Origin of the sequence: Mycobacterium asiaticum (genome assembly GCF_001673315.1) — a bacterium.
GTDB classification, from domain to species: Bacteria; Actinomycetota; Actinomycetes; order Mycobacteriales; family Mycobacteriaceae; genus Mycobacterium; species Mycobacterium asiaticum_B.
The window spans coordinates 1-53,936 of sequence record NZ_LZLQ01000029.1; the positions used below are offsets into that span (position 1 = coordinate 1).

Genomic DNA, 53,936 nt, shown 5'->3' on the forward strand with positions numbered 1-53,936 from the left:
GGCCTGGTGGAGGGCGTCGAGAAGTTCCGGAGCGGTGGCCTGCAATCCCCGCGCCGCGTCAAACAGCGCTGACACCGTCGACGGACCCGTATCAGTGCTGACAATCGAATTCAGTTGATCGATAAGACGATTCAACTGAACCGCGCTGCCCAGCAGCTTCGTCCGTCGGTGGTCGGTGGCAGCGCCCAGGGCGGCCAGAATTCCGACCGACCGGTCCTCACGGCCGCGCCCGGCGGCCGCCAGCAGGTCGCGCAGCTTGCTGATGGTGGTCTGGAACAGCACGGTCGGTAGTTGAGTGTCTTCGTGGATATGCGCTCCGGCGCGGATGATGGGTCCGGGGCCGGTACCCAGCAGTTGAACCGACGACACTGCGAAGACGTTGCTGGGCACCACCCGAGCTGTCACCGCCGCCGGAATCGACTCGGCGTACTCGGGCTTGAGATCGATGTGCACATAGTTGGGTCGGCCGTGGGCTGCCGGAACGACATCGTTGACCATGCCGACGAGTACGCCGTGATACTTCACGTCTGACTTCTGTGGCAGGCCGTCACCGACGTTGACCAGATCGGCGATCACACGGACATAGGCCTTGAGCCGCCCCGTCGACTTGTACAGCAACCCGACGGTAAGCAGCGCCGCCACGACCGCGACCGCCACACCGCAACTGAACAACTGCCGATCCGACGGGCCCCGTCCGTCGACATCGAATGAATTCGGTTGGCCTGTCAAGCTAGCCGCCGAACCTTGCGCCCGCATCCACTCCCCACAGCGCCATGGTGAGCAGCATGTTGACCATGATCATCACGGTGATGCTGGCCCGCATACCGTGGCCCGCTGCCACGCCGACGCCCTCGGGTCCGCCACTGGCGTAGAAGCCGTAGTAGCACTGGATGGTCGAGGAGATCCACACGAGGATGATGGCCTTGCCCAACGAGTAGAGGATGTCCTTGCCGGCCAGCATCAATGAGAAGTAGTGCAGGTAGGACCCGGACGAGCCGCCACTGCTGACCTGCACCACTACCTGAGTCGTGAGGTAGCCGATTGCCAAGCACGCGGCGTACAGCGGAACCATCGCCATGACGGAGGCGATCAGCCTGGTGGTCACCAGATACGGAATCGGCCGAATGGCAATAGATTCCAGCGCGTCGATCTCTTCGGCGATCCGCATCGAGCCCAACTGCGCGGTGAATCGGCAACCGCCTTGCATGGCGAATGCCATCGCGGCCATCAGCGGCGCCAACTCGCGCGTATTGACCAGGGAGGAGACGAAGCCGGTTGCCGGTCCAAGGCCGAGCAGGTCCAGGAAGTTGTAGCCTTCGATGCCTACCAGCGCGCCGACCGTCATACCGAGTACGACGGCCACCCCGGCTGTCCCGCCGCCCACCACGATCGAGCCATTGCCCCAGGTGATGTTGGAGAGCAGTCGCAGGAATTCGCCGTTGTACTGACGCAGGGTGAGCGGTATGGCGACCAGTGCCCGTACGAAGAAGACCAGCATGTGGCCGAGTCGACCGATCGGCTTGGTGCCGCGCCGGTAGAGACGAAGGAGGCGCCCGGTAATGGGCGCCAGCGGTAGGTAGGGGGAGGCCGTCACGTTACAAACCGGTCCTGGGCGACAGCATGATGTAGAGCTGACTGATAACGACGTTGACGATCATCAGCAGCAGAATCGATTCCACGACAGCGGCATTCACCGAGTTGGCCACGCCGGTGGGGCCGCCCTTGGTGGACAGCCCCTTCTGGCTGGACACGATGGCGACGATCGCGCCGAAGATGATCGCCTTCAACAACGCAAGGATCATGTCGCCGGTGGTGGCGAACGAGGCGAAGGTGGACACAAAGCTGCCCGGCGCACCGTCTTGGAAGTACACGTTGAACATGTAGCTGGCAAAGAACCCGACGAAGCACACCACGCCGGTGAGAGCGACGCCGATCATGATGGCGGCGGCGAAACGCGGTACCACGAGGCGGCGTATCACCGAGACGCCCATCACTCCCATGGCATCGGTCTCTTCGCGCATTGTTCGCGAACCCAGGTCGGCGGTGATGGCCGAACCGACCGCTGCCGCCATCAGGACGGCGGCCACCAGCGATGCCCCCTGCCGGATCACCGCGAGTCCGCTGGCGGCGCCGGCCAATGAGGTGGCGCCGACCTGGCCGGCGAGCAGCGCGAACTGGATGGACAGCGTGACGCTGATCGGGAGCGACACCAGAATCGTGGGGAGCACGGCCGTCCCCGCCATGAATGCGCCCTGCCGGACGAACTCCTGCCACTGGAATCGTCCGGTGAAGAGGTCGATGAAGAAGAACTGGATCGTGCGCACGCCCAGGACGAACTGTTCACCAACGGTTCTCAGCGACGCGAGTGGGTGACGATCTACGTAACCAACCGCCCAGTCGCCAATAGCGTTGATGCCGTCATCCTGACGCTCATCCTGTACGGCCGGCTCTTGTAGGGTCATTTCAGCGGGGCCGGAGAGCTACGAGCAAACAAAATTGAGAGCGTCGCAGGTCTGAATGCGATTTCATCGGCGCGCTCCCCACCAGTTGCTCCGTGAGTTGCCGAGCGGATGGTGTCGGGTGTCGTTGAGCGAGCTGCCTTTTCTGGATACCCGTACTCCCGCAACTCCGCAGCTCAATCCGGTTTGCGGTCTCACCGTAGCCTAGTTGATAGGCACTTTCAATAGTGTAGAGTCACTCACTTACGGTCCTCTTGGGATCGCTTCAAAGGTGTTCGAAAGCCGGACTGCGGAGGTGCGTGGGTGACCTCAGCAAATGTCGAGTCGCTTCGGGACCGGCGGCGCGCCGAACTACTTCTGCAGATTCAACACACCGCCCACGAGTTGTTCGCCGAACGCGGATTCGCCGCGGTGACGACGGAGGACATTGCCGCCGCGGCCGGGATCTCGATCAGCACGTACTTTCGGCACGCGCCGACCAAGGAAGGGCTGCTGGTGGACCCGGTCCGCGAGGCCATCAGCGACATGCTGGATTCCTTTGGTGCGAGGCCGGCCGGCGAATCAGCGGTCGAAGTCCTGATTCAGCTGTTCGTCACCCATGCCAGGGAGGCCAGCGAAGGCAGCCACCTGGACACCTGGCAGCGAGCGATAATGACGGCCCCGCACCTGCTGAGCAAGTCAACCCTCATTCGGGAAGCCGATCAGCGCAAGTTCGTCGAACATGTCGCGACCCGGATGGGTGTCGACCCCTCCGTCGACATCCGGCCCGCGCTGATGGTCCATACCAGTTTGGCCACAGTGAAATTCGTGATCGACCGCTGGTTGACCGCGGGACCGGGGCCGGAACATCCGGTGCACGTCTACATGGAAAAGGCGCTGCGGATCACGCTCGCCGGGTTCGAATGACCCGGCTGGGGGCCACTGGGGCTCGCTTGGGGGGCCACTGGGCCCGCTTGGGGTCCCGGGGCAAACAAAAGGTCAGAGGGTGAAAACACCCTCTGACCTGTGGGGTGAGTGACGGGACTCGAACCCGCGACATTCAGGATCACAACCTGACGCTCTACCAACTGAACTACACCCACCACGGCCACCGGCCGACCCTGTCGGGATCAACTAGCGGCGACGTCGATATTAACCGGTCGACGGCTCGTCAGCCGAATTGATTGTCTCGGCCGACGCCGTGTCCCCCTGAAGATCACTGACCACAGCCGCGATTTCGCTGGTAGAGGGCCCGGGCGGGGGTACAAATGCGGTCCGCCGGTAGTACTGCAGCTCCTGAATCGACTCGTGGATGTCGGCCAACGCCCGGTGCGCCAGGCCCTTGGGCGGCTGCCCGAAATAGATGCGCGGGTACCAGCGTCGGCAGAGTTCCTTGATCGAGCTGACGTCGATCATCCGGTAGTGCAGGAACGAGTCCAGGGCCGGCATGTCCCGGGCGATGAAGGAACGGTCGGTGGCGATCGAGTTGCCCGCCAGCGGCGCCGTCTTGGGCTGTTTGACGTGCTGGTTGATGTAATCGAGGACCATCGCCTCGGCGGTGGCCAGGTCGACCGTGGAGGCCCTGACCTCGTTGGTCAGCCCCGAACGGGCGTGCATCTGCGCGACCACGTCGATCATCGACGTCAGCGAGGCTTCCTCGGCATGGATGACGACGTCGATCCCGTCGCCCAGGATATTCAGGTCGGCATCTGTGACCAGGGCGGCGATTTCGATCAACTTGTCCGAGCCCAGATCAAGCCCGGTCATCTCGCAGTCAATCCACACCAGTTCGTCACGCACAGCGCCCAAGCGTAAGCCCACGTCAGGCCCCGCCTGCGCACCCCCCGCAAAGTAGTGTGATGCATGCCGCACAGCGAGGGGAATCCGATGAGCACCGAATCCGAAACAGGACCCGCCGCACGCATCGCGGCCGGCTACGCCGTCGCAGGCCAAGCGCTGGAACTGGGCACCGTGGTAGTGGACGGGAAAGTCGACCCGGCGGCACAGATTCGCATCCCGTTGGCCACCATCAACCGACATGGTCTGGTCGCCGGGGCGACTGGAACCGGGAAGACCAAGACGTTGCAGCTGATCGCCGAGCAACTCAGTGCGGCGGGGGTTCCGGTGTTCATGGCCGACGTGAAGGGTGACCTGTCGGGGCTGTCGCGTCCGGGTGAGGGCAACGACAAGACCGCCGCGCGGGCCAAGGACACCGGGGACAACTGGGAGCCAACGGGATATCCGGTCGAGTTTCTTTCGCTCGGCACCGACGGAGTGGGAGTCCCGGTGCGCGCGACCGTCGCAAGCTTCGGACCCGTCTTACTGTCAAAAGTATTGGGCCTCAACGCTACTCAGGAGTCGACGCTGGGTCTGATCTTCCACTGGGCAAAGCAGAACAACTGGCCGCTGGTCACTTTGAACAATCTGCGGACCGTCATCAGTCATCTGACCAGCGACGAGGGCAAAGCCGACCTGAAATCTCTGGGCGGGGTGTCATCCGCGACGGCCGGTGTCATCCTGCGGGCCCTGGTGAATCTGGCCGGCGAGGGCGGCGAGACGTTCTTCGGCGAGCCGAAACTGGACCCGAAGGATCTGCTGGGCATTACCGAGCAAGGGCAGGGCACCATCTCGTTGCTGGAATTCAGCGGTCAGTCACTGCGTCCGGTCATCTTCTCGACCTTCCTGATGTGGTTGCTGGCGGACCTTTTCGTGCAATTGGACGAAGTCGGCGACATCGACAAGCCCAAGCTGGTGTTCTTCTTCGACGAGGCGCACCTGCTGTTCAGCGACGCGTCGAAGGCCTTTCTCGAGCAGGTTGAGCAGACTGTCAAGCTGATCCGCTCCAAGGGTGTCGGCGTGTTCTTCTGCACCCAACTGCCCACCGATCTGCCCAACGACGTGCTGTCCCAGCTGGGTGCGCGGATTCAGCACGCACTGCGGGCATTCACCCCCGACGATCAACAAGCCCTCAGCAAGACCGTCCGCACCTATCCCAAAACCGATGTGTATGACCTGGAGTCGGCGCTGACAGCACTGGGCATCGGTGAGGCCGTCGTTACCGTGCTCTCCGAAAAGGGCGCACCGACACCGGTTGCCTGGACGCGGATGCGGGTGCCGCGATCGCTGATGGCGGCTATCGGCACGGACGCCGTCGCAGCCGCGGCCAAATCCAGCCCGCTGCAGGAGAAATACGGGCACACGACACCTTCGCAGGACGAACCCCCGGCACGCCAGTCCCCGCCGGCTGGTGAGCCTGACCAGACGCCTGCAACAACGGATTCCACGGTTCCGCCGATGCCCGCGCCCTTTGAGCCGAAGGGCCCCGGCAGGCTGGAGGAAGTGCTGAACAATCCGACGGTGAAAAGTGGCATCAACACCGCGATACGCGAGATCGTCCGAAACTTGATGGGCAACAAGCGTCGTCGCCGGAAGTAACGGTCAGCCGCCGCCCAACTTTTTGTAGAAAGCGCCCACGATCGGCGCGACGATGGCCCGCGGCGCGTAGCCACTCGCTACCGACATCGCTTTGGACGTCACCCCGGGCACGACGCGCATCTTGTTGCGCTGCAGCGCATCCAGGGACACCTGCGCGGTGTGTTCGGTCGAGATCCATAAGAAGTCCGGTACCAGCTTCTCCACCAGGGACATCTCGTCCGGATCGGGCAGTTCGGTGCGTACCGGTCCGGGAGCCAGCAGCGTGACGTGCACGCCGGAGCCGCGCAATTCACCGCGCAGGGATTCACTGAAAGTGTTTGCGAAAGCTTTGGTAGCCGCATAAGTGGCGTTGTAGGGGATAGGCGAATTCCCTGCCGCGGAACCGGAAATCAGAATGCCACCGGCTTGCCGTTCCACCATGCCCGGCAGCACCGCCAGCGTAAGGTCATGCACGGCAACGGCATTCAACTGTACCTGAGCCTTCTCGCCAGCCGGCTCGAGGTCGGCGACGGCGCCGAACGTCGCCGTGCCGGCATTGGCGCACAGAATCGAGATCGGCCGGGTGGCCAGTTCCTCGCATAATGCGGCGCGTTCGGACGGGTCGGCGAGGTCGGCCGGTCGCACCTCGACGGTGACCCGGTATTTGTCCGACAGTCGACCGGCGAGGTCGTTGAGGAGTTCCGCCCGGCGTGCGGTGATGATCAAACTGTGGCCGCGGGCGGCGAGTTCGGTGGCCAGCGCCTCGCCGATGTTTTGCGAGGCTCCGGTCACAACGGCGCGCGCATCAGGGCTGGGGGCAGGAATCGGCATGACGACGATGGTAGACACCCGTGCGACGGAGCCGGACGCAGCGCGTCGCTGCCAATAGCAATAGAGTGCGTTGATGATTGACCGGGAGTCGGATTCAGCCGAACACCATCGTTCGGTTGCCGACCCGGAAATCCTGCAGAAGACGTTCGAGGGCGGGTCTGAAAATGTTCAGGCGCGGCCAGGCGGGTCGTATTACGCCACCGCTCCGCTATCTCGGGTGGTGGCGTGGGCGATGTGGGACTGCGGCCAAACCGGCCTGAGTGCAATCACGGCGACTTTTGTGTTCTCGGTGTACCTGACCCACAGCGTCGGAGCGGGCGGTGCCCTGGGGGCTTCGCCGCTGAGCTGGTTGGGACGCACCGCGGCCGCGGCAGGCGTGGCGGTCGCGGTGCTGGCGCCGCTGGTGGGGGTGTGGGTGGAATCTCCGCACCGTCGCCGAGTGGTCCTTGCCTTGCTGACCGGCACGTCGGTGGCGCTGACCTGCTCGATGGCGTTGATCCGCGATCAACCGGGCTACTTTTTCGCCGGCCTGGCGTTGTTAGCGGCGACAGCGGCATGCGGTGACCTGGCCAGCGTGCCCTACAACGCCATGCTTCGTCAGTTGTCGACGCCACAGACCGCCGGCCGGATTTCGGGATTCGGCTGGGCGGCTGGCTATCTCGGCAGCGTCGTGCTGTTGATGCTGGTCTACGGCGGATTCGTGGTCGGCGATGGCGACCATCGCGGGTTTTTGCACCTGCCCGTCGCCGACGGCGCCAACATTCGCGCGGCGATGCTGCTGGCCGCCGTTTGGATGGCAAGCATGGCGCTGCCGCTGTTGCTGTTGGCCCACCGCCTCCCGGACGCCGGTGCCGACGCGCACCCGACAACAACCCTGCTTGGTGGTTACCGCAAGTTGTGGTCCGAAATCAGCTCCGAGTGGCGCCGCGACCGCAACCTCGTCTACTTCCTCGTGGCCAGCGCATTGTTTCGGGACGGTTTGGCCGCGACTTTCGGTGTCGGTGCCGTACTGGGCGTCAATGTGTACCACCTCGCCGAGGGTGACGTGCTGATCTTCGGGGTGGCCGCGCTGGTCGTCGCCGCACTCGGCGCCGTGGTGGGCGGGTTCGCCGACCACCGGATCGGATCCAAACCGGTCATCGTCTTCTCCTTGACCGCGATCCTGGCCGCCGGACTGGCCATGCTGGTCCTGTCGGGCCCACTGGCTTTCTGGGTGTGCGGGCTGTTGTTGTGTCTGTTCATCGGGCCGTCGCAGTCCTCGGCCCGCACGCTGTTGCTGCGCATGGCGCAACCAGGGAAAGAGGGTGTCGCCTTCGGTCTCTATACGATGACGGGCCGGGCGGTGTCGTTCATGGCGCCCTGGCTGTTCTCCGTCTTCGTGGACGTGTTCAAGGCGGATCGGGCGGGGCTGGGCGGCATCATCGTGGTGCTGCTCGCGGGATTGCTGGCGATGCTGTTCGTGCGGGTGCCGGCGCCGTCGAACTCAGAGCGGCGCGTCGCAGATGGTTAAACCCTGGCCGGTGCGCTGGCGCACCTGAACGCCGGCCACCGTGACCGAGCAGGTGACATTGTGGCCGATGTTGACGATCGTGACACTTGCCGGGTGAGTGGTGGACGTCGACAAGCTGACCTGCTTGCTCCACGGCAGCGTCACGTTGAATTCGGTCTGGATCAGGTCGCCGGTGTCGAGGTACATGACGCTGATCGCGCGGCCTTCCCCGGTGATGCTGTAGACGACGGTCTGCATGGTGCCTGGGTTTGTGGGCGCGCCGGGGGGTGTCGTGGTACCAGGTTCGGTCGTCGTGGTGCGCGGCGGTCTCCTGGTGGTCGACGGAGGGGACGTCCTGGTCGTCGGAGGCACAAAAGTGGTCGAGGGCCCAGGCATCGGCGGCAGCGGCTCGATGGCGGTCTGCTGCTTCGACGACCCGTTGACGATGACCAGCGCGATCACCAGGCCGATCACCACCAGCACCGAGGCGCCGGCAAGGAACCACAACCACCGCGGTGAGCGGGGTGGCGGTGTTCCCTCCGGCGGTTGGCCATCCGCGGGCGGTTGATCCTGCTGCCAATACTGAGGTGGCAACTGCTGGGTGGAGTTGGGTTGATAGGCGCCCGGCGCCCAGGGGGAGCCCCCGCCGCCGTAACTGGCGTAGGGCATCTGATCGGCGTAAGCCGGGTAATCGATGGCTGAGGAGTCGGAATAATCCTGCGGCCACGCCGAATCAGACCCCGGTTGAGGGGGACCGAAATGCTGAGGGCGCTGTGGATCGTTCATGTCCACTTCGCAGGGTACCGGGCATTGCCGGGGACAGGTCTCGCGCGTGCCCTGCCTGGCCGAATAGTCCCTGCGCTCAACGATGGCCCGCGGTCAGTGCCGCGATCGTCATGGCCCTCATCACTGCGCGCGAGTGCACCGCTCGTCCGGCCGGTTTGGCGTCGGCCGCTTTCATGCTGTGCGGGGTGGAATTCAGCAGTCCGAATACTGCGTGCGCCATCAATCGGGCGTCGGCTTCGGGCAGGCCCGGATTGAGCTCGCGCAGCACACCTACCCAGATCTCCACATACTGCCGCTGGGCTTTGCGCACCTGACGTTCCGCGGGCGCGGGCAGGTGCGCCAGATCGCGGTCCTGGATGCGGATGAGGTCCGGTTCACCCAGCGCGAAGTCGAGATGAAAGTCGATCAGGCCGTCCAGGGTCGCGGCCGCGTCGTCGCCGCGATCGGTCACTGCTCGCGCACCGGCGAGCAGGCTGGCGCTGATCCCCACCAGCAATTCGACCAGCAGCGACTCCTTGTTGGGGAAATGGCGGTAGATCGCCGGACCACTCACACCGGCTGCGGCGCCAATGTCTTCCAGTCGCACCGCTAGGAAACCTCGTTCGGCGAACAGCCGCTCGGCGGCCGCCAGCAGCTGCAGACGCCGGTCGGACTTCAACTGGCTGCGCCGATTTGGTGGCTCCGGCTGAGCGGGCTCACGGTCCGGGACGGACGCTGGCATAACGGCCTCCTGGACATCTCGGTTAATCGTCACTAACGTAGCATCCACGCCCCGGCCGGAGGAACCATGTCGACCACCGATGCCGCAGAACACAATCCGCTCTCCTACGAATGCGGTCCCAACACACCCCCACTGCTCGATGCCACCATCGGCGCCAATCTGGCAGACACCGCAACGTCATTCGGGCACCGCGACGCGCTTGTGGATGTAGTGGCGGGCCGCCGTTGGAGCTACGCGGACCTGCTGACGGACGTGCGCCGGCTGGCAACGGGGTTGCTGCGGGCCGGCATTCGCCCGGGTGAGCGGGTCGGCATCTGGGCCCCCAACCGGTGGGAATGGGTGCTCGTGCAATACGCGACCGCCGAAATCGGCGCGATCCTGGTCACCATCAACCCGGCGTATCGGGTGCGTGAATTAGCCTATGCGCTCCGGCAATCGGGCGTGGCCATGGTGATCGCGGCCCCAGGTTTCAAGGACGCACGCTACGGCGAGATGCTTGCCCAAGTGGCGCCTGCGTGTCCGTCGCTGCGCGACGTAGTGCTGATGGAGAGCCCCGGCTGGGATGAGTTGACTGGCGCCGGGATCGATCTGGAAGCCTTGCGGTCGGTAGCGCAGACGCAACAGCCCACAGATCCGATCAACATCCAATACACCTCGGGCACAACGGGATTGCCAAAGGGCGTGACTCTCAGTCACCGCAATATCCTCAACAACGGCTACCTGGTGGGCGAGTTGCTCTCCTACGACGAACAGGACCGCATCTGCATCCCGGTGCCCTTCTACCACTGCTTCGGCATGGTGTTGGGCAATCTGGCGGCCACCAGCCACGGGTCCTGCATCGTCGTCCCTGCGCCCGGCTTCGATCCCGCCGCAACCTTGCGCGCGGTGCAGGCCGAACGGTGCACGAGCTTGTACGGCGTACCGACCATGTTCATCGCCGAACTCAGCCTGCCGGACTTCGAGGGCTATCGGCTGGAAAGCCTGCGCACCGGAATCATGGCCGGCGCGGTGTGCCCGGTCGAGGTGATGCGCAAAGTAATCGAGCGGATGCACATGCCGGAGGTGTCCATCTGCTACGGCATGACTGAGACGGCTCCAGTCTCGGCCCAGACCCGCAGCGACGATTCTTTCGAACGGCGCGTCGGCACTGTGGGTCGGGTTACTCCGCATCTGGAAATCAAGGTTGTCGATCCCGCCACCGGCGCCATGGTGCCCCGCGGTGTGGCAGGCGAATTCTGCACCCGAGGCTATTCGGTGATGACGGGGTACTGGGACGACGAGGCAAAGGCCGCAGAGGTCATCGACGCCGACGGATGGATGCACACTGGCGACCTGGCCTCGATGGACGCGCAGGGATACGTTCAGATCACCGGCCGGCTCAAGGACATCGTGGTACGCGGCGGCGAGAACATCTCGCCACGCGAGATCGAGGAATTTCTGCTCACCCACCCCGACATCGTCGACGGTCACGTGATCGGGGTGCCCGACGCACGCTATGGCGAGGAACTCATGGCGGTGGTCAAGTTGCGCGACGGGTCGGAAATGACGAGCGCGCAGTTACGCGAGTTCTGTCGGGGGGCGATCGCGACGTTCAAGATCCCGCGGTATCTATGGGTCGTCGACGACTTCCCGATGACTGTCACCGGCAAGGTGCGCAAAGCGGCGCTACGGGAGCACGCGATCGATTATCTCGAGGGCGCCTCATAACCGCTGCTAGGCGGGCCCCTCGCTGGACGCGCCCGGGACGGGAATGGTATTCTCACTGTCCAGTTAATGATTATTAACTGAAATCGGAGGCTCTGCGGCAATGGACAAGGTGGTGGCTACCGCTGCGGAGGCGGTAGCGGACATAACCGACGGGTCGTCACTGGCCGTAGGGGGATTCGGGCTGTGCGGCATCCCCGAAGCTCTGATCGCGGCGTTGGCAGACAGCGGCGTGACCGATCTGGAGACGGTCTCCAACAACTGCGGCGTAGACGGCATAGGCCTTGGGGTATTGCTGCAACACAAGCGAATTCGTCGGACCATATCGTCATACGTGGGGGAGAACAAAGAATTCGCGCGCCAGTTCCTTTCCGGTGAACTCGAGGTCGAGCTGACCCCGCAAGGCACGCTTGCCGAGAGGTTGCGCGCCGGGGGCATGGGGATCCCCGGCTTCTATACGCCGGCCGGGGTGGGCACCCAGATCGCCGACGGTGGACTGCCCTGGCGCTACGACTCATCAGGAGGGGTCGCAGTTGTCTCGCCACCGAAGGAGACCCGCGAATTCGACGGGGTCAACTATGTGTTGGAACGTGGTATCCGCACCGACTTCGCGCTGGTGCACGCCTGGAAGGGCGACCGGCACGGCAACCTCGTCTACCGGTACGCGGCGGGCAATTTCAACCCGGAGTGCGCACCCGCAGGGCGGATCACCATCGCGGAAGTCGAGCATCTCGTCGAACCGGGCGAGATAGACCCCGCCACTGTGCATACGCCGGGTGTTTTTGTGCAGCGCGTCGTCCACGTGCCGAACCCGGAAAAGCGAATCGAGAAGGAGACGGTGCGCGCATGACCAACTCGTCCTGCGCCGAGCGTGAAGCTGGCGTCACAGTCGGCGTCGAGCGTGACGCCAGCGTCACGTTCGAGTACCCAGCGAGGAGCGTCGGATGACGTGGAGTAGAGACCAGATGGCCGCCCGGGTGGCCAGCGAATTCGAGGACGGCCAGTACGTCAACCTCGGCATCGGCATACCCACCCTCATTCCCAACCACATCCCCGACGGCGTACACGTCGTGCTGCACTCGGAGAACGGAATCCTCGGCGTAGGGCCTTACCCGCGCCGTGAGGACGTCGACGCCGATCTGATCAACGCGGGCAAAGAGACAGTCACCACCCAGCCGGGCGCGTCGTTCTTCGGCTCGTCGACCTCGTTCGGAATCATTCGCGGTGGCCACCTCGACGTGGCTGTCCTTGGCGCCATGCAGGTTTCGGCCTCTGGGGATCTTGCCAACTGGGTGATCCCGGGCAAGATGGTCAAGGGTATGGGTGGGGCGATGGATCTGGTGCACGGGGCCCGCAAGGTGATAGTCGTGATGGACCACGCCGCGAAGGACGGCAGCCCGAAGATTCTGGAGCGGTGCACGCTGCCGTTGACCGGAGTGGCCTGTGTGAACCGGATCGTGACTGAACTGGCGGTGATCGACGTCCGCGACGACGGCCTGCACCTGGTCGAGACGGCGCCGGATGTGTCGGTGGAAGAAGTCATCGCAAAAACCCAGCCGCCCCTTCAGATTTCGAGCTTGGCGTCAAAGTGACCACGGTGACCTCAGCACCATCGTTCGCCGACGAGCACCGTCGGCTGGTTGCCGAACTGAACGACAAACTGGCCGCCGCCGCCCTGGGCGGCAACGAGCGGGCCCGCGAGCGCCACGTCAGCCGAGGCAAGCTGCTGCCCCGCGAACGTGTAGACCGCCTGCTCGATCCGGGCAGCCCCTTCCTCGAACTTGCCGCGCTGGCCGCCAACGGCATGTACGACGACGAATCCCCGGGTGCTGGGATCATCACCGGCATCGGTCGGGTGTCCGGACGCGAATGCGTGATCGTCGCCAACGACGCGACCGTCAAGGGCGGCACCTACTACCCGATGACGGTGAAGAAGCACCTGCGCGCCCAAGAGGTCGCACTGCAGAACCTGCTGCCGTGCATCTACCTCGTCGACTCCGGCGGCGCTTTCCTGCCCCGCCAGGACGAGGTTTTCCCGGATCGCGAACACTTCGGGCGGATCTTCTACAACCAGGCGACCATGAGCGCCAAGGGGATTCCGCAAGTCGCGGCGGTGCTGGGCTCCTGCACGGCGGGCGGGGCCTACGTGCCCGCGATGAGCGACGAAGCCGTCATCGTCCGCGAGCAGGGCACGATTTTTCTCGGCGGCCCACCCCTGGTCAAAGCGGCCACCGGGGAGATCGTCACGGCCGAGGAACTCGGGGGAGGGGACCTGCATTCGCGGGTTTCCGGCGTCACCGATCATCTGGCCGATGACGACGAAGACGCGTTGCGAATCGTGCGTTCGATCGCCGCGAGCTTTGGACCACGCGAGCCGGCCCAATGGGAAGTGCTGCACACCGTCGAGCCCAGACACGCGCAGATAGAGCTTTACGACGTCGTACCGCCGGATCCAAGACTTCCCTATGACGTCCACGAGGTCATCGTCCGGCTCGTCGACGGCGGCGAATTCAGTGAGTTCAAGGCCAATTACGGCAAGACGCTGGTGACAACCTTTGCGCGCATCCACGGCCACCCAGTGGGCATCATCGCCAACAACGGCGTCTTATTCAGCGAATCCGCCGTCAAGGGAGCGCATTTCATCGAGCTGTGTGACAAGCGGAAGATACCGTTGCTTTTCCTGCAGAACATCGCCGGCTTCATGGTGGGGCGTGACTATGAGGCAGGTGGCATCGCCAAGCACGGCGCCAAGATGGTGACAGCAGTGGCCTGTGCCCGGGTCCCGAAGCTGACGGTGGTGATCGGCGGATCGTATGGCGCCGGCAACTATTCGATGTGCGGCCGGGCGTATTCGCCCCGCTTCTTGTGGATGTGGCCGAATGCACGGATCTCGGTGATGGGTGGCGAGCAGGCTGCCTCTGTGCTGGCGACCGTCCGGGGGGAGCAGCTTTCGGCGGCCGGCAAAGCCTGGTCAGCCGAGGAGGAAGAGGCGTTCAAGGCGCCCATTCGTGCCCAGTATGAGGACCAGGGCAATCCCTATTACTCGACCGCCCGTTTGTGGGATGACGGCATCATCGACCCAGCCGACACCAGGACCGTTGTCGGGCTCGCACTTTCGGTGTGTGCCCACGCTCCGCTGGAATCGGTCTCCTACGGCGTCTTTCGGATGTGACATGTTTGACACAGTCTTAGTGGCGAACCGCGGTGAGATCGCGGTACGGGTGATACGGACGTTGCGTCGCCTCGGTATCCGATCGGTTGCCGTGTACAGCGACGCCGACGTCGACGCCAGACACGTCCGCGAAGCCGACACTGCCGTCCGACTGGGGCCGGCGCCGGCGCGGGAGAGCTACCTGGACATCAGCAAGGTGGTCGACGCCGCGATCCGTACCGGGGCGCAGGCCATCCATCCGGGTTACGGATTCCTCTCCGAGAACAAGGATTTCGCTGCCGTATGTGAGCGGTCCGGGGTGGTTTTTCTCGGGCCGTCCGCGCACGCGATCGAGGTGATGGGCGACAAGATCACCGCTAAGAACGCTGTTGCCGCATTCGATGTGCCGGTAGTACCCGGCATCGCGCGGCCCGGCCTGAGCGATGACGAACTCATCTCGGCTGCCGATGAGGTGGGTTACCCAGTGCTGGTCAAGCCCTCCGCCGGCGGCGGCGGCAAGGGGATGCGCCTGGTGGAGGATCCGGCACGTCTGGGCGAGGCCTTGGTCAGCGCTCGGCGCGAGGCGGGGTCGGCCTTCGGTGACGACACGTTGTTCTTGGAACGCTTTGTGTTGCGCCCCAGACATATCGAGGTCCAGGTTCTCGCTGACACGCACGGAAACGTGGTGCATCTCGGAGAGCGTGAGTGCAGCCTGCAACGTCGCCATCAGAAGGTCATCGAGGAGGCCCCCTCCCCGCTGCTCGATGAGGCGACCCGGGCGCGCATCGGAGCGGCGGCGTGCGACACGGCCCGCAGCGTGGACTACGTCGGCGCCGGCACGGTGGAGTTCATCGTCTCGGCGGACCGGCCCGACGAGTTCTTCTTCATGGAGATGAATACCCGACTGCAGGTGGAACACCCTGTCACCGAAGCGGTTACCGGGCTGGATCTCGTCGAGTGGCAGCTACGCGTGGCTGCGGGAGAGAAGCTCGGGTTTGCTCAGGACGAGATTGAGCTGGGCGGGCACGCGATCGAGGCCCGGGTCTACGCAGAGGATCCTGCGCGGGGATTCCTGCCCACCGGGGGCCGGGTGCTGCAGGTTGGGGAGCCGTCCGGACCTGGTGTGCGGGTGGACTCTTCGCTGATGGCGGATACCGTCGTCGGTAGCGACTACGACCCAATGCTGAGCAAGGTGATCGCCCACGGGGCCGATCGTGCGCAGGCTTTGGCGCGACTCGACCAGGCGTTGTCGCAGACAGCTGTCCTGGGCGTGCAGACCAACATCGAATTCCTGCGGTTCCTGTTGGCCGATCCACGGGTGCAGGCAGGTGACCTCGACACCGCTCTGCTGGACCAGCGGTTGGCCGACTTCGAACCGCTGCCGGCCCCCGACGACGTGTTCGCTGCCGCCGGGCTGTACGTCCAGTGGCAGCTTGAACAACGCGCCCGCGGCAGCCTGTGGGCGACGCCGACCGGATGGCGCGTCGGTGCTGCGGCGGCACCGGTTCGCACCGCGATGCGCACCCCGCTGCGTACCGAGACCGTGTCCGTGTGGGGGTTGCCGGGATCAGCCACCGTACAAGTCGGTGATGGCCAAACCACCACTGCGGCTGCCCACCTTGAGCACGGTCAACTGATGGTTGCTCTGGACAGCCTGCGTCGGGAATATCGGTGCGCGGAAGCTGACCGGCATCTGTGGATCGCTGACGAGCGCGGAACGTGGCACATCCGCGAAGCCGAGGAACATAAGATCGACCGGGGTGCGGGGGACCGGCCGGCCGAGGTGGTGAGCCCGATGCCGGGGAGCGTCATCGCGGTACAGGTCGACTCGGGCACTGAGGTGTCGGAGGGTGACGTCGTGGTCGTCGTTGAGGCGATGAAGATGGAACATGCACTGGCCGCGCCTGTTTCGGGTCAGGTCGAGGTATTGGTGGCCGTCGGGGACCAGGTGAAATTCGAGCAGGTGCTCGCCCGGTTCATCCCGGCCGAACAAAGCGCCGAACAAAGCAAGGAAGAACAATGACGACAACGATCAGCGCGGGAACGATACCCAAGGAATACGCCGAACTTCGCGACACCGTGGCCGATTTCGCGCGCACGGTGGTCGCACCGGTCTCGGCCAAACACGACGAAGAGCACAGTTTTCCCTACGAGGTCGTTGCCAAGATGGCCGAAATGGGCTTGTTCGGCCTGCCTTTCCCGGAGGAATACGGCGGCATGGGCGGCGACTACTTCGCCTTGGCGCTGGCGCTGGAGGAACTCGGCAAAGTCGATCAGTCGGTGGCGATCACCCTGGAAGCCGGTGTCGGCCTGGGCGCGATGCCGATCTACCGGTTCGGCAGCGAAGAGCAGAAGCAGCGATGGTTACCCGACCTGGTCGCTGGGCGCGCGCTGGCCGGATTCGGGCTCACCGAACCCGGTGCCGGGTCAGACGCGGGCGGCACCCGCACCACCGCCCGCCTCGACGGTGACGAGTGGATCATCAACGGCAGCAAGCAATTCATCACCAACTCGGGCACCGACATCACCTCGCTGGTCACCATCACCGCGGTGACGGGCAGCCTTGCCGACGGCAAGAAGGAGATCTCGACCATCATCGTGCCCAACGGCACCCCGGGCTTCACTGTGGAGCCGGTCTACAACAAGGTCGGCTGGAACGCGTCGGACACTCACCCGCTGTCCTTCGACGACGCACGCGTACCTGCGGAGAATCTGCTGGGGGTCCGCGGGAAGGGGTACGCGAACTTCCTGTCCATCCTTGACGAGGGCCGCATCGCGATCGCCGCGTTGGCCACGGGTGTGGCGCAAGGCTGTGTCGACGAAAGCGTCAAGTACGCCAAGGAACGTCAATCGTTCGGTCAGCCGATCGGCTCGTATCAGGCGATCAGCTTCAAGATCGCGCGGATGGAAGCGCGTGCCCATGTGGCCCGGACGGCTTACTACGACGCGGCGGCAAAGATGTTGGCAGGGCAGCCCTTCAAGAAGGAGGCGGCGATCGCGAAAATGATCTCTTCTGAGGCGGCGATGGACAATGCGCGCGACGCCACGCAGATCCACGGCGGATACGGGTTCATGAACGAGTACCCGGTGGCGCGGCACTACCGCGACAGCAAGATCCTTGAGATCGGTGAAGGCACCACCGAGGTGCAGTTGATGCTGATCGCTCGATCGCTGGGGCTGTCATGACCGCCGAAAGTGATTCTGGCGACGCAGTATCGGCGAGTCGCGTCGCAGAATCCACACTCGGCGAGTCGAAGCGGATTGTCCAGCGCGGTTTGTGGTTCGAGGAGTTCGAGATCGGCACCACCTACCTGCACCGGCCGGGCCGCACGGTCACCGAGGCCGACAACGTGCTGTTCACCACCTTGACCATGAACACCCAGTCGTTGCACCTGGATGCGGCGTGGTCAGCCGAGCAGCCCGGATTTCGCGGCGAGCGGCTGGTGAATTCGATGTTCACCCTGTCGACTCTGGTCGGTTTGTCGGTATCGCAGCTGACCCTGGGCACCATCGTCGCCAATCTCGGGTTCGCCGAAGTGTCGTTTCCCAAGCCGATGTTTCACGGTGACACCCTCTACGCCGAGACGGTCTGCACCGGCAAGCGGGAGTCGAAAAGTCGTCCCGGCGAAGGCATCGTGACCTTAGAGCACACCGGGCGCAACCAGCACGGCGACGTCGTCGCGCGAGCGGTGCGTACGACGCTGGTACAGAAACGGCCGAGTCAGGAGGATCCGCAATGAGTTTGCGCGACGCCGGTCCCGGCTGGTTGTTCTGCCCGGCAGACCGTCCCGAGCGTTTCGCGAAGGCCGCGGCCGCCGCCGACGTCGTGATACTCGACTTGGAAGACGGTGTGGCGGCGGCGGAAAAGACCGCTGCGCGCGCTGCGTTGCGGGATACCCCGCTCGATCCCGACCGCACCGTGGTGCGGATCAATGCCGCCGGCACCGAAGACCAGGCCCTAGACCTGAAGGCGCTGGCTGAGACCGCCTACACCACAGTGATGCTGCCCAAGACGGAGTCGGCAGACCAGGTGACCGCGCTCGCGCCGCGCGATGTGATCGCGCTGGTGGAGACGGCACGCGGTGCGGTGTTTGCCGCGCAAATCGCGGCCGCCGACGGCACCATCGGGATGATGTGGGGCGCAGAGGATTTGGTGGCCACGCTGGGCGGCAGTTCCAGCAGGCGGTCCGACGGCACCTATCGGGATGTGGCTCGCCACGTACGATCGACGACGTTACTGGCCGCGTCTGCGTTTGGCCGGCTAGCGCTCGACGCGGTGCACCTGGACATCCACGATCTCGACGGCTTGCGAGACGAGGCAGCCGACGGGGTAGCGGTGGGTTTCGATGCGACCGTCTGCATCCACCCCAGCCAGGTAGCGGTAGTGCGTGACGCCTATCGGCCCAGTGACGACAAATTAGATTGGGCGCGTAGGGTTTTGGAGGCGGCGAAGACTGAGCGTGGCGTGTTTGCGTTCGAAGGCCAGATGGTCGACTCGCCCGTGCTGCGCCATGCCGAGGCGATGCTGCGCCGGGCAGGTGCCTAGCTCTCTGCGCACATCTACCTGCCCCGCCAGCGCAACACATCCAACGCCACCGCCACGTTGACGCTGCTCTGTGCCAGCGGCCGTGGCAACAACTTGTCGGCGCGTGCGAGCCGACGCAGCAGGGTGTTGCGATGGGTGTAGAGCCGTGCCGCAGCGCGTGAGGCGTTGCATTGCTCGGCCACGAAAACCCGCACGAAATGCTGCAATTCAGCTTCAGCCGTCTCGAGGTCGCCAAGGGTGTGGCGTACGAATTCGCTGGCGCGATCGGTGTCCCCGGTGACCAGTGCAACCAGTTCTACGTCGGCGAACTGCGCGACGCGTTGCGGCGAATGCAGACGCGCCATCATCTGCTGGGTGGTGATCGCGTCGAAGTGGCTCCGACGGAATCCGTCGACACCGTCGCCCGTTGGTCCGATCGCGACTCGGACGTCGGGTTTAGCGTCGACCCAATCACGCAGCACGGCAATGTCTATGGAACCACTGGGTATCCAAACCCACCGAGTCGCCGTACTGGCTAACACCGTCAGCGGCCGAACACCAGCCGAGTGTCCGAACGCCTCGGCGGCCGCGTCCAGTCCGGCCATGTCGGCGGCCGGATCATCACTCCAAATGACGGCTGCGGTGTGCGGGCCGGTCAATGCGTAGCTGAGGCGTGCCTCGGCTCTTTTGCTCGTGATGGGTGCGCCGTCGAGGATCAGCGCAATGGTCTCGCGTCGCTCGGCATGGGTGCCGCGGGTAAGGTCGTCGAGTTCCTGGTCGATACGGGCGGCGATGCCCGCCAGCGTGGCGTCGATGTAGGCACTGATCGAACGCGAGCAGACGTCCAGCAGCTCGTGCAGTTCGGCGGGGTCGGAGGTCAATTCGAACGCGATCTCCATGAGTCGGCGCCAGGCCACGGCTTCGCCGACGCGATAGGCATCGAGGGTGAACGCGGTAAGGCCGCGGCGCGCGACTTCGCGGGCAATGTTCATCGGCTCGGGGCCGGTATTCGGCGGTACCGGAGCCCCGGGATCGCGGACGTTGGCCGCGCCCCAGAAATACATGTTGGCGCGGTTGCTTCGGCTCACCGCCGCAGCGAGCTCGGGGTCGGCGGCGATGGGCGGACTGGCCGCAAGGACTTCCGCGTCGAGTTCGTCGAGCCACTCGGCCCGTGGGTTCACAGTGATCTGCGCGCATTGCCGGATCAGCTCTCTGACCGGCGCCGATGGCCGCTTCCACCGCATTCAGCCACAGTAAAGTGCTGGTGCAAATTGCACCACATTTACGGGTAAATGAGAAGAAATACACTTGGTGCCGGGTGGCGCGGGGCGCGACCATCTATCTACCGCATCCCGCCGCCCCAGGAGCTACCGCAAATGTCCGACCTACCCGCAGACACCCACGTCGACGTCCTCATCATCGGCGCCGGCATCTCCGGAATCGGCGCCGCGTACTACCTGCAGCGCGAACACCCGGGACGCAGCTACGCCATCTTGGAGGCGCGCGGCGCCACCGGCGGCACCTGGGACCTGTTCCGCTACCCCGGCATACGTTCAGATTCTGACCTGCACACTTTCGGCTACGAGTTCAAGCCGTGGCGCGACGACCATGCCATCGCAACGTCCGACAAAATCCTGGCCTATCTGCGCGAGACGGCGGCGGACAACGGCATCGACGACCACATCCGGTTCCACCACAAGGTGCACGGCGCGGCATGGTCGAGCGCGGACGCACGCTGGACCGTCGACGTGGAGCGCACGGACGTGAACGGGCGCACGCAGATCAGTGCCAACTGGCTTTTCTGCGCCGGCGGCTACTACCGCTACGACGAGGGCTACACACCGCACTTCGAGGGACGTGACCGGTTTACCGGGCAGATCGTGCACCCGCAGCACTGGCCGGAGGACCTCGACTACACCGACAAACACGTCGTCGTGATCGGCAGCGGCGCGACCGCCGTGACCCTGCTGCCGGCGATGGCCGAACGGGCCGGGCACGTCACCATGCTGCAGCGCTCGCCGACCTACATCATGCCGGTTCCGTCGAAGGACCTCTTTGCCAACGCGGCCAAGAAGTTGTTCGGGGACAAGCTCGGTTACGCGCTGGCGCGGCGCAAGAACATCGGCCAGCAGCGCGCGGTGTACCAGTTCTGCCAGAAGTATCCGGCCCTGGCCAAGAGGATCATTCGGAGCGTCAACGCCAAACGGCTGCCTGAGGGGTACCCCGTAGACGAGCACTTCAGCCCGACCTACAACCCGTGGGATCAGCGACTGTGCGCCGTGCCCGACTCCGATCTGTTCCGGGCGATCAGCGACGGCAGCGCGTCAGTGGTCACCGACCGGATCGACACCTTCACCGAGACCGGCATCCTGCTGCAATCCGGTCGTGAACTCGATGCTGACATCATCGTCACCGCAACGGGTTTGAACATGCAGGCGTTCGGCGGGATCTCGCTGACCGTCGACGGCGCGCCGGTCAACCTGCCGGACCGAGTGGCCTACAAAGGCATGATGCTCTCCGACGTGCCCAACTTCGCATACGCCATCGGCTACACGAACTCGTCGTGGACGCTCAAGGTCGGCTTGCTCTGCGAGCACTTCTGCCGGCTACTTGCCCACATGGACGACCACGGCTACGACACCGCGCGACCCGTGCTCGACGACCCGGACATGGAAACCCGTCCGTTCATGGACTTCTCGGCCGGCTACGTCCAACGCGTCGTCCACCAGCTACCCCGGCAGGGCACCGGACAACCGTGGCTGACGTCGATGAGCTACCACGCCGATGTGAAATTGCTGCGCGAGAACGGCGTGGCTGACCCGGCGTTACGGTTGACCTCTTCGGCCGACGTGCGTCCTCGGGTCGCGCTACCGGCATAATCGTCGGGTGAGCGCGGCAGTCCTGTGGGCAATCATCGCCGTTGTCGAATTCGCCGGCTTGCTCGCCGTGGGAATCGTGCTCGTCGTCTCGCGTCGCCAACTCAGCGGAGCACGAAGCGCGTTGGCGCGCAGCCGGTTAGAGGGTCCGCGCCGTCGTCGTCGACGCCCCGGCGTTGCGCCCAGCGCGGTCAAGACGGTCTGGCGGACGGCGGACTCCCTGATCAATAAGGGACTGGGCGCCACGGTGCGCAACTCCGTCGAGGACCTCGCGGGCTGGGCAAGGGTGGAGCGTCCCGACCTCGCCAGGATGGCAGCGGACGGCAATGTGGTGATCGCCTTCTCCGACATCGAAGGGTCCACCGAACTCAACGAGGAACTCGGCGACCGAGGCTGGGTGAAGCTGCTGGAGCGCCACAACAAACTAATCTCCAAACAGGTCGATGATCATGGCGGCCACGTGGTGAAAACCCAGGGCGACGGCTTCATGATCGCGTTCCCGGATCCCCGCAAGGCCGTGCTCTGCAGCATTGCCGTGCAGCGTGCTCTGCAAGCCGACCCGTTGCGATTCAACGACATTCGGGTGCGTATCGGCGTGCACATGGGCAGTTCAGTGCGGCGCGGAGACGACCTTTTCGGGCGCAATGTAGCGATAGCGGCGCGGGTCGCCGGACTGGCCGACGGCGGCGAGATCCTGGTCAGCGAACCGGTTCGCGACGCGATCCAGACAACGCCTGAAATTGTGCTTGAAACCCCGCGCGACGTCGAGCTCAAAGGTATCCGCGGCACCCACCAGGTGTACCCGGTGTCGTGGTCGACGCGCGAGGATTAGCGGGCCTGCCGTCGGCTCGGCCGCCTGTGCGCTGGTGGTACGGTCGCGGCGACATCCGTGCCGGCACATGAGACGGAGAATCCTGCCACCATGTGGATCACCATCCTGGTGATGGCCATCGCGGTGAGCCTCGAACCGTTCCGGATCGGGATGACGGCGTTGATGCTCAACAGGCCCCGGCCGATGCTGCAGTTGCTGGCGTTCCTCTGCGGAGGTTTCGCGATGGGAATCACGGTAGGCCTGGTCGTCCTTTTTGTGTTCCGGCGGCGGCTCGCCTCGTCCACGTATCTCACGCTGCCCAGGGTTCAACTCATGATCGGCGGGTTGGCTCTGCTGCTCGGCGCGATCCTGGCCGTCAATTTTTTGGTCGCTCGAGTGAGGACCGAGCCAAAACCCGGCGCGCTCGCCAGCGGGATCAGCTCTCTGAGACCGGTGATCTGGCTGAGGCAACTTCTCAATGGACGTTCGCTGTGGGTCGCGGCGGTGGCGGGCCTGGGGTCCGCGCTCCCGTCGGTGGATTATCTGGCTGCGTTAGCCGTCATCCTGGCCTCTCGCGCGCCCGCGACGACACGGGTCGCGGCACTGCTGGCTTTCAACGTGACGGCCTTCGCCTTCGTTGAGATTCCTCTGGTCGCGTACCTGTTGGCTCCCGACGCAACGCGCCGAGGGGTGGCAACGCTGAACCGTTGGATCCGATCGCGCCGGCGCTTCGAAGTCGCCATCTTGCTGTTCGTGGTCGGCGGGGTACTGGTCACTGCCGGTATCGCGGGTGGGTGATCGACCAACCGGTGCGGGCGGGCATGAAACGCGGAAGGGGCGGGTACGCCCGCACGGTGCCTCTTCCCTATGTCGACCCCGAGCGACGCACCTCGGCGCTGGCTCGCCTCGGCGGCGTGTTCGCGCGGTCCAGGGCCGGCCAGCTGTTCGCGAAATATGTGGCCGCCAAGACTGACCCGTTGCTCAGCCGGGTCTTCCGCAACAGGCTCAATTGGGGATCGTTGGTGGCGCCGTCGGCAACACTGACGATGAGTGGTGCCAAAACCGGTGAAAGCCGCCAGGCCCAGGTGGCGTATTTCCACCAGGGCCCCGATGTGATCCTGGTTGCCTCCAATTTCGGTTCGGATCGGAACCCGCAGTGGTACCACAACCTCAAGGCCAATCCCGCCTGTGACCTGGGCGGCGAACACTTTGAGGCGGCAGAAGTAACCGACGGGTCCGAGTATCAACGGCTCTTTCGGTTGGCCGAGCGTTCCTATGGTGGCTATCGCGATTATCGTGGAAAGACCGCCGCCGAGGGCCGCCGGATCCCGATCTTCCGGCTTTGCCCGGTCCCATAGGCGCATCCGACAGCGAGATAAGGCAAGGTTTTTCGTGCTGAAACCACTAACAGTCGCGGCCTGTGTAGCGGCCGGAGTGGCGAGCTCGGCCCTGGTGACGATCCCATCTGCCGCGGCCCAACCCTGCCCCGACGTCGAGGTGGTGTTCGCTCGGGGGACCAGCGAACCCCCCGGCGTCGGGGGCATCGGCGGCTCATTCGTCGACGCGCTGCGTTCGAGGGTGGGTGGCAGGTCGATGAGCGTGTACGCGATCAAATACGCGGCAAGCAGCGACTTCGGTAATCCGGACTTCCCGAAAACCTTCGTCGACGGTGTCCGCGACGCCACTTCGCACATCCAGTCGATGGCAACTTCATGCCCCCGCACTCGCGAGGTTTTGGGTGGCTTCTCCCAAGGCGCGGCAGTCGCCGGCTACGTCACCTCGTCCTCCGTGCCCGAGGGCGTCCCCGCAGCATCCGTTCCACAGCCCCTGTCGGCGGACGTCGCGGACCACATCGCCGCAGTCGCCCTGTTCGGAACGCCGTCACAGAAATTTCTGAGCCATCTCAACGCGCCGCCGATTGTGATCGGTGGGACCTATCAGTCCAAGACGGTGCAACTGTGCGCTCCCGGGGACGGGATTTGCGGTACCGGCAACGACCCCGCGGCGCACGCGTCGTACGGGGTGAACGGGATGACCAGCCAAGCTGCGGATTTCGTGGTGGGCCACCTGTAGTCGGCCGGCCCCGTCGTACCGACCGAAACGTCAACTGCCTTTTCGAGTTTGAACGACCTTACGCGCGAGGTCTACGAGCTTGTGGTTGGACTGTTGGGACAGTCGTCGTAGCAGGTCGAAGGCGGCGAAGGCATCGACGTCATAGCGCTCCATGAGGATGCCTTTTGCTTGACCAATCAGATCGCGAGTGCTCAATGCATCGTGAAACTGGTCTTCCGCAGCTACGCCGAACAAGGCCACTGACGCGTGCTGGGCGAGTAGTTCACCCGTGAAGACAGACTCGTCGGTGAACGCGCCGGCGTCATCGCCGTACAAGTTGAGTGCACCGAGGTTCTTGTGGGTGACGAACAGTTGGAAAGACAGGAGGCTTCGCGCGCCCAACTCGAATGCCGCGCTACAGAAATTCGGCCAACGAGTTTCTGTCGCCATGTCATTGATGACGACCGTGCGGTGCTCACGCAACGCGCTCAAGCACGGTCCCTCATCGACTTCGGACTGCAAGGTGTCGAGCCTGGTCACCCGGGGACTACTTGGGGCGCGGGCTTCCACGTTGCGGCCTTCAATCAACGAAATGCCTGCCCAACGGGTACCCGGCACGATGGCGACCGCACCTTCCACGATTGACGCGAGTGTCGCCTCCGTATCGATCTGATTCTGCATATCGATGGCGAGCCCACCCAGCACATGTGCCAAGTCCATCTCGTCCGTGCCGTCCATCTCTACGACAGTAAGCCCTTGCGACGGCGGCCTGTGGTGCTGCTTCGTGCGCCCTCGGCGCGACTCGAACGTGCGACCTAGGGATTAGCCAGGTAGGACTTGCCGATTGTCAATTCGTCAGCCGTTGTTTAACGCCGCCGTGGCCAGAGCAGGTGCCCGAGCTGTGCGTGCTGAACGAGTAATCGCCATCGCGACAAATTGCCGTCGCTCCCGGAGGAGCGCTCCCACCTCCACCCAGGATGCCCGAGCTTGAGCCTGGCACACCGCCTCCGCCCGGGGATGGGCGAGGAATGCACTGCCCATCAGAGTTCTCGTAGTAACCGCTGCCGCAACCAGCAAGAACGGTCAACTCGCCGCCCGAGGTGACCACTGGCGCCCCGGCCAGCACCCCTACCGCAACAGCTGCTACGGCGATCAAAATTCGAACGCGCATGCCCCACCCACAAAGTGATCTTGAAATTGGTTTAGGCCCCCCGACCCGAAGGAGACGTTAGCGGCTAGCTCACGTGGAAGTGCGGGATTCGTCAGAAGTCATGAACATCTGTTGCCGCGCCAACGCAACTCGATCGCGGCCGCGTTGACAGTGCGCGGCGCTACGCGAAGTTCAGCTTCCGGGGCTCGAAGCGGTAGCGGAAAAGATTGTCCACCGACGGTAACTCCCAACTGCCGTAAAGGCGCGGCAACTCCGGCAGATCCCGCATCAGGTAGTTGGGCGTGATCGCCGGTGTATACCGCACGGCCTTGCGCTCGATGCTGACCTGACGCAGTCCATGTGACGCCATGTGGTTCATGATTTTCATGGCGAATCGGGTGGATGCCTCGGACCGCTGCGTCCAGGCCGAGTGCCACACCCCGACGGGCTGGAAGTAGTTCGGCACTCCGCCCATCATGATGCCCTTGTAGAAGTTGATCCCGGCGGTGTCGACGCTGACGCCGTCCACGAGCAGCTCGAATTGGACGAAGTCCAGCTGGAAACCGGTAGCAAGGATGCAGACGTCACACGCCAGTTCTTCACCGCCGGCCAGGACGATTGATCGGACGCTGAAGCGCTCGATGGTTGCCGTCTTCACCCGCACCGCCCCACGACGTACCGCGTCCTTGAACCCAATCGCCACTGGAATGCGCTGCTCCCACGGGGAATAGGACGGCGAAAAGTGCTCCTTGAGTTCTGCGGGGCTGACCGTGCCCGTCCAGTGCTTGCGGAAGTACCAGCGCGCGATCCGCGGAAAGGTGCGGAAGCCGACGAAAATTGCGTCGTCACGTGCCTGTAGGTAGGCGCGCAGCACTCGCATCGGAAATGCGAAACCCCGAGTGTGAAGGGACTGGCACAACCGCATGAACACGGTGGCCCGATTGTCGATCTCGTAGATGTAGGACGGCGACCGTTGCAGCATGGTCATGGACCTCGAGACCCGCGCCAATTCCGGCGCGGCACAGATTGCGGTAGAGCCGCTGCCCACCAGCACTACATGCTGGCCGGGGAAACGGCGCGCCGCATCCAGGTCGAACGTGTGGACAATTTCGCCGACGAAGCTGTCGGTGCCCGAGAAGGTCGGCACGTAGGGCAGCGAAAAGTAGCCGTTGCCGTTGATCAGGAACTGCGAGCGAAAGCTGCCGCGATCGGTGTGCACCACCCAGCACTGGGTGTCGGTGTCGAACGACGCCGAGATGACGCGGGTTTCGAAGCGAATGTGCTCCAGGATGGAGAACTCCTCTGCGACCGAGCGCAGGTAGCGGTGGATATCCTCGCGATCCAGCAAACACTGCCGCGAAGAGTGCGGCTTGAAGCTGTAGGAGTACTTGACGAAGTCCGAATCGCACCGCGCGCCGTGCCAGCGCTGCGTGTACCAGGTCCCGCCGAGGTCGTCGTTGGCCTCGAGTACGACGTAGGGAAACCCGTTGGCACGCAAGTAATAGGCTGCGCCGATCCCGGTGATCCCGGCGCCGATCACCACGACCGTGGTGTCCTGCACAGGCGTCACACCCATGTGGACCTCCCCGTGGTCGACCGAGCCGGCGCTCAGCAACCTGCCAGGCAGTAATAGACCGAACCGGACTTCGCTCAAACATGCGTGACCTAGGGATTAGTAGGTGTCCTACCTGGCGCTTTGCGCTTGCGCCCACCTTGGCAGCGCGTCGCTAGCCCAGCGAGGCCGGTCACTTCGCACTGGCCGACGGTGGTGGGGCGGTGGTATCCGTAGGTACCGCGACGGGCGGCGAGGGCTGGTGTACAAGATGTGGACACCGCCGAAAGTTTCCGCCCGCAGCGCAAACGCTTGGCCGAATAAGCAAAGCGCTGGCTGCCGCTTGATGTGCCCCCGGCACGACTCGAACGTGCGACCTAGGGATTAGAAGGCCCTTGCTCTATCCACCTGAGCTACGGAGGCAATGCGCAGGTCAGTCTATCCAACGACCAAAATCTTGAGCGCCACCGCGACAACACACGCGCGAAAAGTGTTTGGGAGACCCAAAAACGGGTTATTGTGTGAGCCTCGACACACGTACAACATTGGCCGGTAATCGGCCGTTAACCGCAACGAGGCGTGTGCCTGACGTCGAGGGGTGGACCTAGTTATGTGCTTGTCCAGTGTGACTTCGCGGTGCTCGCGGGTCGGTGCTGAGGCGCTACGCCAGGGTGCTCAAATGGCGGCCGACGCCAAAGACACCTACCGTGCCGGCGCCCTGTTGCTGCGCGGATCGCCCTTCGCCGCCGGGTGGATCGCCGGGTGGCTCGCCACCGAATTCCCCCCGCATGTGGTGACCGGGCACGCGTTGTGCCGGGTAGCGCCCACATCGATCAATCGGGTGGGCACCAACTGGGCGGCGCAGCGGGCCGATCTGGCGCTCACCTCGGCGCTGGAGGAGTCCTTCGGACCCAGCTTCCGCGAGCAGGTGCAGCACCCGACCACCGACCCGTCTGTCATGCGCCGCAGCCGGCTGCCCAGGCCCAGGCCGGGGCCGCACCGCCGATACGCGGCCAAGACGTCCAACATCTCCTACGGGCCGGGTGGCACCGAGCATTTGCTCGACATCTGGCGCCGTCCCGATTTAGCGCCGGGTCACCGGGCGCCGGTTTTGATCCAGGTCCCCGGCGGTGCTTGGAGCGTCAACGGCAAGCGACCGCAGGCCTACACGTTGATGAGCCGGATGGTCGAACTCGGCTGGATCTGCGTGTCGATCAATTACAGCAAGAGTCCGCGCGCGAAGTTCCCCGCGCACATCATCGACGTCAAGCGGGCCATCGCGTGGGTCCGCGAGAACATCGGCGACTACGGCGGCGACTCAGACTTCATTGCCATCACGGGTGGGTCAGCGGGCGCGCACCTGGCGTCCCTGGCCGCGCTGACTCCCAACGACCCGAAGTTCCAACCGGGCTTCGAGCGCGCCGACACCACAGTCCAGGCGGTGGCGCCGTACTACGGGGTGTACGACTTCACCGACTTCGACAACATGCACGAATTGATGCTGCCGTTCCTCGAGCAGTTCGTCATGAAAACTCGCTACGACCGCGAACCGGAGCGCTTCATCGAGGCGTCGCCGGTTTCCTACGTGCACGGCGAGGCCCCGCCCTTCTTCGTGTTGCACGGCGAGAAGGACGAATTGGTCCCCAGCGGCCAGGCGCGGGCTTTTTGCGCGGCCTTGCGCGCAACCGGAGCGCCGATGGTCGCCTACGCCGAACTCGCCAACGCCCACCACGCGTTCGACATCACGCCCACGGTCCGTTCCCGGCTGGCCGCTGATGCCGTCGCGGACTTCCTGGGTGTCGTGTACGGGCGGCGGGAAAGCTCGCTGCTTGATTCCATGGCGCTGTCCGCAATCCCGGCCAGCTGATCTTTTACGCGCTGCGAGCTGAGCCTCGCAATGTTGCTGAGCTACAACATGCCTTGCCATCTGACGGCCGTGCTGTGGCGCCGTGCGTGCATCCTCGCTTTCACCACCGCCGGAACCGGACTAGCGTTGGGTTGGCATTCTGGTGGCGAGCCCGATAGCAGGAGGATGGATCAGCAGTGAGAGGGTTGACGTGCCGATTTGCCCGGCTCGCGAGAGGTCTTGGCAATGGCTGAATCCGGCGGGGCGGTGAAGCTGCCCGACGAGCTGGGACCGGTCGACTATTTGATGCACCGGGGCGAGGCCAATCCGCGGACCCGGTCGGGAATCATGGCTCTGGAAATCCTGGACAGCACACCCGATTGGGACCGTTTCCGGACCCGCTTTGAGAATGCCTCACGAAAGGTGTTGCGGCTGCGACAGAAGGTCGTCGTGCCGACCTTGCCGACGGCGGCGCCCCGCTGGGTTGTCGATCCCGACTTCAACCTCGACTTCCACGTGCGACGCCTGCATGTCAGCGGTTCGGGCACCTTGCGCGAGGTCTTCGATTTGGCGGAGGTGATGCTGCAGTCGCCACTGGACATCTCTCGGCCGCTGTGGACGGCCACCCTGGTCGAGGGTTTGCCCGACGGCAAGGCGGCAACGTTGCTGCACCTGAGCCACGCGGTGACCGACGGCGTGGGTGGCGTCGAGATGTTCTCCGAGATTTACGACCTGGAGCGCGACCCCGCTCCCAAGCCGGTCCCGCCGCAGCCCATTCCGCAGGATCTGACCCCCAATGATCTGATGCGCCAAGGCCTTAACCACCTCCCGATCGCGGTCGTCGGTGGCGCGTTGGGCGCTCTGACCGGTGCGGTGTCCGTCGCCGGCCGAGCGGTGTTGGACCCGTTGTCCACGGTCTCGGGCATCGTCGGCTACGCCATGTCCGGCGCGCGGGTGATGAACCGGGCAGCGGAACCGTCGCCGCTGCTGCGCCGGCGCAGCCTGACCACCCGCACCGAAGCGATCGACATCCGCCTGTCAGACCTGCACAAGGCGGCGAAAGCCGGTGGCGGTTCGATCAACGACGCCTACCTCGCGGGGCTGTGTGGTGCCCTGCGTCGCTATCACGAAGCCCTCGGGGTGCCGATCAGCACGCTGCCCATGGCGGTACCGGTCAATCTGCGGTCCGACGGCGACGCGGCCGGTGGAAATCAGTTCACCGGCGTCAATCTGGCGGCGCCGGTAGGGACCGTAGATCCGGTAGCGCGCATGAAGAAGATTCGGGCCCAGATGACGCAGCGCCGCGACGAACCCGCGATGAACATCGTCGGGTCCATGGCGCCGGTGCTCAGCGTGTTGCCGACGGCAGTGCTCGAAGGCATCAGCGGATCGGTGATCGGTTCTGACGTGCAGGCCAGCAACGTCCCGGTGTACCCAGGGGATACCTTTATCGCGGGCGCAAAAGTATTGCGTCAGTACGGTATCGGGCCTCTGCCCGGTGTGGCCATGATGGTCGTGCTGATCTCCCGCGGCGGATGGTGCACCATCACGGTGCGCTACGACAGGGCATCGGTGCGTAAAGACGAACTGTTCGCCCGGTGCCTGCTGGAGGCGTTCGACGAAATCCTCGCGCTGGCCGGGGATCCGCCACCACACGCCGTGGCCGCGTCGTTCGAGGCGGAGTCTGGCGCTCGATCGGTGGCGGGCTCGTGAGCGCCGACCAGCAGGACGCCGGAACGCGCCAGCAGCCCAAGGACCTACGGTTGCCTGGTTCGGTGGCCGAGATCATGGCCAGCCCACCGGGACCCAACGTCGGCGCTTTCTTCGACCTGGACGGAACACTGGTAGCCGGCTTCACCGCCGTCATCCTTACCCAGGAGCGGATACGCCGCCGCGACATGGGGGTGGGGGAGTTGCTCAGCATGATCTCCGGGGCGCTGAACCACACGTTGGGTCGCATCGAGTTCGAGGACCTCATCGGCAAGGCATCGATGGCACTGGCCGGCCGGCTCCTCACCGACTTGGACGAGATCGGCGAACGGCTGTTCAACCAGCGGATCGAATCCCGGATTTATCCGGAGATGCGGGAACTGGTGCGCGCGCACGTCGCACGCGGCCACACGGTGGTGCTCAGCTCTTCAGCTTTGACAATCCAAGTCAACCCCGTCGCGCGCTTCTTGGGCATCACCAACACGCTCACCAACAAATTCGAGGTCAACGAAGACGGACTACTCACCGGCGGGGTGATCAAGCCAATCCTGTGGGGACCGGGCAAAGCGGCTGCAGTGCAACAGTTTGCGGCCGAACATGACATCGACCTCAAGGAGAGCTACTTCTACGCCGACGGTGACGAGGACGTCGCCCTGATGTATCTGGTCGGCAACCCCAGGCCCACCAACCCCGAGGGCAAAATGGCCGCCGTCGCCAGGCGACGTGGCTGGCCGATCCTGAAATTCGAAAGCCGCGGCGGGGTCGGTTTGCAGCGGCAGATCCGCACCCTTGCCGGGTTCACTTCGATGTTCCCGATAGCCGCCGGCGCGGTGGGAGTCGGTCTGTTGACCCGCAACCGGCGCCGAGGAGTGAATTTCTTCACGTCCAACTTCTCCCAGACGGTGCTGGCCACAGCGGGAGTGCACCTGAACGTCATCGGTAGAGAAAATTTGACCGCGCAGCGCCCAGCGGTATTCATCTTCAACCACCGCAACCAGGTGGACCCGATTATCGGCGGTGCGTTGATTCGCGACAACTGGGTTGCCGTGGCCAAGAAGGAACTTGAGAAAGATCCGATCATGGGCACGTTAGGCAAGGTGCTGGAGGGTGTATTCATCGACCGCGACGATTCCGCCGCTGCGGTGGAGACGCTGCACACTGTCGAAGAGCGCGCGAAGAACGGACTGTCAATCCTGATGGCGCCAGAAGGCACCCGGCTGGACACCACCGAAGTCGGACCCTTCAAGAAAGGGCCGTTCCGAATCGCGATGACGGTCGGCATACCGATCGTTCCGATCGTGATCCGTAACGCGGAGATCGTCGCGTCCCGAAATTCCTCAATAATCAACCCGGGCACGGTCGACGTCGCGGTGTTCCCACCTATCTCGGTGGAGGACTGGACGCTGGACACGTTGCCGGACCGCATCGCCGAGATCCGCCAGCTCTACCTGGACACCTTGGCGCAGTGGCCATTAGACGAGTTGCCCGATATCGACTTGTACAGCAGGGAACCCGTGAAGGGTCCGGCCAAGAAGGCTCCGGCTAAGAAGGCGGCTGCCGAGAAGGCTCCAGCCAAGAAGGCGGCTGCCAAAAAGGGTCCGGCCAAGAAGGCTCCGGCTAAGAAGGCGGCTGCCGAGAAGGCTCCAGCCCAGAAGGCGGCTGCCAAAAAGGCTCCGGCCAAGAAGGCTCCGGCAAAGAAAGCGGCGAAGAAGGCGCCCGGCAAAACCACGCCGCGGACGACGCCCAATATCACCCCGCACGAATCCACTGTCGACATGAAACATGATGTCCACCTTGACGATGACACGGTGCTGAGCAACGGCGAGGCACAGCAAACCAGTCCGGACCAGGTCGACGCCATCGACCCGTCGGCCCCTAAGCCCTGAGGGCGCCGTGACCCAGCCGGCCGCCTACACCAGCGCCGTTTTGACCGCCGAGGATGCACTGGTGCTTGCATCGATGGATACATCCGTCGAGATGCAGTTGATTACGGAGTGGTTGGAGCAGCAACGAGCTCACCACCCGCAGACCACATTCGACGTGGTGAAGTTGCCGCCGGACAATGCGCCGCCGAGCAGTCTGACTGCACTGGTCGAGCAATTGGATTACGACAGCGACCGTTCGATCGTGCCCGTGCGGGTGTTCTGGCTACCGACCGCCGATCGGAGCAGGGTGGCGAAGGTGGCCGCCCTCCTTCCCGGCCGAGATCCCTACCATCCCAACCAACGTCAGCAGCGTCGCATTCTTCGCACCGAACCGTGGCGAGCCCGCGTGGTGGCCGGCGAGTCCGCCCGAGCGTCCGAACTCCGCCAGCAATGGCGTGACACCACCATTGGTGAAAACACCGAGGAATTCGCCCAATTCGTCACTCGTCGGGCGTTGCTGGCCTTGGCCCGCGCGGAATATCGGATCTTGGGGCCACAGTACAAGTCTCCCCGTCTGGTCAAGCCGGAAATGTTGGCCTCAGCGCGTTTCCGCGCCGGATTGGCAGCCATACCCGGCGCCACCGTGGAGGAAGCCGGCAGGATGCTCGACGAACTCGCGACCGGCTGGAGCCAGGCCTCGGTGGACGTCATCTCAGTCCTCGGCCGGCTTCTCAGCCGCGGTTTCGATCCCGAGTTCGACTACGACGAGTACCAGGTCGCGGCGATGCGAGCCGCGCTGGAAACACACCCGGCAGTGCTGCTGTTCTCGCACCGCTCCTATATCGACGGCGCGGTGGTTCCAGTGGCCATGCAGGACAACCGATTACCGCCGGTCCACATGTTCGGTGGCATCAACCTGTCCTTCGGCATCATGGGACCCCTCATGCGTCGGTCAGGGACGATCTTCATTCGGCGCAACATCGGTGACAACCCGCTGTACAAGTATGTGCTCAAGGAATACGTGGGTTACATCGTCGAAAAGCGATTCAACCTGAGCTGGTCCATCGAAGGCACCCGGTCGCGCACGGGCAAAATGTTGCCGCCCAAACTCGGCCTGATGAGCTACGTCTCTGACGCGTATCTGGATGGCCGGAGCGAAGACATTCTGCTGCAGGGTGTTTCGATCTGCTTCGACCAGTTGCATGAGATCGCCGAATACGCAGCCTACGCACAGGGTGCCGAAAAGACACCGGAAGGCTTCAGCTGGCTCTACAACTTCATCAAGGCCCAGGGAGAGCGCAGCTACGGCAAGATCTACGTCCGCTTCCCCGAAGCAGTTTCGATGCGGCAGTATCTCGGCCCGGTGAATGGCCCATTGGCCAATGATGAAAGCGCCAGACGCCTTGCGCTGCAGAAGATGTCGTTTGAGGTCGCATGGCGGATCCTGCAGGCAACCCCAGTGACGGCGACTGGCCTGGTATCGGCCCTGCTGCTCACCACCCGCGGGGTGGCACTCACACTCGATCAGTTGCACCACACCCTGCAAGATTCGTTGGACTACCTGGACCGCAAGCAAACTCCGGTATCCACCAGTGCGCTGCGATTGCGCTCGCGTGAGGGTGTGGGTGCGGCCGTGGACGCATTGTCCAACGGGCACCCCGTTACTCGGGTGGACAGCGGCCGTGAGCCGGTGTGGTACATCGCCCCCGAAGACGAACATGCCGCGGCGTTCTATCGGAACTCGGTGATCCACGCGTTCCTGGAGACCTCGATCGTCGAGCTGGCGCTGGCGCACGCCCAGCACGCCGAAGGCGATCGGGTCCAGGCGTTTTGGGCGCAGGCGATGCGCCTGCGAGATCTGCTGAAGTTCGACTTCTACTTCGCCGATTCAGCTGCGTTCCGCGTCAACATTGCCGAAGAGATGGCTTGGCACCAGGATTGGGAAGCCCAGGTCGCCGCCGGCGGTGACGCGATCGAGAGAATGCTCTACGCCAAGCGGCCGTTGATGTCCGAAGCGATGCTGAGGGTGTTCTTCGAGGCCTACGAGATCGTCGCCGACGTGCTGCGGGATGCGCCGGCCGACATCGGCCAGAAGGAATTGACGGATCTGGCGCTCGGGGTCGGTCGCCAGTATGTGGCACAGGGACGGGTCTGCAGCAGCGAATCGGTGTCTACGCTGTTGTTCGCAACCGCCCGTCAGGTCGTGGCCGACCAGGACCTGATCGCGCCGGCTCCAGACCTCATCGAGCGCCGGATTGCCTTCCGGCGGGAACTGCGCGGCGTACTGCGCGATTTCGATTACGTCGGTCGAATCGCGCGCCAACGGTTCGTTGAACGCGAGGCGAACGCGCGTCGGCAGCGCGCGCAAGCGCAGTTGGAGCCAGGGAGCGCCGCGCCGGTCTGACCGCTCTCATCCACAGTTGCGAATCGGTCCACAGGTTCGGCTGGACGGCCCGACGGCGGGTCTGATTCGTCGGTGCCGGCGGGCTCAATGGCGTTCAACACCAAGCACGACCAAGCAATCCTGCGGAAGGAAGTTGACCCCACATGTTCGAGACACCATTCACCATCGTCGGCCACGTCGTCACGGATCTTCAGCGCCGGCAAGTGGGCAATGAGGAATTGATCAAGTTTCGGGTAGCCAGCAATTCCCGCCGTCGCACCAGCGATGGCGGCTGGGAGCCGGGCAACTCGCTGTTCGTGACGGTCAACTGTTGGGGCCGGCTGGTCACCGGCGTAGGTGCTGCCCTAGGCAAAGGCGCACCGGTCATCGCGTACGGCCACGTCTACACCAGCGAGTACGAGGACCGTGACGGTAACCGCCGGTCGTCGGTGGAGATGCGGGCGATCGCGGTGGGCCCGGACCTGTCCCGCACCATCGCGCGCATCGAGCGGCCGCGCTACACCGGACCGGCTCCCGAGCAGGGTCCGGCCACCGATGTGACTACCAACGACACCGTTGCTACCGCCCCAGACCAGGCCGGAGACGTTGCCGCAGGACGGGCCGCGTTGCCACTGTCAGCCTAGTGTTTCCGGACGGTGCATAGGATGGGCCGCGGATATTTCCGAAAAGACCAGAAAGGCAACACCGCGGCATGGCTGAGTTCATCTACACGATGAAGAAGGTCCGCAAGGCGCACGGCGACAAGGTGATTCTCGACGATGTGACGTTGAGCTTCTACCCCGGCGCCAAGATCGGCGTCGTCGGCCCCAACGGGGCCGGAAAGTCGAGCGTCTTGCGGATCATGGCCGGACTGGACAAGCCGAACAACGGTGACGCCTTTCTGGCCAATGACGCGACCGTCGGCATCCTGCTGCAGGAGCCGCCGCTCAACGAGGAAAAGACGGTCCGCGGCAACGTCGAGGAGGGGCTCGGCGAGATCAAGGTCAAGCTCGACCGCTTCAACGAGGTCGCCGAGTTGATGGCCACCGATTACTCCGATGAGTTGATGGAGGAGATGGGCCGGCTGCAGGAGGACCTGGACCACGCCGACGCGTGGGACCTGGACTCCCAGCTCGAGCAGGCGATGGACGCGCTTCGGTGCCCACCGCCGGACGAGCCGGTGACAAACCTGTCCGGGGGTGAGCGCCGCCGCGTGGCGCTGTGCAAGTTGTTGCTTTCCAAGCCCGATTTGCTGCTGCTGGACGAGCCGACCAACCACCTGGACGCAGAAAGCGTGCAGTGGCTCGAGCAGCATCTGGCCAATTACGCCGGTGCGATCCTTGCCGTCACCCACGACCGGTACTTCCTGGACAACGTGGCCGAGTGGATTCTCGAACTGGACCGTGGCCGCGCCTATCCCTACGAAGGCAACTACTCGACCTACCTGGAGAAGAAGGCCGAGCGGATCGCGGTCCAGGGGCGCAAGGACGCCAAACTGCAGAAGCGCCTCCAAGAGGAGCTGGCCTGGGTCCGTTCCGGTGCGAAGGCCCGGCAGGCCAAGAGCAAGGCGCGGTTGCAGCGTTACGAGGAGATGGCTGCCGAGGCGGAGAAGACACGCAAGCTCGACTTCGAGGAGATTCAGATTCCGGTCGGGCCCCGCCTGGGCTCGGTAGTCGTCGAAGTCGACCACCTCGACAAGGGCTTTGAAGGCCGCACCCTGATCAAGGACCTGTCTTTCAGTCTGCCCCGCAACGGCATCGTCGGCGTCATCGGTCCCAACGGTGTCGGCAAGACGACGTTGTTCAAGACCATCGTCGGGCTGGAGGAGCCAGACAGCGGCACCGTGAAGGTCGGCGACACCGTCAAACTGAGTTACGTCGACCAAACCCGCGCCGGCATCGACCCCAAGAAGACGGTGTGGCAGGTGGTCTCCGATGGGCTGGACTACATCCAGGTCGGACAGACCGAGGTGCCGTCGCGCGCATACGTGTCGGCGTTCGGGTTCAAGGGCCCTGACCAGCAGAAACCAGCTGGGGTGCTGTCCGGTGGCGAGCGCAACCGGCTGAATCTGGCGCTCACCCTCAAACAAGGGGGCAATCTGATCCTGCTCGACGAGCCAACCAACGACCTGGACGTCGAAACACTGAGCTCGCTGGAGAACGCGCTGGTCAACTTCCCGGGGTGTGCGGTGGTGATTTCCCACGACCGCTGGTTCCTGGACCGCACCTGCACGCACATCCTGGCCTGGGAAGGTGACGCCGACAACGAGGCCAAGTGGTTCTGGTTCGAGGGCAACTTCGGTGCATACGAGGAGAACAAGCTGGAACGGCTGGGGGCCGACGCGGCGCGTCCGCACAGAGTGACCCACCGCAGGCTGACACGGGACTAATGTCGGCACTGCTCCACGACGATGCGGCCGGGTGGCCGCTGAGGAGTGGGGCGAATGTGAAACTGCTCCACGACGATGCGGCCGGGTGGCCGCTGAGGAGTGGGGCGAATGTGAGACTGCTCCACGACGATGCGGCCGGGTGGCCGCTGAGGAGTGGGGCGAATGTGAGACTGCTCCACGACGATGCGGCCAGGTGGAGCAAACGGCCCAGAAACCCAGCGGGAACCGTCGCGAGTGGGGAGCAATCGGAATGACGATCGATCCCGGAGCTAGAGAAGATGTCGCGGCGTGGAGCAACCTCACGCGCCGCGCCGGAGTGCCCGAGTGGGTCTCCAAGGCATACATCGACAGCTACCGGGGACCGCGCGACAAGCAACCGCCGGGTTCGCCGGACCCTGCCTCCGGGCTGGTGACGCCCGCGGTGGTGGATGCGCACCGCCGGCTCGCCGAGCACCGCCCGGCAGGTGAGAGCGCGGTAGCCGTCTACCCAGCCGACGACCCGGCCGGGTTCGGGCCCGCGCTGCAGGTGGTTACTGACCAAGGCAGCATGCTGATGGATTCGGTCACCGTCCTGCTGCACCGTCTCGGTCTGGCCTACACGGCCATCCTGACCCCCGTTTTCGATGTACGTCGCGACTCCGCGGGGGAGATTCAGCGGGTCGAACCAAAGCCGGCCGACTCGTCGCCCTACGTCGGCGAAGCCTGGATCCACGTCCAGCTGTCGCCGTCGGTGGACAGCAAAGTGCTCGCGGAGGCGCAGCGGCTGCTACCCAAGGTGCTCGCCGATGTGCGACGAGTCGCCTCCGACGCGTCGGCGATGATCTCCACCTTGAGCGAGGTGGCGGCCGACGTCGACCAAGATCCGCAAGGTCATTACCAGGCACCGGACCGGCAGGAAGTGGCGGCGCTGCTGCGCTGGCTGAATGACGGCAACTTCCTGCTGCTCGGTTATCAGCGCACCGAGGTGCAGGACGGCCTGGTCGTCGGTGACGGGTCAAGCGGGCTGGGTGTGCTGCGGGCCAGGTCGGGTACCCGGCCCCGGCTCACCGACGAATCCAAGCTGCTGGTTCTGGCGCAAGCGGCGGTGGGCAGCTATCTGCGCTACGGCGCCTACCCGTATGCCATCGCGGTGCGCGAATACGCCGACGGCGCCCGTGGCAATGCGGGCACGGTCTTCGAGCATCGCTTCGTCGGCTTGTTCACGGTCGCCGCGATGAACGCCGACGTGCTGGAGATCCCGACGATCTCGCACCGGGTACGCGACGCGCTCACCCTGGCCGGCAGCGACCCCAGCCACCCGGGCCAACTCTTGCTCGACGTCATCCAAACCGTCCCGCGTCCGGAGTTGTTCACGCTCAGCGCCGAGCGGTTGCTGACGATGGCCAAAGCCGTCGTGGACATGGGGTCCCAACGGCGTGCACTGTTGTTCCTGCGCGCCGACCGGTTGCAGTTCTTCGTCTCCTGCTTGGTGTACCTGCCCCGCGACCGTTACACCACCGCCGTACGTCTGCAGATCGAGGACATCCTGGTCCGCGAGTTCGGCGGCACCAGCTTGGAGTTCACCGCGCGGGTCAGTGAATCCCCTTGGGCATTAATGCATTTCATGGTGCGCCTACCGGAACGATCCGCCCCAGTCGATGTGTCGGAGGACAACCGGACCCGCATCCAGGCACTGCTCAGCGAGGCCGCCCGCACCTGGGGTGACCGGCTCACCGCCGCAGCACCCACGGATGCGGTCAGTCACGCCGACGCCGAGCACTACGCCAGCGCCTTCCCCGAGGCCTACAAGCAGGCAGTCACTCCCGCCGAAGCCATCGACGACATCGCCGTCATCAAAGAACTCAGCGATGATTCGGTCAAATTGGTCTTCTCCGACCGTGACGAGGACGGTGTCGCTCAACTGACCTGGTTCCTCGGCGGCCGCACCGCCTCGCTGAGTGAGCTACTGCCGATGCTGCAGAGCATGGGCGTCGTCGTGCTCGAAGAACGACCATTCACCGTCACCCGGCCCGACGGACTGCTGGTGTGGATCTATCAGTTCAAGATCGTGCCGCACCCCACCATCCCGTTGGCCGCCTCTGCCGCCGAACGCGAGGCGGGCGCACAACAATTCGCCGACGCCGTCACCGCCATCTGGCAGGGCCGGGTGGAAGTCGACCGGTTCAACGAACTGGTGATGCGCGCCGGGCTGAGCTGGCAGCAGGTCGTGCTGCTGCGCGCCTACGCAAAGTACTTGCGCCAAGCCAATTTTCCTTACAGTCAGTCCTACATCGAGTCAGTGCTCAACGACCATCCCTCGACGGCTCGATCGCTGGTCGCCCTATTCGAGGCGCTGTTTGATCCGGAGTCCTCGGGCAGCGGCCGGGACGCACAAGCCGCGGCGGCCGCCGTCGCCGCCGACATCGACGCGCTGGTTAGCCTGGACACCGACCGCATCCTGCGCGCGTTCGCCTCACTGGTCCAGGCCACGCTGCGCACCAATTACTTTGTCACGCGGGCTGATTCGGCTCGCAGCCGTGACGTGCTCTCGGTCAAGCTCAACGCGCAACTGATCGATGAGCTTCCGCTGCCTCGTCCCCAGTTCGAGATCTTCATCTACTCACCCCGCGTCGAGGGCGTGCACCTGCGGTTCGGCCCTGTCGCGCGTGGCGGTCTGCGCTGGTCTGACCGCCGCGACGACTTCCGCACCGAGATACTGGGGCTGGTCAAGGCGCAAGCGGTGAAGAATGCCGTCATCGTGCCGGTCGGAGCCAAGGGTGGATTCGTCGTCAAACGACCGCCGCTGCCCACCGGGGAGGCCGCGGCCGACCGTGACGCCACCCGCTCCGAAGGCGTTGCCTGCTATCAGCTGTTCATCTCCGGGCTGCTCGACGTCACCGACAACGTCGACCACGCCACCAAAGCCGTCCACCCGCCGCCGGGGGTGGTGCGTCGCGATGGCGACGACGCGTACCTGGTGGTGGCCGCGGACAAAGGCACCGCCACCTTCTCCGACATCGCCAACGACGTCGCCAAGTCCTACGGTTTCTGGCTCGGGGACGCGTTCGCCTCCGGCGGGTCGGTCGGCTACGACCACAAGGCCATGGGTATCACCGCCAAAGGCGCGTGGGAAGCGGTGAAGCGGCACTTCCGCGAGATCGGCGTCGACACCCAAAGTGAGGACTTCACCGTCGTCGGGGTAGGCGACATGAGCGGCGACGTATTCGGCAACGGGATGCTGTTGAGCAAGCACATCAGGTTGATCGCCGCCTTCGACCACCGGCATGTCTTCTTGGACCCCGACCCAGATGCGGCTTCGTCGTGGGTAGAGCGCAAGCGGATGTTCGACCTGCCCCGTTCCAGCTGGGACGACTACGACATGTCGCTGATCAGCGCCGGGGGCGGGGTGTACAGCCGCGAGCAGAAGGCCATCCCGGTCAGTGCGCAGGTCCGCGAAGCGCTTGGCATCGACGGTGACGTCACAGAAATGGCGCCGCCGGCCCTCATTCGGGCGATCCTGCAGGCGCCGGTCGACCTGCTCTTCAACGGCGGCATCGGGACCTACATAAAGGCCGAGGTGGAATCCGACGCTGATGTCGGCGATCGTGCGAATGATCCCGTGCGCGTCAACGGGAGCCAGGTGCGCGCCAAAGTCATCGGCGAGGGTGGCAACCTCGGCGTCACGTCGCTTGGCCGAGTGGAGTTCGACCTGTCCGGAGGCCGAATCAACACCGACGCGCTGGACAACTCCGCGGGCGTCGATTGCTCCGACCACGAGGTCAACATCAAGATCCTGATCGATTCACTGGTCACCGCCGGCAAGGTCAAAGCCGAAGAGCGCAAACAACTTCTCGAATCGATGACCGACGAGGTCGCCGTCCTGGTGCTCACCGACAATGAGGATCAGAACGACTTGATGGGCACCAGTCGCGCCAACGCGGCGAGCCTGCTCCCGGTGCACGCCGACCAGATCAAGTACCTGGTCGCCCAGCGCGGCGTCAACCGGGAACTGGAAGCCCTGCCGTCGGAAAAAGAGATCTCGCGACGGCTCGAGGCCGGCATCGGGCTCACCTCGCCCGAACTGGCGACGTTGATGGCGCACGTCAAACTGAGCCTCAAGGAAGAGGTGCTCAAGACCGAGCTGCCCGACCAGGACGTGTTCGCGTCCCGGTTGCCCTACTACTTCCCAGCGCCGCTGCGGGAACGGTTCACCCCGGAAATCCGGGGTCACCAGCTACGGCGCGAGATCGTCACCACGATGCTGATCAACGACTTGGTGGACACGGCGGGCATCAGCTATGCCTACCGGATCGCCGAAGACGTCGGCGTCGCGCCGCTCGACGCCGTGCGCACCTATGCGGCCACCAACGCCATCTTCGGCGTCGGGCACACCTGGCGGCGGATCCGTGCGTGCAATCTCCCGGTTGCGCTCTCCGACCGGCTGACCTTGGACACCCGCCGGCTGATCGACCGTGCCGGCCGCTGGCTGCTCAACTACCGTCCCCAGCCGCTGGCCGTAGGCGCCGAGATCAACCGATTCGCCGCGAAGGTCAGGGCGCTGACCCCGCACATGTCGGAATGGCTACGCGGCGACGACAAAGCGATCGTCGAAAAGGAAGCCGCGGAATTCACCGCGCAGGGCGCGCCGCCGGACCTGGCCTACCGGGTCGCGGTCGGCCTGTACCGCTACAGCCTGCTCGACATCATCGACATCGCCGACATCACTGAGATCGAGACAGCCGAGGTCGCCGACACCTATTTCGCGCTGATGGACCGGCTGGGCACCGACTCCCTGCTCACCGCGGTGTCCGAGCTGCCGCGCAATGACCGTTGGCATTCGTTGGCGCGCTTAGCGATCCGCGACGACATTTACGCCTCGTTGCGGTCGTTGTGCTTCGACGTGCTCGCGGCCGGCGAGCCGGACGAGAGCGGCGAGCAGAAGATCGTCGAATGGGAACACATCAGCGCGTCCCGAGTGGACCGGGCTCGCCGGACTCTCGACGAAATCCGGGAGAGTGGCGCGCGGGACCTCGCGACTCTGTCGGTGGCGGCGCGACAGATCCGCCGCATGACGCGCACCAGCGGACGGGGTTCTTCAGGGTGAGCATCGGATACGTCGCACCGGTGCCGGTGCGTTGGTCGGACATCGACATGTACCAGCACGTCAACCACGCCACCATGGTCACGATTCTGGAAGAGTCGCGCGTTCCATTTCTCAAGGAACCCTTCGGCGCCGACATCACCACTATCGGCCTGCTGATCGCCGACGTCCGCGTCACCTATAAAGATCAACTGCGCCTTGTCGATTCGCCGCTGCAGGTGACCATCTGGACCAAGCGGTTGCGGGCGGTCGACTTCACGCTGGGCTACGAAGTGCGTTCGGTGAACGCCGATCCGGAGTCCAAGCCGGCCGTCATCGCGGAGTCGCAACTGGCCGCCGTGCATATCAAAGAGCAGCGGCTGGTACGACTTTCACCGCATCATCGGGAGTATCTGCAGCGGTGGATCCGGTAGGGGAGCGCGGGCTGTGGCTGCCCGACGACGCCCACCGCGCGGACCTGGCCACCTTCGTCGACTACGCGTTGCGGCTCGACGACGCCGCGGTCATCCGGCTACGGGCCCGAGCGCCCGGACTGGTGACTGCTTGGGTGGCAACAGGTTTCGACGTGCTCGCCAGCCGCGTGGTGGCCGGTACGGTTCGGCCAGAAGACATGTCGGTCGGTGCGGACGCCTTGGCTCGCGGGCTGGCGGCTGCCCAGGCGCCCGAGGGTTACGTCGATCCCGGATTTGCGATGGATTCGGCGTGGCGGGGCGGGTTGCCCCCCGACTCGGGGTTCACCCATCTCGATGACATACCGGCCAAAGTGATCTTGGATCTGGCGCAAAGCGGTGCGCAATTGGCCAAGGAGCACGGCAGCGCGCACGGGCCACCGGTCTCGCTGCTGGACCAGGAGGTCATCGAGGTCAGCTCGGGCGAGTCGGTCGTCGGTCTGCCGATGCGCTGCGTATTCGCTTTGACGGCAATGGGTTTCCTGCCGCAATCGGCCGAGGCGTCTGACGATGGTGAGTTGATCAGGGTCCGGGTGCTCCCGGCCTGGCTGCGCGTCGACGCCCGTTTCGGCTCGGTCTACCGGCGGCGCGGCCCCGCGTCGGTGGTGTTGCGGTGAGGGCTTTCTAAGTGCTGTACACCGTCCACAACGGCAACACGGAGTTGAGGTGGTCCATGAACTTCTTCAGACCCACCCGATACTGCCCATAGCCGTAAGGGTCCTCCGCGTACTCGGGGAACGCGATCCCCAGTCCGAACAGGCCGGGCGCGATGATCCCGTTCTGCTGGTTGTAGTCCAACGGTCCCCACTGCGGTGTCGCCGGCAGCCTTCTGCGATCGAAACCGACGGTGTAGACAACGCGGTCACACTCGCCGAGTTTGGCTTCGAATTCGGGGCCGGACACCCAGCACCGTTCCAATCGGTCCGGATAAACCCCGTCGATGTTCTCCCGAGCCCAATCGGCCGCCCGCCCCTTTAGTCCGGTGTCGTCAAACAAGATCCAATCATCCAGGTAGACAGCGTATTTGAGTGGAGCGCGGTAGAAATTCACCACTTTCGCGACCGGATGACGCAAGAGATTGGGCAGCGCGATCATCGACGAGTGGGAAGAACCGAAGACGGCGACCGTCGCGCCGTCCAGCGACTCCTCGGCGAGCCTGTCCGGATCAAGAGCGACTTCCACCGGGATTTCGTCCAATTGCGGATAGTCCAGTTTCCGGGGCACCGCACCGACGGCAAGAATCACGTTGTCGGCGACGATCGTTTGGTTCTTGGTCTCGATCCGCCACCGTCTCTTCTCCAGATAGAGCGCGGTCGCCGTCGTCCGAAAGGTAGGTACCCGCTCGACCAGGTGATCGGTGATCCACAACAACGGGTCGGCCACCAGGGCGAGCGCGCATGTCTCGGGGGGATCGACTTCGCGCAGCGGCAGTGGTGGCGCCTCGCCAAACCGAAATGCGTTGGAGCCGTTGAGGTATTCCAAAAAGGTTGCCGCGACGGTATTGCTGGAGACCGACCGCCATTTCGCACCCACGTCGCCCGCGCCGAACGCCGGGTCGATCCAGGCGAGTTTCTCCTGCGGGATGCCGTGGTCCAGCAGGCGTCCCACCGCCGCGATTCCGGCGGGTCCCGCTCCGATCACTGCCCACGCGTAGGTCGTCATGCATCACCTATAGAGCAACGCGCCGCCGAAATTACGGCAACGCGCCGCCGAAAGTAGAGCAACTCGCCCCCGAAGGGGAAGCGGCCTCACGCCAGCCATGCCGCGCTGTCTGCCGGCAGCCTGCCGCCCACCAGGGGCGCGCTGGTCAGCAGCACCTCTCCGGGCGGCAAGGCGACGGGGCGGTCGCCGGCGTTCAACACGCAGACCAGGCCGCCGCCGCGGCGCCGGAAGGTCACCGCATCTGGCGGCGAGGAAAGCCAGTCGATCGCCGTGCCGTCGAATTCGGCGCGGGATTTACGCAATTGGATGATGTGCTGGAAGAACGACAACGTCGAATCGGGTTCGCTGCTTTGCTTCTCGACGGTCAGTGAAGCCCAGTCGGAAGGCATCGGGAGCCAGGTGTGGGAATTCGTGGAGAACCCGAACGGCGGCGCATCGCCTGACCACGGCAGCGGAACCCGGCACCGATCACGGCCCCGTTCGGTGCGCCCCGAGCGTTCCCACGTCGGGTCCTGCAGGACCTCGTCGGGAAGGTCCACGTCGGGCAGACCCAGCTCCTCACCGTTGTAGATGAACACCGCGCCGGGCAGGGCGAGCATCAGCATGGCGATGGCCTTCGCCCGAGCCAGACCCACCTCGCCGCCCCCGTATCGAGTGACTTCGCGGCCCACATCGTGGTTGGACAGCGTCCACGTTGGCGTGGCGCTTTCCAGTGCCGCGGCCGCCAGCGAGTTCTGCACCGCCAAACGGATCTCGGTGGCGTCGAAGTCGGTGCGGGTGAGCCGAAAGTTGAAGCCGAGATGCAGCTCATCTGAACGTACGTATTCGGCCCATTGCGCGTTGTCGTGGACCCACACTTCGCCGACAGTCACCGCTTCGGGATAGTCGTCCATGACGGTGCGGATGTCGCGGTGGATCGCGTGCACATGCGGTCGGTTGAACCGCGGGTCCTCGTCGTTGTGCCGCAGGATCTCGACGGTGGCATCCGGGGCATCCGGCAAGCCGGCCGGCTTGGCCATACCGTGCGCAACGTCGATGCGGAACCCGTCCACACCGCGTTCCAGCCAGAAACGCAGCGTCTTCTCGAAGTCGTCGAAGATCTCCGGGTTGTCCCAGTTCAGATCCGGCTGTTCGGCATCGAACAGGTGCAGGTACCACTGGCCCGGGTTGCCGTCCGGCTCGATCACCCGGGTCCAAGCCGGCCCGCCGAACACCGACTCCCAATTGTTGGGCGGCAGCGAACCATCCGGTCCGCGGCCATCGCGGAAAAAATACCGCTCACGCGCCGCGGTGCTGGGCCTGGCGGCCAGCGCGGCCTGAAACCAGGGGTGTTGGGAGCTGGTGTGGTTGGGCACCACGTCCATCGTGACCTTGATGTTCCGGGCGTGCGCGGCGGCGATCAGCCGCTCGAAAGCGGCCATCCCGCCGAACAGCGGGTCGATGTCCCGCGGGTCGGCGACGTCGTAGCCGTGGTCGGCCATCGGGGACACGGTGACCGGGTTGACCCAGATCGCGTCCACGCCGAGCCGCTCCAGATGATCCAGTCGGCCGGCCAGACCGTTGAGGTCGCCGACGCCGTCGCCGTCGCTGTCAGCGAACGAGCGCGGATACACCTGGTAGAACACCGCGGACTGCCACCACGCCTGTGCCGCCTGGTCGGCCATCAGAACGTCGCGTTGACGAGGGAGTGTGCCGCCATCTCGAGATACTGGAGTAGCTGGCGCCGGTGCTCGTCGTCGAGGGTCTGTGAGTCGATGGACGCGACCGCGGTGTGCATACACCGCAGCCAGGCGTCACGTTCCAGGGCAGTGATCCGGAACGGCACGTGGCGCATCCGCAGGCGAGGGTGTCCGCGCTGCTCGGAGTAGGTCCGCGGGCCGCCCCAGTACTGCTCGAGGAACATCCGCAGCCGCTCTTCGGCGCCCGTCAGATCTTCTTCCGGATACAGCGGACGCAGAATTTCATCCTCGGCGACCTGCTGGTAGAAGCGCGAGACAATCGCGTCGAAGGTCTGGGCCCCGCCGATGGCGTCGTAGAAAGACTCTGTTGTTTGATCCATCGCTCTCCATTGTGAGGCACCGGCAACTGCGGCCGCGAAGCTCCGTGTATTCACCGGATAGACACGCGTGCCCCCGGCAATAGGCGTGCGATCGGCAGCAAATCGTGGTGAACTGTCGGCGGAGGATTTATGGCGCAGCGCAACAAACGCCGCAGCCACCGCATATCCGGTGCCGCGGCAACTGGACTAGGGCCTGCGACTGCGCCATCGCTACACAGCGTCGACACCCACCCGCCTTCCCGCAACGAGAACGCATCGATCTGGAACCGCCGGCGGGTGCTGCTGCTGAACTCCACCTACGAACCCCTCACCGCACTGCCGATGCGCCGCGCCATCGTCATGTTGATCTGCGGCAAGGCCGACGTGGTGCACGACGACCCGGCCGGCTCCGTCATCCATTCCGCGACCCGGTCCATCGCCGTGCCGTCCGTCATCCAATTGCGGTCCTACGTTCGGGTGCCCTATCGAGCCCGGGTGCCGATGACGCGGGCCGCGCTGATGCATCGCGACCGGTTCTGCTGCGCCTACTGCGGAGCCAAGGCCGACACCGTCGACCATGTGGTGCCGCGCAGTCGCGGAGGTGACCACTCGTGGGAGAACTGCGTCGCGTGCTGCTCGACGTGCAACCACCGCAAGGGCGACAAGCTGCTCAGTGAACTGGGCTGGGCGTTGCGGCGGGCTCCGCTCCCGCCGACCGGCCAGCACTGGCGGCTGCTGTCAACGGTCAAGGACCTGGATCCGTCGTGGGCGCGCTACCTCGGGGAGGGCGCCGCCTAGCCCGCAACGCTCGGGTATTTCGGGTCCTAGGTGTCCCGGTTTAACCCCGGGTGGGATACGGTTTGCCTCGTGAACGCTATGCAGACTCACCTGCTGTTGGTAGGTGTCCCGTTGTTGCTGGTGGTGGTACTGGGGCTGCTGACCTTGACCCGCAAGGGGCCGCACCCGAAGAGCTATGACCTGTCGGAGAAGTGGACACACGCGCCGATTCTGTGGGCTGCCACCGACGAGGCTGTCGGTGGATCCCACGGTGGGCACGGCAGGTCGGAGTTCACTGTTGGAGGTGGCGCAAGTGGCACATGGTGAAGTCGCGACGATCGACCCCGCCGACCTGCCGCGGGGCTGGGTGCTCACTACGAGCGGGCGGGTTTCGGGAGTCACCGAGCCGGGCGAGCTCTCCGTGCACTACCCGTTCTCGATCAAAGAGCTTGTCGCCGTGGACGATGCGCTGAAGTACGCGTCGCGGAAGTCGAAGGCGCGGTTCGCCGTCTACCTGGGTGACCTGGGTAGCGACACCGCTGCTCGGGCTCGGGAACTCCTGGCCAAGGTCCCGACGCCCAACAACGCGGTGCTGCTCGCGGTCTCGCCGGACCAGAGTGTGATCGAGGTTGTGTACGGCTCCGAGGTGCGTGGCCGGGGTGCCGAATCAGCGGCCCCACTCGGCGTCGCTGCCGCATCGTCAGCCTTCGAGCAGGGTCACCTGGTCGACGGGTTGGTCAGCGCGATTCGAGTGCTCAGCGGGGGGATTTCGCCGGCTTAGTCGCCGGAGTGGGCAGCGCGCTCGTGCCACGGTGAAGACCTATGAGACGCGGTGGCACGAGAACGCCGCACGCCGGGCGGTTGCGCCCGAGGTCATCGTGGAGATCGCCGGACAGCACGGGATCGACGCGACGGCCTTTGGTCTTCTCGACCGCTTCGAAGAGATCACCGATTCGCACGGCAAGTCCTTCTTCCTCGTTCCGCCCGGAACCGGCGGCAACGATGTCCGCCGGGCAGTCCTGCTGACGTACGTGCTCAACGCGGGCACCGACTACGGCAAGGCAGGCGAGCGTGCGGGAGTGATCAACGATTTCGCGGAGGTGGCGTACTGCCCCGACGAGGTCAGGCGAATCGCGCAGCGACAGCGGGCTAACAGTTGGAGCTATCAGCGGGACGTCCGCTTCGTCCACCGCAACGGCGGTCGCCTGATGACGACGCCCAATGGGATATTGCTCGGCGCCGGCGGCAACTGGCTTCAGCGGCTGTTCAGCCAGCGGGGCGGCACCACCTGGGGTGACATCTTCATGCTCAACACCGCCCCGGGAGTTGACCCCGCTGCGACATTGCGCGGCATTGTCCAATCGGGCGACGGCGACCTCGCGCTGGACCGACTCCTACACCACGAGGAACGGCACAGCGCGCAATGGGCCGCGTTGGGATACGCGGGCATGCTGCGGTCCTATAGCTGGGAGTTGTTCCGCGAGTTGGTCTTTCACAAACCTAACCGGCTGGAGGTACAGGCCGGTCTACGCGACGGCGGCTACCGGTGATCGTCGGCATCGAACTTGCGTGCCCGCAGTGACCGCTTCACCCCGGCCTGCCCCTCCAGTACCAGCCGTCGCAGCGACGGCGGCACCTCGGATTCAGGTGCTTGGAGGAAGGAGTCCGCAGCAGCAATCGCCTCTTCGCTGATGTCCCAGTGCGGGTACAGCCCGATCACTACCGATTGCGCCACTTCGCTCGACCGTCGCGCCCACACGCCCGGGATGACCTGGAAGTAGCGGGCGGTGAACGGTTTGAGCAGTTCGGCCTGCCCCGGGGCGGCGATGCCGGCAATCATTGCCCGACTCATCGCGTTGGCCAGAGTGTCGTCCTCGACCACCGTGGTGAACGCGTTCTGCTTGACCTCGAGTTGCGGCCGGGCCGCCGCCGCCTGGGCGCCGTGCCGTCTGCCTGCTGCCGTCCGGTCGCTTTGCATCTCCGAGTCGATGCGCGGCGATTCCGGGCCGTCGGCGTCGATCGCGCCCGCGGTGGCCAACGCGATGACCGCGCGCCAACGCAGGTCGGTGTCGACATTCAGGCCCGCCAATCCCTGCTCGGCCGGGTCCCCGTCGAGCAGCGCCGACAGCACGTCGACATGCCGCGCTGACAACACCGACGTGCACAGCGCATTGACGAATACCAGTTGATGATCAGAGCCGGGTTCCGCGCCGCGCGCCAACTCCAGCAACCGGTCGGCGAGCAGCGGCCACCCGTGCTCGCGCGCCCACCTCGGCTCGGCGTACGAACCCACCGCGGTCTGCGCCTGTAACAGCAACCGCTGTGCGACCGTCACCTCGGTCTCGGCCTGAATCCCGCCCAACACCAGCGTCACGAAATCCCGGGCGCGCAGTTCGGCCTCGCGCGTCATCTCCCACGCGGCCGACCAGACCAGCGAACGCGGCAACGGCTCGGCGATGTCGGCAATGCGCTGCAATGCGGTCTGCAGTGATTCGGGGTCCAGGCGTAGCGAGCAATACGTGAAATCGTCGTCGTTGACCAGAACCAGCTTGCCGCGGGAAACCCCAACCAACGCAGGAACATCGGTGTCGGCCCCATCGACGTCCAGTTCCTCTCGGTGGACCCGGACCAGCTTGCCGGCGCCGTCATCGTCATAGATACCGACGGCAACGCGGTGCACCCGGGTCTCACCGTTACCGGGCGCAGCGCCGCTTTGATTGACTGCGAACCGGGTGAACTTGCCGTCGGCGTCGACGTCGAAGTCCGGACGCAATGTGTTGAGCCCGGTGGTTTTCAACCATTGCTGCCCCCAATTCGACAGGTCGCGACCGGACGCCTTCTCCAATGCGGAGAGCAGATCGCTGAAGGTCGCGTTGCCGAATGCGTGGGCATGGAAGTAGTCGCGAAGTCCGGCCAGGAAATGGTCGAGGCCAACGTAGGCGACGAGTTGCTTGAGCACCGAGGCGCCCTTCGCGTACGTGATGCCGTCGAAGTTCACCTCCACCGCGTGCAGATCGGGGATGTCCGCGGCGATGGGGTGGGTGGAGGGCAGCTGGTCCTGACGATATGCCCACGACTTCTCCACGGTCGCAAAGGTTGTCCACGCCTCGGTGTATTCGGTCGACTCGGCCTGGCACAGCACGGAGGCGAAGGTGGCGAAAGATTCGTTGAGCCACAAGTCATCCCACCACGTCATGGTGACCAGGTCTCCGAACCACATATGGGCCATCTCATGCAGCACCGTCTCGGCCCGCCGCTCGTAGGATGCGCGGGTCACCTTGCTGCGGAAGACGTAGTCTTCCAGGAATGTCACCGCTCCCGCGTTTTCCATTGCGCCGGCGTTGAATTCGGGCACGAACAGCTGGTCATACTTGCCGAAGGCGTAGGGAATGCCGAAGTTCTCGTGGTAGAAACCGAAGCCCTGCTTGGTTTCGGTGAACAGCCGCTCGGCATCCATGTGCGGCGCCAGGGAGGACCGGCAGTAGATACCCAACGGGATGTCGCCGTGCTTGTCGCTATAGGTGTCGTTCCACACCGCATAGGGGCCGGCCACCAAGGCCACCAGGTAGGTGCTCATCCGCGGGGTGGTGGCAAAGGTGTGGATGCTGGCCGCCTCGCGGTCCTCGACCGACACCGGTGCGCCGTTGGACACCACTTTCCAGTGCTTGGGCGCCGTCACCTGAATGTCGAAGGTGGCCTTCAGGTCCGGCTGATCGAAGCAGGCGAACATTCGTTTGGCGTCGGCGGTTTCGAATTGCGAGTACAGGTATGTCTCGTCGTCGACCGGGTCGACGAATCGGTGCAGGCCCTCGCCGGTGTTGGAGTAGCGGCAGTCGGCGTCCACCACAACCACGTTGCGATCGGCCAGGCCGCGCAACGCGATACCGGTCGACTCGTCGTATGCCGACACGTCGAGGTCTTGACCGTTGAGGCTGGCGCTGTGAATGGTGTCGGCGGCCAGGTCGATTACCGTGTCGGCGCCTGCCAGCGCGTCGAACACCACGGTGGTGGTGGACCGAAACTTGCGTTCGCCGGGATTACCTGAGCCATCGGTGACGTCGAGGTTGATCTGGTAGCTGTGCACAGTGACCAGCGCGGCGCGTTCGACCGCCTGGTCCCGGGTGAGGTTGGGTAGGGCCACACGATCCAACATATCGGCTGGGAACAGTCGGGACGTGGCTGCGGTTGTGTCTGAGCGGACTGTCCGATGTGTCGACGAGAGGACGCGGTAATGGCCGAGAAGTCTGTGGCGGGGTTTTGGTTCGATCCGCTCTGTCCGTGGTGCTGGATCACCTCCAGGTGGATCCTCGAGGTGGCGAAGGTGCGCGACATCGAGGTCAACTGGCACGTCATGAGTTTGGCGGTGCTCAACGAGAACCGCGAAGGGCTGCCCGATCAGTATCGGGAAATGATGACGAAGGCGTGGGGGCCGGTGCGGGTGGCCATCGCCGCTGAGCAGGCGCACGGGCCGGAGGTGCTCGAACCGCTCTACACCGCGATGGGAACCCGGATTCATAACGAAGGCAACAAGGACCTCGACGAGGTCATCAAGCTGTCGCTGGCCGACGCCGGCCTGCCGGCCGAATTGGCCGAGGCCGCCTCCACCGATGCCTACGACGAAGCACTGCGTAAGAGCCATCACGCCGGTATGGACGCGGTCGGACCAGACGTCGGTACGCCGACGATCCACGTCAACGGGGTGGCGTTCTTCGGTCCGGTGATCTCCAAGATCCCGCGCGGCGAAGAGGCCGGCAAGCTCTGGGATGCGTCGGTGACCTTCGCGTCCTACCCGCACTTCTTCGAACTCAAGCGCACGCGTACCGAGCCTCCGCAGTTCGACTAGACAGTGCGAATGGAGGCGTTGCCGCCGATCTGATGCACAATGTCCGGCATGCGCGTCTACCTGGGTGCCGATCACGCCGGCTTCGAACTCAAGCAACAGATCTTCGAGCACCTGAAGAAAACCGGTCACGAGCCGATCGACTGCGGCGCGTTCAGTTACGACGCCGAGGACGATTACCCCGCGTTCTGTATCGCCGCAGCGGCGCGCACGGTCGCCGACCCGGACAGCCTGGGCATCGTGCTGGGCGGGTCGGGTAACGGCGAACAGATCGCCGCGAACAAGGTGCCGGGCGCGCGCTGTGCGCTGGCATGGAGCGTTGAAACCGCATCGCTGGCCCGCCAGCACAACAACGCTCAGTTGATCGGCATTGGTGGACGCATGCACAGTGTGGCCGACGCACTGGCCATCGTCGACGCCTTCGTGTCCACACCCTGGTCGAAAGTCGAACGCCACCAACGCCGTATCGACATTCTGGCCGAATACGAACGGACCCACGAAGCGCCGCCGGTGCCCGGTCAAGGAGGCTAACGGCCGGTGCCTGAAGGCCACACGCTGCACCGGCTGGCCCGGTTGCACCAACGCCGCTTTGCCGGTCGCGCGGTCGCAGTATCCAGCCCGCAGGGACGCTTCGCCGATGCTGCCGCGGTGAACGGTCGAGTGCTGCGACGCGCCAGCGCATGGGGCAAGCACCTCTTCCACCACTACGACGGCGGCCGGATCGTGCATGTGCACCTAGGCCTCTACGGCGCCTTCACGGAATGGGAACGCCACGACGGCGAAGTATTACCCGAACCGGTCGGACAGGTCCGGATGCGCATGGTCGGCACCGAATACGGCACCGATCTGCGCGGGCCGACGGTGTGTGAGGTTCTCGATGCGGCTGAAGTGGACGCTGTGGTCGCCCGACTGGGGCCTGATCCGTTGCGCGCCGATGCCGACGCGGCGTGGCCGTGGTCGCGGATCAGTAAGTCGCGCAGACCTATCGGTGCCCTGCTGATGGATCAGACGGTTATCGCGGGGGTGGGCAATGTCTACCGCAACGAGTTGTTGTTCCGCCACGGCATCGATCCCTACCGGCCCGGTCAGAAGGTGACTGATGCGGAGTTCGCCGCCGCGTGGGCCGACTTGCTCGCGCTGATGAAGGTCGGTCTGCGCCGCGGAAAGATCATCGTGGTCCGGCCCGAGCACGACAACGGGGCGCCTTCCTACGCGCCCGGACGGCCTCGGACCTATGTGTACCGGCGGGCCGGTGATCCGTGCCGCGTGTGTGGAGAGATCATCCGTACCGCGGTGCTCGAAGGCCGCAACGTGTTTTGGTGCCCGAATTGCCAAACATGACTGGTGGACGCCACACGACAATCATGACGAGGGTGCGGCTCACGTCGTAAGTGCGT

47 protein-coding genes and 2 tRNA genes are annotated in these 53,936 nt (G+C 64.7%); 32 read left to right on the forward strand and 17 right to left on the reverse strand.

Annotated elements, in window-relative coordinates:
* The 3 genes from A5636_RS05125 to A5636_RS05135 all read right to left on the reverse strand — a co-directional run.
* A partial coding sequence (locus tag A5636_RS05125; RefSeq protein WP_155763615.1) for an MlaD family protein occupies positions 1 to 756 on the reverse strand: 756 nt, incomplete at its 3' end.
* Positions 731 to 1,594, reverse strand: a complete 864-nt coding sequence (locus A5636_RS05130; RefSeq protein WP_065157630.1) for an ABC transporter permease — start codon at positions 1,592 to 1,594, stop codon at positions 731 to 733. The genes A5636_RS05125 and A5636_RS05130, both read right to left, overlap by 26 nt.
* A gap of 1 nt (position 1,595) precedes the next feature.
* Complete coding sequence (locus A5636_RS05135; protein WP_065157631.1) at positions 1,596 to 2,462, reverse strand: MlaE family ABC transporter permease; 867 nt, start codon at positions 2,460 to 2,462, stop codon at positions 1,596 to 1,598.
* Between the two features lie 300 nt (positions 2,463 to 2,762).
* Here A5636_RS05135 and A5636_RS05140 point away from each other — a divergent pair, with 300 nt between their 5' ends.
* Entirely contained in the window at positions 2,763 to 3,365 is a 603-nt protein-coding gene (locus tag A5636_RS05140) for a TetR/AcrR family transcriptional regulator (RefSeq protein WP_065157632.1), read from the forward strand.
* Positions 3,366 to 3,465: 100 nt separating this feature from the next.
* On the opposite strand, the gene A5636_RS05145 is transcribed toward A5636_RS05140, so the two are convergent.
* Both A5636_RS05145 and orn read right to left on the reverse strand, forming a co-directional pair.
* Positions 3,466 to 3,541, reverse strand: a tRNA-His gene (locus A5636_RS05145).
* 49 nt (positions 3,542 to 3,590) lie between these two features.
* The gene (orn, locus tag A5636_RS05150) at positions 3,591 to 4,238 is read right to left on the reverse strand and encodes an oligoribonuclease (protein ID WP_065157633.1); all 648 of its coding nucleotides are present in this window, start codon (positions 4,236 to 4,238) and stop codon (positions 3,591 to 3,593) included.
* 87 nt (positions 4,239 to 4,325) lie between these two features.
* Between orn and A5636_RS05155 the strand changes: the two genes are divergently transcribed.
* Positions 4,326 to 5,873: a helicase HerA-like domain-containing protein gene (locus tag A5636_RS05155; RefSeq protein ID WP_065157634.1), complete on the forward strand. Its 1,548-nt coding sequence runs from the start codon at positions 4,326 to 4,328 to the stop codon at positions 5,871 to 5,873.
* 3 nt (positions 5,874 to 5,876) lie between these two features.
* On the opposite strand, the gene cmrA is transcribed toward A5636_RS05155, so the two are convergent.
* Positions 5,877 to 6,683 carry a mycolate reductase gene (gene cmrA / locus A5636_RS05160; protein ID WP_065157667.1) on the reverse strand — a complete coding sequence of 269 codons (807 nt, stop codon included), beginning with the start codon at positions 6,681 to 6,683 and terminating at the stop codon, positions 5,877 to 5,879.
* A 232-nt stretch (positions 6,684 to 6,915) separates the two neighbouring features.
* Here cmrA and A5636_RS05165 point away from each other — a divergent pair, with 232 nt between their 5' ends.
* Positions 6,916 to 8,193 carry an MFS transporter gene (locus A5636_RS05165; protein ID WP_065157668.1) on the forward strand — a complete coding sequence of 426 codons (1,278 nt, stop codon included), beginning with the start codon at positions 6,916 to 6,918 and terminating at the stop codon, positions 8,191 to 8,193.
* Here A5636_RS05165 and A5636_RS05170 read toward each other — a convergent pair.
* Together A5636_RS05170 and A5636_RS05175 are read right to left on the reverse strand one after the other, a co-directional pair.
* Positions 8,167 to 8,958, reverse strand: coding sequence for an MmpS family transport accessory protein (locus A5636_RS05170; RefSeq protein ID WP_065157669.1), 792 nt, complete (start codon positions 8,956 to 8,958; stop codon positions 8,167 to 8,169). The genes A5636_RS05165 and A5636_RS05170 overlap by 27 nt on opposite strands.
* 76 nt (positions 8,959 to 9,034) lie before the next feature.
* On the reverse strand, positions 9,035 to 9,679 hold the full coding sequence (locus tag A5636_RS05175) for an SACE_7040 family transcriptional regulator (RefSeq protein WP_065157635.1): 645 nt from the start codon (positions 9,677 to 9,679) through the stop codon (positions 9,035 to 9,037).
* 66 nt (positions 9,680 to 9,745) lie between these two features.
* Here A5636_RS05175 and A5636_RS05180 point away from each other — a divergent pair, with 66 nt between their 5' ends.
* The 8 genes from A5636_RS05180 (at position 9,746) to A5636_RS05215 (ending at position 19,080) form a co-directional block, all read left to right on the forward strand.
* Positions 9,746 to 11,386: an AMP-binding protein gene (locus A5636_RS05180; RefSeq protein ID WP_065157636.1), complete on the forward strand. Its 1,641-nt coding sequence runs from the start codon at positions 9,746 to 9,748 to the stop codon at positions 11,384 to 11,386.
* Positions 11,387 to 11,486: 100 nt separating this feature from the next.
* Positions 11,487 to 12,233, forward strand: coding sequence for a CoA transferase subunit A (locus tag A5636_RS05185; RefSeq protein WP_065157637.1), 747 nt, complete (start codon positions 11,487 to 11,489; stop codon positions 12,231 to 12,233).
* A 94-nt stretch (positions 12,234 to 12,327) separates the two neighbouring features.
* Positions 12,328 to 12,975 carry a CoA transferase subunit B gene (locus tag A5636_RS05190; RefSeq protein ID WP_065157638.1) on the forward strand — a complete coding sequence of 216 codons (648 nt, stop codon included), beginning with the start codon at positions 12,328 to 12,330 and terminating at the stop codon, positions 12,973 to 12,975.
* Positions 12,972 to 14,555 (forward strand): carboxyl transferase domain-containing protein, encoded by a 1,584-nt coding sequence (locus A5636_RS05195; RefSeq protein WP_065157639.1) that lies wholly within the window; start codon positions 12,972 to 12,974, stop codon positions 14,553 to 14,555. Before A5636_RS05190 ends, A5636_RS05195 begins: the two co-directional genes overlap by 4 nt.
* A 1-nt stretch (position 14,556) precedes the next feature.
* Entirely contained in the window at positions 14,557 to 16,557 is a 2,001-nt protein-coding gene (locus A5636_RS05200; protein ID WP_065157640.1) for an acetyl/propionyl/methylcrotonyl-CoA carboxylase subunit alpha, read from the forward strand.
* On the forward strand, positions 16,554 to 17,720 hold the full coding sequence (locus A5636_RS05205) for an acyl-CoA dehydrogenase family protein (RefSeq protein ID WP_065157641.1): 1,167 nt from the start codon (positions 16,554 to 16,556) through the stop codon (positions 17,718 to 17,720). Before A5636_RS05200 ends, A5636_RS05205 begins: the two co-directional genes overlap by 4 nt.
* Positions 17,717 to 18,274, forward strand: a complete 558-nt coding sequence (locus tag A5636_RS05210) for a MaoC family dehydratase (protein WP_155763617.1) — start codon at positions 17,717 to 17,719, stop codon at positions 18,272 to 18,274. The genes A5636_RS05205 and A5636_RS05210 overlap by 4 nt, the downstream gene beginning before the upstream one ends.
* The gene (locus tag A5636_RS05215) at positions 18,271 to 19,080 is read left to right on the forward strand and encodes an HpcH/HpaI aldolase/citrate lyase family protein (protein WP_065157642.1); all 810 of its coding nucleotides are present in this window, start codon (positions 18,271 to 18,273) and stop codon (positions 19,078 to 19,080) included. The genes A5636_RS05210 and A5636_RS05215 overlap by 4 nt, the downstream gene beginning before the upstream one ends.
* A gap of 14 nt (positions 19,081 to 19,094) precedes the next feature.
* Here the strand turns inward: A5636_RS05215 and A5636_RS05220 are convergent, their stop codons facing one another.
* Positions 19,095 to 20,303, reverse strand: a complete 1,209-nt coding sequence (locus A5636_RS05220; RefSeq protein WP_065157643.1) for an Rv1453 family transcriptional regulator — start codon at positions 20,301 to 20,303, stop codon at positions 19,095 to 19,097.
* A 132-nt stretch (positions 20,304 to 20,435) separates the two neighbouring features.
* Between A5636_RS05220 and A5636_RS05225 the strand changes: the two genes are divergently transcribed.
* The 5 genes from A5636_RS05225 (at position 20,436) to A5636_RS05245 (ending at position 24,819) form a co-directional block, all read left to right on the forward strand.
* Positions 20,436 to 21,938 (forward strand): flavin-containing monooxygenase, encoded by a 1,503-nt coding sequence (locus tag A5636_RS05225; protein WP_065157644.1) that lies wholly within the window; start codon positions 20,436 to 20,438, stop codon positions 21,936 to 21,938.
* A 7-nt stretch (positions 21,939 to 21,945) separates the two neighbouring features.
* Complete coding sequence (locus tag A5636_RS05230) at positions 21,946 to 22,767, forward strand: adenylate/guanylate cyclase domain-containing protein (RefSeq protein ID WP_065157645.1); 822 nt, start codon at positions 21,946 to 21,948, stop codon at positions 22,765 to 22,767.
* Positions 22,768 to 22,857: 90 nt separating this feature from the next.
* Complete coding sequence (locus tag A5636_RS05235) at positions 22,858 to 23,544, forward strand: GAP family protein (RefSeq protein WP_065157646.1); 687 nt, start codon at positions 22,858 to 22,860, stop codon at positions 23,542 to 23,544.
* Positions 23,541 to 24,104, forward strand: coding sequence for a nitroreductase family deazaflavin-dependent oxidoreductase (locus A5636_RS05240; protein WP_253900503.1), 564 nt, complete (start codon positions 23,541 to 23,543; stop codon positions 24,102 to 24,104). Before A5636_RS05235 ends, A5636_RS05240 begins: the two co-directional genes overlap by 4 nt.
* A gap of 37 nt (positions 24,105 to 24,141) precedes the next feature.
* Positions 24,142 to 24,819, forward strand: a complete 678-nt coding sequence (locus A5636_RS05245) for a cutinase family protein (protein WP_065157672.1) — start codon at positions 24,142 to 24,144, stop codon at positions 24,817 to 24,819.
* 30 nt (positions 24,820 to 24,849) lie between these two features.
* Here A5636_RS05245 and A5636_RS05250 read toward each other — a convergent pair whose 3' ends face one another.
* The 4 genes from A5636_RS05250 to A5636_RS05260 all read right to left on the reverse strand — a co-directional run bounded on the left by A5636_RS05250 (position 24,850) and on the right by A5636_RS05260 (position 27,923).
* The gene (locus A5636_RS05250) at positions 24,850 to 25,536 is read right to left on the reverse strand and encodes a GAF and ANTAR domain-containing protein (protein WP_065157647.1); all 687 of its coding nucleotides are present in this window, start codon (positions 25,534 to 25,536) and stop codon (positions 24,850 to 24,852) included.
* Positions 25,537 to 25,645: 109 nt separating this feature from the next.
* Positions 25,646 to 25,969: a DUF3761 domain-containing protein gene (locus A5636_RS25285; protein ID WP_081287615.1), complete on the reverse strand. Its 324-nt coding sequence runs from the start codon at positions 25,967 to 25,969 to the stop codon at positions 25,646 to 25,648.
* A 160-nt stretch (positions 25,970 to 26,129) separates the two neighbouring features.
* Positions 26,130 to 27,524, reverse strand: a complete 1,395-nt coding sequence (locus tag A5636_RS05255) for a flavin-containing monooxygenase (protein WP_155763619.1) — start codon at positions 27,522 to 27,524, stop codon at positions 26,130 to 26,132.
* A 325-nt stretch (positions 27,525 to 27,849) separates the two neighbouring features.
* A tRNA-Arg gene (locus A5636_RS05260) sits at positions 27,850 to 27,923 on the reverse strand.
* A gap of 187 nt (positions 27,924 to 28,110) precedes the next feature.
* On the opposite strand from A5636_RS05260, the gene A5636_RS05265 reads away from it, so the two are divergent.
* The 9 genes from A5636_RS05265 to A5636_RS05310 all read left to right on the forward strand — a co-directional run bounded on the left by A5636_RS05265 (position 28,111) and on the right by A5636_RS05310 (position 43,839).
* Entirely contained in the window at positions 28,111 to 29,367 is a 1,257-nt protein-coding gene (locus tag A5636_RS05265) for an alpha/beta hydrolase (protein WP_065157649.1), read from the forward strand.
* A 225-nt stretch (positions 29,368 to 29,592) separates the two neighbouring features.
* Positions 29,593 to 31,059 carry a WS/DGAT/MGAT family O-acyltransferase gene (locus A5636_RS05270; protein WP_065157650.1) on the forward strand — a complete coding sequence of 489 codons (1,467 nt, stop codon included), beginning with the start codon at positions 29,593 to 29,595 and terminating at the stop codon, positions 31,057 to 31,059.
* A gap of 74 nt (positions 31,060 to 31,133) precedes the next feature.
* On the forward strand, positions 31,134 to 32,942 hold the full coding sequence (locus A5636_RS05275; RefSeq protein WP_253900505.1) for an HAD-IB family hydrolase/lysophospholipid acyltransferase family protein: 1,809 nt from the start codon (positions 31,134 to 31,136) through the stop codon (positions 32,940 to 32,942).
* A 7-nt stretch (positions 32,943 to 32,949) separates the two neighbouring features.
* Entirely contained in the window at positions 32,950 to 35,325 is a 2,376-nt protein-coding gene (locus A5636_RS05280) for a glycerol-3-phosphate 1-O-acyltransferase (RefSeq protein ID WP_065157652.1), read from the forward strand.
* Positions 35,326 to 35,468: 143 nt separating this feature from the next.
* Positions 35,469 to 35,948 carry a single-stranded DNA-binding protein gene (locus A5636_RS05285; RefSeq protein ID WP_065157653.1) on the forward strand — a complete coding sequence of 160 codons (480 nt, stop codon included), beginning with the start codon at positions 35,469 to 35,471 and terminating at the stop codon, positions 35,946 to 35,948.
* A 68-nt stretch (positions 35,949 to 36,016) separates the two neighbouring features.
* Positions 36,017 to 37,693: an energy-dependent translational throttle protein EttA gene (ettA, locus tag A5636_RS05290; protein ID WP_065157654.1), complete on the forward strand. Its 1,677-nt coding sequence runs from the start codon at positions 36,017 to 36,019 to the stop codon at positions 37,691 to 37,693.
* A gap of 250 nt (positions 37,694 to 37,943) precedes the next feature.
* The gene (locus A5636_RS05300; protein WP_065157656.1) at positions 37,944 to 42,776 is read left to right on the forward strand and encodes an NAD-glutamate dehydrogenase; all 4,833 of its coding nucleotides are present in this window, start codon (positions 37,944 to 37,946) and stop codon (positions 42,774 to 42,776) included.
* Positions 42,773 to 43,186 (forward strand): acyl-CoA thioesterase, encoded by a 414-nt coding sequence (locus tag A5636_RS05305; protein ID WP_065157657.1) that lies wholly within the window; start codon positions 42,773 to 42,775, stop codon positions 43,184 to 43,186. The genes A5636_RS05300 and A5636_RS05305 overlap by 4 nt, the downstream gene beginning before the upstream one ends.
* Complete coding sequence (locus tag A5636_RS05310) at positions 43,174 to 43,839, forward strand: hypothetical protein (protein WP_065157658.1); 666 nt, start codon at positions 43,174 to 43,176, stop codon at positions 43,837 to 43,839. The genes A5636_RS05305 and A5636_RS05310 overlap by 13 nt, the downstream gene beginning before the upstream one ends.
* Before the next feature lie 7 nt (positions 43,840 to 43,846).
* Here the strand turns inward: A5636_RS05310 and A5636_RS05315 are convergent, their stop codons facing one another.
* The 3 genes from A5636_RS05315 to A5636_RS05325 form a co-directional block, all read right to left on the reverse strand.
* On the reverse strand, positions 43,847 to 44,863 hold the full coding sequence (locus A5636_RS05315; protein WP_065157673.1) for an FAD/NAD(P)-binding protein: 1,017 nt from the start codon (positions 44,861 to 44,863) through the stop codon (positions 43,847 to 43,849).
* A gap of 107 nt (positions 44,864 to 44,970) precedes the next feature.
* Complete coding sequence (locus A5636_RS05320; RefSeq protein WP_065157659.1) at positions 44,971 to 46,548, reverse strand: glycoside hydrolase family 13 protein; 1,578 nt, start codon at positions 46,546 to 46,548, stop codon at positions 44,971 to 44,973.
* Positions 46,548 to 46,943: a globin gene (locus A5636_RS05325; protein ID WP_065157660.1), complete on the reverse strand. Its 396-nt coding sequence runs from the start codon at positions 46,941 to 46,943 to the stop codon at positions 46,548 to 46,550. Before A5636_RS05325 ends, A5636_RS05320 begins: the two co-directional genes overlap by 1 nt.
* A gap of 129 nt (positions 46,944 to 47,072) precedes the next feature.
* Between A5636_RS05325 and A5636_RS05330 the strand changes: the two genes are divergently transcribed.
* The 4 genes from A5636_RS05330 (at position 47,073) to A5636_RS05345 (ending at position 49,249) form a co-directional block, all read left to right on the forward strand.
* Positions 47,073 to 47,720, forward strand: coding sequence for an HNH endonuclease (locus A5636_RS05330; RefSeq protein WP_065157661.1), 648 nt, complete (start codon positions 47,073 to 47,075; stop codon positions 47,718 to 47,720).
* 78 nt (positions 47,721 to 47,798) lie between these two features.
* Entirely contained in the window at positions 47,799 to 48,026 is a 228-nt protein-coding gene (ctaJ, locus tag A5636_RS26775) for an aa3-type cytochrome oxidase subunit CtaJ (RefSeq protein WP_065157662.1), read from the forward strand.
* Entirely contained in the window at positions 48,013 to 48,480 is a 468-nt protein-coding gene (locus tag A5636_RS05340) for a DUF5130 domain-containing protein (RefSeq protein ID WP_065157663.1), read from the forward strand. The genes ctaJ and A5636_RS05340 overlap by 14 nt, the downstream gene beginning before the upstream one ends.
* A 31-nt stretch (positions 48,481 to 48,511) precedes the next feature.
* Positions 48,512 to 49,249, forward strand: a complete 738-nt coding sequence (locus A5636_RS05345) for a hypothetical protein (RefSeq protein WP_065157664.1) — start codon at positions 48,512 to 48,514, stop codon at positions 49,247 to 49,249.
* Here A5636_RS05345 and pepN read toward each other — a convergent pair.
* The gene (gene pepN / locus A5636_RS05350; RefSeq protein ID WP_065157674.1) at positions 49,240 to 51,840 is read right to left on the reverse strand and encodes an aminopeptidase N; all 2,601 of its coding nucleotides are present in this window, start codon (positions 51,838 to 51,840) and stop codon (positions 49,240 to 49,242) included. The two genes, A5636_RS05345 and pepN, sit on opposite strands and share 10 nt — an antisense overlap.
* Positions 51,841 to 51,930: 90 nt before the next feature.
* Here pepN and A5636_RS05355 point away from each other — a divergent pair, with 90 nt between their 5' ends.
* Genes A5636_RS05355 through A5636_RS05365 form a run of 3 tightly spaced genes read left to right on the forward strand, consistent with a single transcriptional unit; the run spans position 51,931 to position 53,880 of the window.
* Positions 51,931 to 52,542: an Rv2466c family mycothiol-dependent reductase gene (locus A5636_RS05355; RefSeq protein WP_065157665.1), complete on the forward strand. Its 612-nt coding sequence runs from the start codon at positions 51,931 to 51,933 to the stop codon at positions 52,540 to 52,542.
* Positions 52,543 to 52,590: 48 nt separating this feature from the next.
* Entirely contained in the window at positions 52,591 to 53,070 is a 480-nt protein-coding gene (locus A5636_RS05360) for a ribose-5-phosphate isomerase (protein ID WP_065157675.1), read from the forward strand.
* A gap of 6 nt (positions 53,071 to 53,076) precedes the next feature.
* Positions 53,077 to 53,880, forward strand: coding sequence for an Fpg/Nei family DNA glycosylase (locus A5636_RS05365; RefSeq protein WP_065157666.1), 804 nt, complete (start codon positions 53,077 to 53,079; stop codon positions 53,878 to 53,880).
* Positions 53,881 to 53,936: the final 56 nt, after the last annotated feature.

Coding starts and splice junctions, on each gene's coding strand:
- A5636_RS05135 (WP_065157631.1), bottom strand. CDS start 2,462: ATGACCCTACAAGAGCCGGCCGTACAGGATGAGCGTCAGGATGACGGC.
- A5636_RS05155 (WP_065157634.1), top strand. CDS start 4,326: ATGAGCACCGAATCCGAAACAGGACCCGCCGCACGCATCGCGGCCGGC.
- cmrA (WP_065157667.1), bottom strand. CDS start 6,683: ATGCCGATTCCTGCCCCCAGCCCTGATGCGCGCGCCGTTGTGACCGGA.
- A5636_RS05165 (WP_065157668.1), top strand. CDS start 6,916: ATGTGGGACTGCGGCCAAACCGGCCTGAGTGCAATCACGGCGACTTTT.
- A5636_RS05170 (WP_065157669.1), bottom strand. CDS start 8,958: ATGAACGATCCACAGCGCCCTCAGCATTTCGGTCCCCCTCAACCGGGG.
- A5636_RS05175 (WP_065157635.1), bottom strand. CDS start 9,679: ATGCCAGCGTCCGTCCCGGACCGTGAGCCCGCTCAGCCGGAGCCACCA.
- A5636_RS05180 (WP_065157636.1), top strand. CDS start 9,746: ATGTCGACCACCGATGCCGCAGAACACAATCCGCTCTCCTACGAATGC.
- A5636_RS05185 (WP_065157637.1), top strand. CDS start 11,487: ATGGACAAGGTGGTGGCTACCGCTGCGGAGGCGGTAGCGGACATAACC.
- A5636_RS05190 (WP_065157638.1), top strand. CDS start 12,328: ATGACGTGGAGTAGAGACCAGATGGCCGCCCGGGTGGCCAGCGAATTC.
- A5636_RS05200 (WP_065157640.1), top strand. CDS start 14,557: ATGTTTGACACAGTCTTAGTGGCGAACCGCGGTGAGATCGCGGTACGG.
- A5636_RS05205 (WP_065157641.1), top strand. CDS start 16,554: ATGACGACAACGATCAGCGCGGGAACGATACCCAAGGAATACGCCGAA.
- A5636_RS05210 (WP_155763617.1), top strand. CDS start 17,717: ATGACCGCCGAAAGTGATTCTGGCGACGCAGTATCGGCGAGTCGCGTC.
- A5636_RS05215 (WP_065157642.1), top strand. CDS start 18,271: ATGAGTTTGCGCGACGCCGGTCCCGGCTGGTTGTTCTGCCCGGCAGAC.
- A5636_RS05220 (WP_065157643.1), bottom strand. CDS start 20,303: ATGCGGTGGAAGCGGCCATCGGCGCCGGTCAGAGAGCTGATCCGGCAA.
- A5636_RS05225 (WP_065157644.1), top strand. CDS start 20,436: ATGTCCGACCTACCCGCAGACACCCACGTCGACGTCCTCATCATCGGC.
- A5636_RS05235 (WP_065157646.1), top strand. CDS start 22,858: ATGTGGATCACCATCCTGGTGATGGCCATCGCGGTGAGCCTCGAACCG.
- A5636_RS05250 (WP_065157647.1), bottom strand. CDS start 25,536: ATGGACGGCACGGACGAGATGGACTTGGCACATGTGCTGGGTGGGCTC.
- A5636_RS25285 (WP_081287615.1), bottom strand. CDS start 25,969: ATGCGCGTTCGAATTTTGATCGCCGTAGCAGCTGTTGCGGTAGGGGTG.
- A5636_RS05255 (WP_155763619.1), bottom strand. CDS start 27,524: ATGGGTGTGACGCCTGTGCAGGACACCACGGTCGTGGTGATCGGCGCC.
- A5636_RS05265 (WP_065157649.1), top strand. CDS start 28,111: ATGTGCTTGTCCAGTGTGACTTCGCGGTGCTCGCGGGTCGGTGCTGAG.
- A5636_RS05270 (WP_065157650.1), top strand. CDS start 29,593: ATGGCTGAATCCGGCGGGGCGGTGAAGCTGCCCGACGAGCTGGGACCG.
- A5636_RS05275 (WP_253900505.1), top strand. CDS start 31,134: ATGGCCAGCCCACCGGGACCCAACGTCGGCGCTTTCTTCGACCTGGAC.
- A5636_RS05285 (WP_065157653.1), top strand. CDS start 35,469: ATGTTCGAGACACCATTCACCATCGTCGGCCACGTCGTCACGGATCTT.
- ettA (WP_065157654.1), top strand. CDS start 36,017: ATGGCTGAGTTCATCTACACGATGAAGAAGGTCCGCAAGGCGCACGGC.
- A5636_RS05300 (WP_065157656.1), top strand. CDS start 37,944: ATGACGATCGATCCCGGAGCTAGAGAAGATGTCGCGGCGTGGAGCAAC.
- A5636_RS05320 (WP_065157659.1), bottom strand. CDS start 46,548: ATGGCCGACCAGGCGGCACAGGCGTGGTGGCAGTCCGCGGTGTTCTAC.
- A5636_RS05325 (WP_065157660.1), bottom strand. CDS start 46,943: ATGGATCAAACAACAGAGTCTTTCTACGACGCCATCGGCGGGGCCCAG.
- A5636_RS05330 (WP_065157661.1), top strand. CDS start 47,073: ATGGCGCAGCGCAACAAACGCCGCAGCCACCGCATATCCGGTGCCGCG.
- ctaJ (WP_065157662.1), top strand. CDS start 47,799: ATGCAGACTCACCTGCTGTTGGTAGGTGTCCCGTTGTTGCTGGTGGTG.
- A5636_RS05355 (WP_065157665.1), top strand. CDS start 51,931: ATGGCCGAGAAGTCTGTGGCGGGGTTTTGGTTCGATCCGCTCTGTCCG.
- A5636_RS05360 (WP_065157675.1), top strand. CDS start 52,591: ATGCGCGTCTACCTGGGTGCCGATCACGCCGGCTTCGAACTCAAGCAA.